Below are 48,403 nucleotides of genomic sequence, written 5' to 3' on the forward strand. Positions count from 1 at the left end.
GCCTTGAGGTAGGCCGTCCAGTACGACACCACGCCGTACGCGGCCGAGTGCGCGCGGTTGAAGGCGTAGTCGGAGAACGGCAGCAGGATGTCCCAGAGCGTCTTGACCGCCGCGGCCGAGTACCCGTGGTCCTTCATGCCCTGGGCGAAGCCGGCGTACTCCTTGTCCAGGATCTCCTTCTTCTTCTTGCCCATGGCGCGGCGCAGCAGATCGGCCTTGCCGAGGCTGTACCCGGCCAGCTTCTGCGCAATCGCCATGACCTGTTCCTGGTAGACGATCAGGCCGTAGGTCTCACCGAGGATGTCCTTGAGCGGCTCGGCCAGCTCCGGGTGGATCGGGGTGACGTCCTGGCGCTTGTTCTTCCGGTCGGCGTAGTCGTTGTGCGCGTTGGCGCCCATCGGTCCGGGCCGGTAGAGCGCGCCGACCGCGGAGATGTCGTCGAACTCGGTGGGGGCCATCCGCCGCAGCAGGTCGCGCATCGGGCCGCCGTCCAGCTGGAACACCCCGAGCGTCTCTCCCCGGGAGAGCAGGTCGTAGGTGGCCGGGTCGTCCAGCTCGACGTCCTCGATGACCAGCGCCGGCTTGCCGTTGAGCTCGATGTTCTCCAGCGCGTCGTCGATGATCGTCAGGTTGCGCAGGCCGAGGAAGTCCATCTTGAGCAGCCCGAGGCTTTCGCAGGCGCCCATGTCGAACTGGGTGATGATCGCGCCGTCGGCCTCCCGGCGCTGGATCGGGATCACGTCCAGCAGCGGCTTCGACGACATGATCACACCGGCCGCGTGCACCCCCCACTGCCGCTTGAGCCCCTCCAGCCCCCGGGCGGTGTCGATGATCTCCTTCACCTGCGGGTCGGCCTCGTAGAGCGCGCGGACCTCGGTGGCCTCGGTGTAACGCTTGTGCGCGGGGTCGAACACCCCCGACAGCGGGATGTCCTTGCCCATCACCGCGGGTGGCATGGCCTTGGTGATCCGGTCGGCGACCGAGTAGCCGGGCTGGCCGAACAGCACCCGGGCGGAGTCCTTGATCGCGGCCTTGGCCTTGATCGTGGAGTAGGTGATGATCTGGGCGATCCGGTCCTCGCCGTACTTCTCCGTGGTGTAGCGGATCATCTCGCCGCGCCGGCGCTCGTCGAAGTCCATGTCGATGTCGGGCATCGAGATGCGCTCGGGATTGAGGAACCGCTCGAAGATCAGCTTGTGCTTGATCGGGTCGAGGTCGGTGATGCCCAGGGCATAGGCGACCAGCGAGCCGGCGGCCGATCCACGCCCCGGGCCGCAGCGGATGCCGACCGACTTGGCGTACTGGATGAGGTCGGCCGTGACCAGGAAGTACCCGGGGAACCCCATCTGGGTGATCACGCCGAGCTCGTACTCGGCCTGCTTGCGGTACTGCTCGGTGACGCCGTTCGGGAACCGCCGGTGCAGCCCCCGCTCGACCTCCTTGATCAGCCAGGACTCCTCGTTCTCCCCCTCGGGGACCGGAGCGCGGGGCATCAGGTCCTGGCTCTCGGTGAAGTTCACCTCCACCCGCTCGGCGATCAGCAGGGTGTTGTCGCAGGCCTCCGGGAACTCCGAGTCCCACATGTCGCGCATCTCGACCGGCGACTTGAGGTAGAAGTCCTGGGCGTCGAACTTGAACCGGTTGGGATCGGCCAGCGTCTTGCCGGTCTGCACGCAGAGCAGCACCTCGTGCGGCTTGGCGTCCTCGGCGAAGGTGTAGTGCAGGTCGTTGGTGGCCAGGCCGGGCAGGTCGAGCAGCTTCTTCAGCCGGACCAGGTCGTCGCGGACCCGGCGCTCGATCTCGATGCCGTGGTCCATCAGCTCGCAGAAGAAGTTGTCCTTGCCGAAGATGTCGCGGTAGTCGCTCGCAGCCTGGCAGGCGGCGTCGTACTTGTCCTGTTGCAGCAGCCGCTGGACCTCCCCCGACGGGCAGCCGGTGGTGGCGATGATCCCCTTGCCGTAGGTCTCCAGCAGCTCGCGGTCCATGCGGGGCTTGTAGTAGTAGCCCTCCAGCGAGGCGAGCGAGGAGAGGCGGAAGAGGTTGTGCATCCCCTCGGTGTTCTCGGCCAGCAGCGTCATGTGGGTGTACATCTCACCCGGGTTGTCCGTGTCGTCGGCCCCCGACGCGCCCCGGGCCAGCACCGCGCGCTTGCGCTCGTGGCGGCTGCCCGGCGCCAGGTAGCCCTCCATGCCGATGATCGGCTTGACCCCGGCCGCCTTGGCCTTGCGCCAGAACTCGTAGGCGCCGAACACGTTGCCGTGGTCGGTCATCGCGAGCGCGGGCATCTCCATCCGCGCGGCCTCGCGGAACAGGTCGTCGAGCCGCGCGGCCCCGTCGAGCATCGAGAACTCGGTGTGGGTGTGCAGGTGGACGAAGCTGTCACCCGAGGAGCGGGCACGGGAAGAACTGGTCATCGGGGTGGGGAGCTCCCTCCTAGCGCGGGCGGACCCGCGCTCGAACGCCCTCGGCCGGGTGCGCCGTGGGGACGAGTCAGATTAACCCCGGGCACCGACAGTCCCGGCACAGCCGGGCGGCCCGGCGCCGAACGTGCTGCTCACTCCGGCCGGGCGGCGTGTCGTGCGCCGACGTCCGCGGAGCATCGCACCGGCAGGTCGCGAGAGCGGGGGCGGGGTGGAGGCAGGAGGTGCGAGCGAGGCCGGGCCGGGCTGGGCCGGGCCGGGCGGGCAGGGCGGAGCGGGGCCGGCGCCGGGCCGAGCGGCGCCGGGCGAGCGGCGCCGGGCGGCGCCGGGCGAGCGGCGCCGGGCGAAGCCAACCAGCCGGGCGAAGCCGGGCCGGCCGGGCGAGGCCGGGCCGAGCGGCCCGGGCGGCGCCGGGCACGACGGGCCGGGGCTGCCCTCCACGCCGTGCTGGTGGGCGGGCGGGACGACAGTCCGCCCGCGGCCTGTCACCGCGACCGCCCGCCGAACGACGCCGAAGATCGGCGCACCGGAACCAGCAGCCGGGCAGGACACACCTCCCAGTCCCGAGACGACGATCGTTGACAGGCTATCCACAACCACCGCCACAAGATCGACGACAGGGAACCCGCAGCAGGCCAGGACACGCCTCAGCGTTCCAGCACGACGATCACCGGCCGCCCGGACCGGCCGGCCCGGCCCCGCACGACCCGGCCCCGCACGGCCCGCCCGGGCAGGCCGGCCCGGCCCCGCACGACCCGGCCGCCGTCCCCACCACCGGCACCGGACTCGCCGACAGCACCGGCCGCCGGTCACGGGCCCGGCCGACCGGAATCCCGCGCGGCCCGAGCCTCAGGCCGCGCGGGCCGCGCGCTGCACCCGGCCCAGCAACCGCTCGTAGATCCCCTCGAACGTGCTCAGCGTGGTGGCGAGCTCGTGCTTCGCCACCAGCTCCAGGCTCGACGCCCCCATCCGCCTGCGCCTCTCCGCGTCCCCGAGCAGGGCCGCGAGGCGGGTGGTGAGCTCCGGCACGTCGCCCGGGGTGAACAACCAGCCGTTGCGCCCCGGCTTGACCAGGTGCGGCAGTGCCATCGCGTTCGCCGCGATCACCGGGGTGCCGGCGGCCATCGCCTCCAGCGTGACGATGCTCTGCAGCTCCGCGATGCCCGGCATGCAGAACACGGCGGCGCGGCGGTAGGCGTCCACCAGCTCGTCCTCCTCGACGAACCCGGGGAACGACGTGCGGGTGCCGATGCCCAGCTCCGCGGCCAGCCCCATCCACTCCTCCCGCATGACGCCCTCGCCGACGATCTCCAGGCGGGCGTCGGTGCCTGCGGGCAGTGCGGCGAACGCCCGGAGCAGCTCGTCGACGCGCTTCTCCTGGTCCATCCGACCGACGAACAGCACGGTGGGCGGTCCCGACGGCTTGTCCTCGACCCGGTACCGCGCGGCGTCGATGCCGCAGGACACCGCGAGCGAGCCCGTCATGCCGGTGGCCTTCTCCAGCAACTCGACCGCGCGCGGCGTGGGCGCGGTGACGATGTCGGCGTGCCGGTAGATGAGGTTCATGTCCCACCAGCCCAGCCGGGTGACCGGCCGCTGCAGCAACCGGGGCACCCGGGCGTGGCCGACCAGGTTCTCGGGCATGAAGTGGTTGGTGGCCACGATCGGCGTTCCGGCGGCGCGTGCGGCGTGCACCAGCCCGCGGCCGACCGGGAAGTGCCCCTGCACGTGCAGCACGTCGGGCGCGATCTCGGCGAACAGCCGCGCGGTGCGCGGCCGGGTGGTCCACGGCCACGCGACGCGGAAAGTGGGGTGGCTGAACCAGCGGTGCGACTTGAGCGTGTGGACGGTGACCCCGTCCTCCACCCGTACGTCGGGACGGCCGTCGTGCGAGGGGCACACCACGTGCACGTCGTGTCCGCGCGCGGCCAGGCCGGCCGCGAGGCGCGAGGAGAAGCGGGACAATCCGTTGACGTCGGGCGCGTACGTGTCGGCGCCGATCAGGATGCGCAGCGGCTTCACGATGGAAATCCTCTCGGAGCGGTCGGCTGGGGTCCGACGCGGGGTCATGTTGTGCGGGATCACGGTCTCGGCGAGGTTCGGTGGGCGGCGGTGGCCTGCGCCGCGCGCGCGGCGCGGGCCCGGCGGGCGTCGGGGTGGTAGCGGGCCAGCGAGACGACCCCGGCCGTCGCCGCGACGGCGCACACCACCAGCACGGCCGCGGCGACCCCCGACGTGGCGGGGCCCTCGCCGAGCAGCAGGATGCCCAGCAGCACCGCGACGATCGGGTCGACCACCGTGAGGCACGCGATGACGACCTCCGGCGGGCCGGACGCGAAGCCCTGCTGCACCAGCCAACCGCCGATGACCAGGGCCGTGCCGATGCCGGCCACGGTACCCAGCAGCCGGGGGTCGGTCCACGACACCAGCCCGGTGGCGATCTGCTGCGACAGCGCCCGGACCAGCGCGGACACCAGCCCGAAGGCGACCGCGCCCCCGGTGACCGAGGCGACGCACCTGACCCATCCGGTGCTCCACGTCGCCACCGCGACCAGCAGCACGGTCAGCACGGTGCAGATGCCGGCCCCGATGAGGATGGCGAAGTCGGGTACGCGCGTGGAGATGGCCGAGCTCGCGGCGATGGACACGAACGCCGCCACGCCGACGACGCACAGCAGCACGCCGAGCAGCACGCCGCGACCGGGGCTCTCGCCGGTACGGCGCACGGTGAGCAGTACCGCGATGGGCACCGCGAGCACGCCGATCGGCTGCACGACCGCCAGCGGGCTCAGGACCAGGGCGAACGCGTGCAGCCCGGACCCGGCGACGGCGGCGGCCAGCCCGATCAGCCAGCCCGGCCTGCTGACCAGCGTCCGGAACGCGGCGACGCCGAGTCGGCTGTCGGTGTCGGCGAGGTTGTCGACGGCGCCGTGCTGCAGCGTGGCGGCCACGGCGAAACACGCCGCGGCGACCACCGCCAGCGCGATCGCGGGCGTGGAGGCCAGCAGCGTCGGCGCGAGGACGGGGTCCGCGGCCGCGGTGAGGGTCACGCCCGGACCCCCCACTCGACCCCGCCGGCGGCGATTGCGCCTCGGTCGGCCGCGACGCGCGCCGCCCGGGCCAGCAGCAACAGCAGCACCATGGCCGTGGCGAACAGGACCCGCTGCGTCAGGCCGAGCGCCGGCAGGATCGGTGCGACACCGAACCCGGCGGGCAGCTGGCCCACCATGAACACGACCGCGCCCCCTCCGCTGAGCAACGCCCCCCACCGCAGCCCGGACGCCGCGGGGGCCCAGTGCTCCGCGGTGCGGGCCCGGGCGGCGACGACGGCGAGCGTGATCGGGAGCAGGGCGAAGACGAGAGCCCCGCCGACGCGGTGCACCCAGGCGGCGACATCGAGCGGGGTGCCCGGGTGGTTGGTGGGGAACACCGCCACCACCAGCAGCGCGACGCTCCACGCGGTGAGCAGGCCGCCCACGGTGCGCGCCCCCGGCAGGCGGGCTGCGGAGATCGCGGCGGCGAGCACCAGTCCCGCCACGGCCAGGGCCAGGGTGCTGAGTCCCACGAGCGTGTATCCCCCCGGTACGGCCACGTAGTCACTGATCGGGCTGTTCAGCGGGTCCACCACGGTCGACCCGACGACGTGCAGCACCCCCATCGGCACCAGGGCGACGATCACCGCGCCCAGCACGGCCGACTCCCCGGCCCGTGCGGGGGTGACCGCGGACCCACCGATCGTCGTCATGATCCCACCGTGGCATCTCGGAGCTGAGACGTACATCAGGATCACTACCGAGTGACCTCGGGGATCACCCCGAACTGCGCCGGTCAGGGCAGTGCTCTCCGACTCGTGCCCCCGCCGACGCCCTTTCGTGACCGGACCGTAGTGTTCGTCTCCCACGGTGCGGTGTTCGTGGTCGGGCGCCGGTGGTTCCAGGAGGCCACCTACACTCCGCGCGGTGGCCAGCCTCCCCTACGCGACCCGCTCCGGATGGCCGGAGGAGGCGCAGCGGCGCCGTCACCAGGTGGTTCTCCCGTCCGGCATCGTTGCGTACCGGATCTACGGACCCGACGCCGCCCCCCCGGACCGGACGATCGTCATGCTGCACGGCCTGCGGGGTGACCACCACGGTCTGGAGCCGATCGTGGCCCATCTACCCGGGCACCGGGTGGTCGTCCCCGACCTTCCCGGCTTCGGCGAGAGCCCTCCGCTGGTCGAGGGCCGCCACGACCTCGCCGGCTACGCCGCATGGACCCGCGAGTTCCACTCGACGGTGGCGCCCGGGACGGTCCTGCTCGGGCACTCGTTCGGCTCGATCGTGGCGGCGGCCGCCGTCGCCGGCGGGCTGGAGGTGCCCGCGCTCGTGCTGGTCACCCCGATCGCGGGATCGGCGCTGGCCGGGCCGCGCCAGGTGCTGACGCGCGCCACGGTGGCGCTGCACCGCTTCGCCGGCGCGCTGCCCGAGGGCGTCGGCACCGGCCTGCTGCGCAGCAGGCTGTTCACCCGGGCGGCGAGTGCGGCGATGGTGAAGACCCGCGACCGGGAGCTGCGCGCCTGGATCCACGCCGAGCACGACCGGTACTTCGGCGGGTTCGCCGACCGGCGGGTGCTCCTGGAGGCCTTCGGGGCGTCGGTGTCGCACGGGGTGGACGAGTTCGCGGCCCGGATCGACGTGCCGACGCTGGTGGTCGCCACGGAGCTGGACGACATCACCACCCCCTCCGAGCAGCGCAGGCTGGCCGGGGTGTTCCCGGACGCGCGGCTGGAGCTGGTCACCGGCACCGGGCACCTGACGCACTACGAGCGGCCCGACGCGGTGGCCGCCCACGTCCGGCGGTTCCTGGTGTGAAGGTCGCCGTCGACTGCCGCTACGTGCGGATCGGCCGCCACGACGGCATCAGCCGCTACACCGCGGGCCTGGTCACCGAGCTGGCGCGCCTGCACCCGGTCACCATGCTGATCAGCGACCACCGCCAGCTCGACATGCTGCCGCGGCTGCCCTGGTACCGGGTGAGCGACCCGACCGGTCCGCGCGAGCCGCTGGTGGCGCGGCAGGTGAACCGGCTCGGGCCCGACGTCGTGTTCAGCCCGATGCAGACGATGGGCACAGCCGGCCGGCGCTACGCACTGGTGCTGACGGTGCACGACCTCATCTACTACCGGCACGGCACGCCGCCGCGCGACCTCCCCGGGCCGGTACGGGCCCTCTGGCGGCTCTACCACCTGGCGTGGTGGCCGCAGCGGCTGCTGCTCGACCGCGCGGACGCGGTGGTGACGGTGTCGGAGACGACGGCCGCCCTGATCGCGGCGCACCGCCTGACCCGGCGGCCGGTGACCGTGGTCCCGAACGCGGCGGACCCGCTGCCGCCCGCGGCGGGCACCGCGGGCAGGCGGCTGGTCTACATGGGCTCGTTCATGCCGTACAAGAACGTCGACGCGCTCGTGCTCGCGGCCGCGCGGCTGCCCGACCACGAGCTGCACCTGATGAGCCGGGTCGATGCGGCCGAGCGGGCCCGGCTCACGGAGCTGGCCCCAGGCGCCCGACTGGTGTTCCACGACGGGGCCTCCGACGCCCGGTACGCCGCGGTACTGCGGGGGGCCACCGCGCTGGTGTCCGCGTCGCGGGACGAGGGGTTCGGGATCCCGCTGGTGGAGGCGATGAGCGTCGGCACGCCGGTGGTGGTGAGCGACATCCCGGTGTTCCGCGAGGTCGGCGGGCCCGCGGCGGCCTACGTCGATCCCGACGACGTCGACGGCTTCGTGGCCGCGATCCGCGCCCTGGACGACCCCGCGGTCCGCGACGAGCGCAGGGCCGCCGCCCGGGACCGGGCGGCCCGCTACAGCTGGGCCGGCTCGGCCAGGGTCCTGCTCGACCTGCTGGAACGCACGGCGGCAGCCCACCGGGCATGAAGAGGGCGGCACAGCCGACCGGCAGGCCGTCGCAGACCGATCAGGCCGTCGCAGATGCCGGAGCATCTGCGAGCGACCGGCTCGTGTGCGACGGAGGTGTCAGGCCGGGGGCAGCGGGCCGTCGTCGGGGACCGGGGTCGCCGCCTCCCGCTGCGCGGGGAGCAGGGGCGAGAGGGCCAGCTCCACCGGCCGGGCGTCCGCGGGGGCCGCGTGCACGGCCCGGACCTGCGGGCCCGCGGCCAGCGAGTCCAGCGCGGCGCGGTCCCCCCGCACGACCATCGCCACGACGCACGGGCAGGCCGGATCGGCGAGCGCGGCGGCCTCGGCGGCCGCGACGTCGCCCGCGCGGCCGGTCAGCCGCCCGGCGTCGGCCACGGCTGCGAGGCGGGCCCGTTCCCGGGCCAGCTCGACCGAGCGCGGGTCCGCGGATCCGATCGGCTCGAACCGCAGCGCGGTCTGCACCCGGTCGCGGGGCACCCGGAACACCACGGTCTCGGGCGCGGCACCGGTCGCCACCGCGAGCGCATCGGCGCCGGTCAGCTCGGCCCGGAACTGCACCAACGCGTACGCCGCCGTCCCCGGGGGCGGGAGGGTGGTGGGCAACCGGGCGAGGTAGGCGGCCACCTGCTCCCCGGACTCGGGTCCCAGCCGCACCGTGCCCGGCGTGGGCCCCGGCTCCGGCGGAGCGAACCGCGACCCCGCGTACCAGGCCGTGAGCAGCCCGATCACGACGCACGCGACGAGCACCGCGAGCCGGGTCCTCACTCCCGCAGCAGGTCCAGGGCGGCGGCCAGGTCGGCCGGGTACGGGCTGGTGTACTCGACCCACCTGCCGTCCCCCGGGTGGTCGAAGCCGAGGGAGCGGGCGTGCAGCCATTGCCGCTCCAGTCTCAGCCGCTTGGCCAGCGTGGGATCGGCGCCGTAGGCCAGGTCGCCGACGCACGGGTGACGCAGTGCCGAGAGGTGCACCCGGATCTGGTGGGTGCGCCCGGTCTCCAGGCGCACGTCGAGCAGCGACGCGGCCCGGAACGCCTCGATCGTGTCGTAGTGGGTGATGCTGGGCCTGCCCCCGGCGACGACGGCGAACCGGTAGTCGTGCTTGGGGTGGCGGTCGATCGGGGCGTCGATGGTGCCGCTGCTGGGGTCGGGGTGGCCCTGCGCGACGGCGTGGTAGCGCTTGGACACCGTGCGTTCCTTGAACGCCCGCTTCAGCACCGTGTACGCGTGCTCCGAGGTGGCGACGACCATCACCCCGGTGGTGCCGACGTCGAGGCGGTGCACGATCCCCTGCCGCTCCTCGGACCCCGAGGTGGAGACGCGGTAGCCGAGGGCGGCGAGCCCGCCGACGACGGTGGGCCCGGTCCAGCCGGGGCTCGGGTGCGCGGCGACGCCGACCGGCTTGTCGACCACCACGATGTCGTCGTCGGCGTGCAGGATCTCCAGCCCCCCGACGACCTCGGGCGGCGCGGAGATCGGCGACGCGGCCGGCTCGGGCAGCGCGACCTCCAGCCAGGAGCCGGCGACCAGCCGGTCGGACTTGCCGGCCGCCTGCCCGTCCACCTCGACGCGCCCGTCCTCGGCCAGCCCGGCGACCACGGTGCGGGACAGCCCCAGCAGCCGCGCCAGACCGGCATCGACGCGCATGCCGTCGAGCCCGTCGGGGACGGGGAGGCTGCGCAGGTCACTCATCGGCGGTCCGCTGTTCCTTGCTCGGGGTCCGCGTGCCATCGAGCTCACGACCGGTCAGCGCCAGCAGCACGAGCAGGATCCCACCGCACACGATCGCGGAGTCGGCGAGGTTGAACACCGGGAAGACGCGACCGTCGGGCGCGAACGGGGACACGAGGTCGACGACGTGGCCCTGCAGGGGGCCGGGCGCGCGGAAGAGCCGGTCGGCGAGGTTGCCCAGCGCGCCGCCGAGGATCAGGCCGAGCGCGATCGCCCAGCCTGTGGACCGCAGCTTGCGCGCCACCCGGATGATCACGACGACGACGGCGACCGCGATCAGCGTCAGCACCCAGGTGTAGCCGGTGGCCAGCGAGAACGCCGCGCCGGGGTTGCGCACGAGCTGCAGGTAGACCAGTCCGCCCAGCAGCTCCACCGGTTCCCGCCCCTGCAGCGCGGCCACGCCGACCACCTTGGTGACGACGTCGGCGGCCAGGATCAGGGCGGCGAGCAGCGCGAGCAGCCGCACGCGGGGGGCGGCCGACGACTCGGGTGCGGGGGTGTCGGGAACGGGGGTGTCGGGCACGGGCCCATCATCCCCCACGGCGCCAGCGGGCCAGCCGCCCGGCGGCGTCGACGGCCCGGATGCGGTCCTCGGTGGCGCGCCGGGCGCCCGCCGTGGCGACGACGAGCAGCTGGTCGCGCTCGCGGAGGCGGGTCTCGCCGTCGGGGGTGAACGCCTCCTCGTCGCGCACCACGAGGCTGACGGTCGCGCCGCGCGGCAGCCGCAGCTCACGCAGGTAGACCCCCCGCAGCCTGGACCCCACCGGCACGCGCACCTGGATCAGGTCGGCGCCCAGCTCGTCGAGCGGGGCGGCGTCGACCTCCACGTCCCGGCGGCCCAGCTGGGTCACCCGCAACAGCCGCGCCGCGAGCGGCAGCGTGGTCCCCTGCAGCAGCGTCAGCACCACGACCAGCACGAACACCACGTCCACCAGCGCCGGCGCCGACGGCGCTCCCTCGATCAGCGCGATCAGGGCGAGCACGATCGGCACCGCGCCGCGCAGGCCCGACCACGACAGGAACGCCTGCTCCCGCCACGACATCCGGAACGGGGTCGCCGCCGCGATCACCGACAGCGGGCGCGCGACGAGCAGCAGCACCGCCCCGGCGATCAGGGCCGGGACGATCGCGTCCACCAGCCGACCCGGGGAGGCGTAGAGCCCGAGCAGCACGAACAGGCCGATCTGCGCCAGCCAGCCGGTGCCCTCGGCGAAGGAGCGGACGCCGCCCCGGTGGGGCAGGTCGGAGTTGCCGAGCACGAGCGCGCACACGTACGTGGCGAGCAGCCCGGAGGCGTGCGCGAGCTGCCCCCCGGAGTACGCGAGGACGCACACCGCGATGGCGGCCAGCGGGTAGAGACCGGTGGACGGCAGGGCCGCGCGGCGCAGCGCCCACGCCCCGCCCAGACCCAGCAGCGCCCCGATGGCGGCCCCGGCGCCCAGCTCGTAGACGACCCGCAGCGGTGTCAGCCAGGTGATCGGGTCGCCGGAGGCGAGCAGCACGACGGCGAGCACGACCGGCGCGTCGTTCATGCCCGACTCCAGCTCGAGCGCGCCGGAGAGCCGCCGCGACACCCCGACCCCCCGCAGCACGCTGAACACGGCGGCCGCGTCGGTCGAGGACAGGACCGCACCCCACAGGAACGCGGTGCGCCACTCCATGTCGAGCAGCAGGTGCAGCGCCACCCCCACCACGGAGATGCTGACGAGCACCGCCACCGTCGACAGCGCGAGCCCGATGCCCAGTGACGGCCGTACGGAGTCCCACCGGGTCGTCAGCCCGCCCTCGACGAGGATCAGCACCAGGGCGGCCAGCCCGATCGACTCGGTCAGCGGTGCGTCGGAGAACTCGATCCCCAGCACCGACTCGCCGAGCAGCACCCCGATGCCGAGGTAGAGCAGCAGCGAGGGGAGCCCCACCCGGACCGACACGCGCACGGCCAGCACACCGAGCAGCACGACCGTGGCCACGACGCCGAGCAGAACCTCGAGTTCCCCCAGCTCCATGCCACCTCCGCAGGTCATGCAGCCTAACCGGACACGGCGGGGGGCACGCCCACCCCTACCCCCCGGTGTCGGACCGATCGCGCCGCGGGCCGACCACCCCCGGCGGGATCACCGTGCGGTCCAGCTCAGCGTCGCCGCGTGGCGGGGGCGGGGCGGGAGCTCCGCAAGCGCCGCCGCCACCTCGCCGACCCGCTCGGCCGGCAGGCACAGCCGCCGCGCCACCCACGCCGCGTCCTGCCTGGGTGCGGTCTCGCGCTCCCACCGGGTGACCTCCGGGGTGATCCCCAGCTCGACGAGCACGGCCACCGCGTCGTCGACGGTCGCCGGCGGCGGGCGGTCCAGGCCGTGGAAACGCATCCACAGCCCGTCCAGCCAGGCCATCGGGTGCTCGGCGAGCATCTCCACCACGACGCCGCGGTGCGCGGCCTCGGTGAGCGCGCGCAGGAACGGCGGCAGGTCGACGACGTTGTGCAGCACCAGGTGGCAGACCACGACGTCGGCCGTGCCCGCCGTGGCGGCCACGTCGGGCCAGCGGCCGCCGACGGTGCGGTGGGCCACGCCGCGCGCCGTGGCGTCGGCGGCGAACACCCCGAGCATGTCGGGCTGCAGATCGGTGGCCGTGATGGACGTGGCCGCCCCGGCCAGCGCGAGCGACGCGTCACCGCCACCACAGCCGACGTCGAGCACCGTGCCGCCGTCGCCGAGCAGTGCCAGCGCGGCCCGGCGCGACGGGGTGTCGGCCGGGACCGGCGGGGCGGCGAAGTCCCGGGGGTCGTGCTGCCACGGGGAGCGGGGCGCCCGGGCGAGGATCTCGGCCGGGATGCCGCGCCCGGACTGGAGCTGCGCCCACCGGGCCGCCGCCGGCCCGCTCACCACCGGAGCCCGGAAGTCACACGCACACCCCGACTCGCGCGCACGCACACCCCGACTCGCGGGTGTCAGCGGGTGCGGACGACATGGACGCGCAGCTGGGCCGGCGTGTCGTCGGGGGCGGTCACCGCGCCGGTCAGGGTGGGGGCCCCGACCGGCGCGTAGCCGACCTCCTCCGCCAGCACCTCACCGGCCACGAAGCCCTGGTGGGTGCGGGCGGCCGCCAGCACCGCCTCCGGGCCGTCGAGCGTGAGCGCGATGCGGTCCGAGACCTCCAGCCCGGCGTCGCGACGGGCCTGCTGCACCACGCGGACGACATCGCGCGCGGTGCCCTCGGCCGCCAGCTCCGGCGTGACCGCGGTGTCCAGCACCACGAGCCCGGTGGAGCCCGGCAGCGCGGCCGTCGCGGTCTCCTCTCCCGCCCGCCCCGACGCGGCCACCAGGCGTTCGGTGTACTCCCCGTCGAGCAGCGCGATGCCGCCCGCGGTCACCGTCCCATCGGGGGCCTGCTCCCACTCCCCCGCCTTGACCGCGCGGATGACCTTCTGGGTGTCCCCGCCCAGGCGCGGCCCGCACGCCCGCGCGTTGACCGCGAGCTCGAAGCGGCCGTGCGCGGCGACGTCGGCGGTCAGCACGACGTCCTTGACGTTCACCTCGTCGCGCAGGATGTCGACGAACGGCTCGACCGAGGCCGCGTCGGCCGCGGCCACCGTCAGGCGGGCCAGTGGCAGCCGCACCCGCAGGCCGCGGGCCTTGCGCAACGACAGCGCCGCGGACGCCACCTGCCGCACCCGGTCCATGGCCGTGACCAGTGCGTCGTCGTGGGGCAGTCCGCCCGCGTCCGGCCAGTCGGTGAGGTGCACCGACCGGCCGCCGGTCAGCCCCTGCCACATCCGCTCCATGGTCAGCGGCAGCAGCGGCGCCGCCACCCGCGCCGTCACCTCCAGCACCGTGTGCAGCGTGTCGATCGCGTCGGCCTCCCCGGCCCAGAACCGCTCCCGGGACCGGCGCACGTACCAGTTGGTGAGCACCTCGGCGTGGTCGCGCAGCAGCCCGCAGGCACCGGCGATGTCGTGGACGTCCAGCGCCGCCGTCACCTCGTCCACCAGCGACGCGGTGCGGGCGAGCACGTACCGGTCCAGGACGTGGGTGGAGTCGGTGCGCGCGACGCCGATGCGTCCGGCCGCCCCGGCGTAGAGCGACAGGAAGTACCAGGTGTTCCACAGCGGCAGGATCGCCTGGCGCACCCCCTCGCGGATGCCCTGCTCGGTGACCACCAGGTTGCCCCCGCGCAGGATGGGCGAGGCCATGAGGAACCAGCGCATGGCGTCCGAGCCGTCGCGGGAGAAGACCTCGTTGACATCGGGGTAGTTCTTGCGCGACTTGCTCATCTTCGCGCCGTCGTCGCCCAGCACGATCCCGTGCGCCACGCACGACCGGAACGCGGGCCGGTCGAACAGGGCCGTGGCCAGCACGTGCAGCGTGTAGAACCAGCCGCGGGTCTGGCCGTTGTACTCGACGATGAAGTCGCCCGGGTAGTGGTTCTCGAACCAGTCGGCGTTCTCCATCGGGTAGTGCACCTGCGCGAAGGGCATCGAGCCCGACTCGAACCAGCAGTCGAGGACCTCCGGGACCCGCCGCATGACCGAGCGACCGGTGGGGTCGTCCGGGTTGGGGCGGGTCAGGTCGTCGACGAACGGGCGGTGCAGGTCGGTGGGTCGCACACCGAAGTCGCGCTCGATCTCGTCGAGGGAGCCGTAGACGTCGGTGCGGGGGTGGCGCGGGTCGTCGGAGACCCACACGGGGATGGGCGAACCCCAGTACCGGTTGCGGGAGATCGACCAGTCCCGGGCGCCCTCCAGCCACTTGCCGAACTGCCCGTCCTTGACGTGCTCGGGCACCCAGGTGATCTCCTGGTTCAGCTCCACCATCCGCTCGCGGAACGCCGTGACCTGCACGAACCACGAGTCCACGGCCCGCTGGATGAGCGGGCTGCCACAGCGCCAGCAGTGCGGGTACGGGTGGTCGTAGGTCTCGTGACGCAGCAGGACACCGTGCACGAACGGTGCGGTGCCCTCCTTGAGGTCGCGGATGATCTGGCCGTTCGCGTCGAACACCTGCATCCCGGCGTACGGCGCCACGCGGGCGTCGAACTCGCCCTTGGCGTCGACGGGCACGACCGCCTCGATCCCGGCGGCGTCGGTGACGACCTTGTCCTCCTCGCCGAACGCGGGCGCGATGTGCACGATGCCCGTGCCGTCCTCGACGGTGACGTAGTCGGCGGCGAGGATGCGGTGCGCGTTCGTCCAGCCGGCGAAGAAGTCGAAGGGCGGGACGTAGGACAGGCCGAGCAGCTCGGACCCGGGAAGGGTGCGCAGCACGGTGGGTTCGTCGCCCAGCTCCCGCGCGTAGGCCCCCAGCCGGGCGGCGGCCAGCACGTACCGCCCGCCACGAACGGCACTCCCGTCCGCTCCTGGTGCACGAACGTGCCGCTCGTTGCCGGGGGTGGGCTCGACCAGCACGTAGTCGACCCCGGGGTTGACCGCCATCGCCAGGTTGGACGGCAGGGTCCAGGGGGTGGTGGTCCAGATCAGGGCCCGCGCGCCGTCCAGGTCCGACCCGGGGGCGTTCAGCTCCAGGCCGACGGTGACCGCCGGGTCCTGGCGGTCGGTGTAGACGTCGTCCATCTTGGTCTCGGTGGCCGACAGCGGCGTCTCGCAGCGCCAGCAGTACCAGAGCACGCGGAAGCCGGAGTAGACCAGGCCCTTGTCCCACAGGGTCTTGAAGGCCCACATGACCGACTCCATGTAGTCCAGGTCGAGGGTCTTGTAGTCGTGGTCGAAGTCGACCCAGCGGGCCTGGCGGGTGACGTAGGAGCGCCACTCGTCGGTGTAGCGCAGCACGGAGGTACGGCAGGCGTCGTTGAACGCCGCGACGCCCATCTCCTCGATCTCGGACTTGTGCTTGATGCCGAGCTGGTGCTCGGCCTCGACCTCGGCGGGCAGGCCGTGGGTGTCCCAGCCGAAGCGGCGCTCGACCCGGCGGCCACGCATCGTCTGGTAGCGCGGGACGACGTCCTTGACGTAGCCGGTGAGCAGGTGCCCGTAGTGCGGGAGACCGTTGGCGAAGGGCGGGCCGTCGTAGAAGACGTACTCGTTGGCGCCGTCGGCGCCGGCGTCGCGGGCGTCCACCGAGGCGGCGAAGGTGCCGTCGGCGGCCCAGAAGTCGAGGACGCCGCGTTCCAGCTCGGGGAACGACGGGTGCGCGGGGACGGCGGGATAGCCGGTCATCGGTGGTGCTCCCTGAGGTGTGGTTGCCGTGCGGCTCGGGTGCTCGTGCCTGCACGGGGACGACGCCTGCGCGCCGCGGTACCACCCCGCTTGCCGCGCGCACCGGGCGCGCGACCTCTCGACGTGTGGCTGTGACGGGCCGCACCCGTCCGGTTCTACTCCGCGGGCCGGGGCCCGCGTTTCTTCCGGAGGCTCCCCGGTGATGGCCGGATCGGTGCCTGTGGAACCAGGGTAGCGCCGGGGCGCCACCCGGTATTCCCCGGCCCGCCCGGGTGCGGCTACCGGGCGGTGGCCCGGTGCCGGCTCGCGAGTGCGCGGTCGGGGCCGCACCACCCGCACGGGGTGAAGCCGAGCTCGACGGCCTCGCGGACCGGCAGCGGGATCAGGGCCGACGCGGCGAGCGCGCGGCAGCCGGTGACGTGGTAGCGGGGCTGCTCGTCGATGACGAGCACCTCGTCCTCCAGGCCGGCGACGAGGGCCGCGGCCTCGGGATCGGACCGCTCCTGCGGGGCCTCGCCGTCGAACTCGGCCGCCGAGACCTGCGCGGGCGGCTCGGCCTCGGCTTCGGCTGGGGGCGCCGCGGGCGGTGTCTCCCCGGCGGGCCGCTCCGCACCGCCCGCCTGCGACGCGCCGTTGGTGGCCGGCCCGGAGACGAACAGGGATCCGGGCGGCTCCGCGGGCGGGGTCGCCGGTGCCCCGGGTACCTCCCGCGGAGGAGGCGACACCGCCGTGGTGGCGTCGACGTCACCCCCGCCCGTGGGCGCCGCGGACCGGGCGGGGTCGGCGGGGTGCTCGGCGGATCCTGCGGCGGCACTCGCCCCGGCCGTGCCCGCGAGGGCGGTCGTGGCGGCGGACGCACCGTCCGGCCCGGCCGCGGGGTCGCCGGTGGTCTCGCTCGCCGACGGGGCCGCCGGGTCGGAGGCCGCCGGACCGGAGGCGGCCGGGGCGGCCGGTTCCTCGGTGTCCGGGGAGCCGGCGGACGCGTCGCGTGCGGGATCGGTCCCGGACGGCTCCGGCTCGGGCTCCGAACCCGCCGCGGGGACGAGGACCGTGGGTTGCTCACCGGCGGTCGGGCCGCCCGGAGCATCGGCGTCGGCGGTCGACGTGGTGACGCTCGGTGACGAAGATTCCCTCGATGGGGGCTGACCCGGGGTAGCGCCGGACGGTCCGGCCGGAGAGCCGGGCGGTTGTACGGCGGGCATCATGACCGTCTGCTGGGCGTCGGCGTCGGGGTCGAACCGGGGCTCGACGCCCGCGTTGCGGGGCGCGGGCGGGCGGACCACCGGGATCACCTCGGTGACCGGATCGACCTCGGAGCGACCGTCCGCGGCACCCCCGGTCCGCTGGCCCGGGCCGGAGACCGCCACCGGCCGCTCCCCCGCGGAGTCGGCCGGCTGGTCACCGCCCGCCTCGTCCCCGGCGCGGACCACCGAGCGGCGCTGCAGCGTGTCGAACAGCAACACCCCCGCCGCTGCGACGCTCACGGCGACCGACACCCACGCCCACAGGACGCTGGACGACAGGAAGCCGACGAGCAGCAGGCCGAACGCGATCAGGACGAGGATCAGAACCAGCAGCAGCACTCTTCACTCCGGGTGCGGCGGCGCGGCACTCCTGCGCCGCGCCGCCGGGGTAGGAACGGGTGTCTTCTTCTCAGCTACCCGCGTCGGCGCGCTGACCGTATCCGGTGGCGGCGTAGCCGCCGTCCCGTGCCGCACGACCGTCGGTCGGGGCGGCGGAACCGCGCCCTTCCAGGTCTCTGAGCTGGGACTCCAGGTAGGTCTTGAGCCGGGTGCGGTACTCACGCTCGAAGGTCCGGAGCTCGTCGATCTTCTTCTCGAGGACCGTCTTCTCGCGCGTGATGCTGCCGATGATCTCGTTCTGCTTGCGCTCGGCGTCGCCGACCAGGGTCGCGGCCTTGTCGCGCGACTGCCGCTCCAGGGTCTCCGCCCTGGTCCGGGCGTCGTTGAGCATCGTCTCGGCCCGCGCGCGGGCGTCGTTGACGAGGCCGTCGGACTTGGTGCGGGCCTCGGAGAGCAGCTGCTCGGACTTGGTCCGGGCCTCGCCGAGCATCGTGTCGGCCTCGGTCTTGGCCTCGGCGGTGAGCCGTTCGGCCATCTCCTGGGCCATGCTCAGCACCTTGGCGACCTGGACGTGGTGGTCACCGCCCTGCTCGCCCTGCTCGGCCAGCTGCGGAGGCGGCGCCTGCATCCCCATCGACCTCTGGGGTTCCATCGGCGGTCGCATCTGCTGCGGCTCGACCTGACGCTGGATCTGCTGCGTCGGCGGCGACACGGGGGACGCCATCGCCGCAGGTGGACGCGAACGCGCGTCCTCCAGGTCAGCCTGGGCATTGCCGAGGCGTTGGTCGAGCTCCGAGACCTGCTCGCGCAGGTCCTCGTTCTCCTCGATCAGTCGAGCCAGTTCGGCCTCGACGAGATCGAGGAACGCGTCGACCTCGTCCTCGTTGTACCCCCGTTTCCCGATCGGGGGTTTGCTGAACGCGACGTTGTGAACGTCGGCGGGAGTCAGCGGCATCGGATCACCTCATGCAGTCCTCGGCGGCGAAACCGGGTGACTGGGGCTCACTCCGGCTACGGCTGGGCAACGCTCATCAGTATGAACACGACCAGCAGCAGAACCATAATCGACAGGTCCAGCCCCACGCCGCCGATCCGGACGACCGGGATCACTCTCCGCAACAACTTCACGGGCGGATCGGTGGCGGTGAAGATGAGCTCCAGTGCGACGGCACTGGGCCCGGCGGGCACCCACTGGCGCGCGAAGCTGCGCACCAGCTCGGCCACGATCCGGGCGATGAGCAGCAACCAGAAGAAGAACAGCACGTAGTACACGACGAACTGGATGACGAGGGGCACGGTGCCGAATGCTAGCCGGGTGCCGGGGCCGGTGAGGTCAGCCGTCGGAGCGGTGGATGCCGCGCTCCGCGAGCATCCGCGCGTCGTCGGCGGAGACCTCGACATCGGCGGGCGTGAGGAGGAACACCCGGTTGGTGACCTTGTCGATGGAGCCCCGCAGCGCGAACGCCAGCCCGGCCGCGAAGTCGACGAGCCGCTTGGCGTCGGCGGCGTCCAGCTCGGTCAGATTCATGATCACCGGCTGGCCGTCCCGGTAGTGCTCGCCGATGCTCCGGGCCTCCTTGTAGCTGCGCGGCTGCAGCGTGGTGATGCGCGAGAGCGCCGACGCCCCGCGGTCCCGCTGCTCGGGAAGCGCAGGTAGCGGCGCCGGCGGGACGGGCAGAGCGGTCGGCAGCCGGGTCGGCTCGCGCAGCACGGACTCGTGGTCGACGGCCAGCGCCCCCCGCGTCGACGGGCCGAACCCGCCCGGTCCCGGGCCGCCGCCGGGACCGGTGGAGCCGCCCCCGAGACCCCGCGGCGGGTCGGCCGGTCCGGGCCGTCCCCCCCGGCGCTCCCGCACCGCGTAGGCGGGCTCGGGGCGCTCGTCGTCGGCGTGGTCGAGGTGGTCGCGGCGGTCGTCCCAGTGCCCGTCGTCCCAGCGGTCCTCGGCGCGGTCGCGGCCGCGGCGCGGGACGGCGTAGCGCTCGACGGGCTCGTCGGCGTACTCGGCCATCTCCTCGGCCGGCACCATGCCGAAGTACGCCTTGAGCCGGTACATCGCGCTCATCTGCGCTCTCCCGCCGTGCCCGCTCGGCTCTGCCCGCACGCGCTGTGTCGACCGCTCGCTCGCTGACGCTCGCTCACCGGCACGCTCCCATCGATAGCCGTTCACCCCGTGCCGTCGACCGCTTGCGGCCGTTCGACGATCACGGCGAGGCTATCCGCCGTTCCCCCACAAGGGCTGTTCCGACACGCACCACGTTCGAACCGTGACGGATGGCCACCTCAAGGTCACCGCTCATCCCCGCGGACAGGGTCCTGGCCTGCGGGAACGCGGAGCGGAGTCGGTCGGCTGCCGCGGCGACGGCGGCGAACGCGGCGTCGGGGTCCGCGTCGAGCGGCGCCACGGCCATGAGGCCGTCGAGGTGCAGCCCGGCGCAGTCGACCACGTGTTCGGCGAGCGGCCCCAACCCCTCGGAGGGCACCCCACCGCGTCGCGGGTCGCCGTCGACGCTGAACTGGAGCAGCACGGACAGCGGACCCGCGCGGTCACCGGCATCCTGAGCACGCCGGACGGCGTCGTCGAGGGCGTCGGCGAGCCGGATCGAGTCGACGGATTCCACCCGTTCGGCCCAACGCACGACCGCGCGGGCCTTGTTCCGCTGGAGCCCGCCGACGAGGTGCCAGCGCCCGCCGGAGCGCAGCGCGGCCACCTCCTCGACCTTGGCGGCCGCCTCCTGCGCCCGGTTCTCACCGAAATCGGTGATCCCGAGGTCGAGCAGCCGGGCGACGTCGGCGGCGGGCACGGTCTTCGTGACCGCCAGCAGCGCCACCTCGGCGGGATCACGCCCTGCCGCCGAGCAGGCGTCCCCGATCCGGGTACGGACCGCGGCGAGGCGCCGGGCCAGCTCCCGGGACCGCTCGTCGGGCTCGCCGCTCACGACTCCTCGACCCACGTGATCGCGGCCTGGCGGCCGGTGGGGGCGTCGCGGCGGTGGCTGTAGAGGTCGCGGTCCTCCATCGTGCAGCGCGGGTCACCGCCGACGCGGGCCACACCCAGCGCGGTGAGCTGGTGGTAGAGGCCCGCGCGGAGGTCGAGACCCGGGGTGCCCCTCCGGGTCCGGACGGCGCTGCCGGGCCGCGCGGCGTCGACCTCGGCCGCCATGGCCGCGGGCACCTCGTAGCACCCCCCGCACACGGCCGGTCCGAGCAGCACCTCGACGGCGCCGGCCCGGGCGCCCAGCGCCACCATCGCGTCGAGGACGGCCGGCAGCACTCCCGCCGCGGCACCGACCCGCCCCGCATGGGCCGCGCCGACGACCCCGGCGTGCGGGTCGGCGAGCAGCACCGGCACGCAGTCGGCCGCCAGCACGGCGAGCCCGACACCGGGCAGCGCGGTCACGGCGGCGTCGGTGTGCGGGCGGTCCGGCTCGCCCGGGACCGGTACCGCGTCGACCGTGGCGACCCGGATGCCGTGCACCTGCTGCAGGTAGACGACGGGCACGCCGAGTTCGCGGGACACCCGCGCGCGGTTGGCCGACACGGCCGCCGGGGCGTCGTCGACCCCGGCGGACAGGTTGAACCGCGCGAACCGTCCCGTGGAGCGGCCACCGGCGCGGGTGGTGACGACGCGACGCACCCGACCGGTCATCGCCCACACCGGCCGGGCCCGGCACCCGGGCACGGGTCCCCGCAGGTGTGCGCGACGGGCGGCGGTGGCGTACCCGGCACCGTCAGCGCTTCATGAAGGGCGGCACGTCCACGTCGTCGTCGAAGTCCGTCGCCGCCTGCACCGGCTCGGTGTACGACGGCGCCGGGCGCTCCGGAACCACCGGCTGGGGCGCGGTGGACGAGGCGTCGGGGCGCTCGGGGCGCCGCGGCTCGGGGAAGCCGGACGGTGCCGGCGGCAGGGTGCCCGACTGGTTGCTGCCCGCCGACCGTCCCAGGCCGTTCCCGAGACCGTTCCCGCCGCTGTGGTCGCCGTCGGCCGCGGGGGCCGCCGGGGGCTGGACCGGGGGCGGTGTCGCGGGGGTGGCCGGGGCCGTGCTGCCGCTGACCCCCGGCGCGATCACGCCGGACCCCCGGGCCCCGGTCCCGAACGCGGCGGGCTCCAGCTTCTTGTGGGTGGGACCGCCGCCCTCGAACCCGGCGGCGATGACGGTGACGCGCACCTCGTCGCCGAGCGAGTCGTCGATCACCGTGCCGAAGATGATGTTCGCCTCGGGGTGCGCCGCCTCCTGGACCAGCGACGCGGCCTCGTTGATCTCGAACAGGCCGAGGTCCGACCCGCCCGCGATCGACAGCAGCACGCCCTGCGCGCCGTCCATCGACGCCTCCAGCAGCGGCGAGTTGATCGCCTTCTGCGCCGCCTGCACCGCCCGGCCCTCGCCGCGGGAGGAGCCGATCCCCATCAGGGCGCTGCCCGCGCCGGACATCACGGACTTCACGTCGGCGAAGTCCAGGTTGATCAGGCCGGGTGTCGTGATCAGGTTCGTGATGCCCTGGACACCGGAGAGGAGCACCTCGTCGGCGGAACGGAACGCGTCCATCAGGCTCACGCCGGCGTCGCCCAGCTGGAGCAACCGGTCGTTCGGGATGACGATGAGCGTGTCGCACTCGTTGCGCATCCCGTTGATGCCCTCTTCGGCCTGCCCGGCGCGGCGGCGGCCCTCGAAGGTGAACGGGCGGGTGACGACGCCGATGGTCAGGGCCCCGAGCTTGCGCGCGATCGAGGCCACGACGGGCGCGCCACCGGTGCCCGTCCCGCCGCCCTCCCCCGCGGTGACGAAGACCATGTCGGCCCCCTTGAGGACCTCCTCGATCTCCTCGCGGTGGTCCTCGGCGGCCTTGCGACCCACCTCCGGGTTGGCGCCGGCGCCGAGGCCGCGGGTGAGCTCGCGGCCGATGTCGAGCTTCACGTCGGCGTCGGACATGAGCAGGGCCTGCGCGTCGGTGTTCACCGCGATGAACTCGACGCCCTTGAGGCCGACCTCGATCATGCGGTTGACGGCGTTGACCCCGCCGCCACCGATGCCGACGACCTTGATCACGGCCAGGTAGTTGTGCGGGGGCGTCATGCGCGGTCCCTTTCCTCAATGCGGGGCCGGGGGTGTTCCTAACCGACCCCTCGAACGCTAGGTCGCGTTCCCGGCGCGGTCCAGCAGGCGCGCCGGACGTCGGCAACCCCCCGACCGGGTCGATCTCGACAGATCATGACCTTACGGTGGGCAGTTCGGGGCTCGTCACGTCGTACACGCGACCCGGCTGCGTGAGCAGCGCGACCAGGACGGACGCCTTCTCGGGACCGCGCTCGGCGGTCCCCCAGCGCACCTGACGGTCCTCGGTGAGCCCGAGGGCGACCTGCGGGGTGCCGCCGCCGGTCGACACGTCGACGGTCCGCACCTGGGCGCGCAGCCCGTCGGGCAACGCGCCCAGCACGTCCAGGGCGGCGCGGGTGGAGGGGTCGTCGGGTCCGACGGCGCCGAAGGTCAGACGGGGCAGGTCCGCGGCGACGGGCGCGGCGTAGACGACCCCGGTGGCGTCGACGGGCGCCGGGCCGCGGGCGGTGTCGACGATCGCCACGGCCACCCGCTCGGTGATCGCGACGGTGACGGTGTGCGGCCATCCGCGGCCCACCTCGACCATGGCGACGCCGGGCAGCTGCGCCACCCGTGCCGCGATCCCCGCCGTGTCGACCGAGGCCAGCGGCCCGCCCGGGACCACGGCCGCCGCGGCCAGCACCTCCTCCACGGGCACGGCGGAGGCCCCGCTGACCTCGACCCCCTCCACGTCGGCGAGGCCCAGGTCGAACAGCAGCAGCCGGCCACCGACCGCGAGGCCCGCGAGCAGTACCAGGCCGGCCACCAGCGCGGCGACCCGGCGCCTGCGGCGGTGGACCGGCGACAACGGAGCGGGCCGGGACGGCTCGGCGCCCCGTTCCTCCGCCGTCCCGACGCCCGGGCCCGTTCCGCGAGCGGGCCGGGTACTCGCGCGCTCCCCGGTCGCCCGGGCGCGAGGGCCGGCGCGCCGGGACCCGGCCGACCGGGCGGCCCGGGACCGCGCGTCACCTGCCGGGTCGTCGCCGGGCGACTCGGCGGTCCGGGACCTGCGGGAGCCGGGATCGGGCCGCGCGGCCCCGGATCGGGGGGCCCGGCCACGGGACACGCCGGCCCGGGACGCCGCACCACGGGAGGCCGCACCACGGGACCCGGGCGCGCCGGACTCGCCGGCCGGCCCGGCCGTGCGCGACACCGCCGGTCCCCGCTCCCCCGTCACCGGGTCGCCCTCCCGGGCCCGCCGCGCGACCGCCTCCCCCACCGTCTCGCGCCGGCCGCGGGCCGGGTCGGCGGGCGGGCGCGGGCTCATCGCCGGACCTCACCGCGGGCGCCCGGCACCGTGCCCGTCGCCCGGTTCACGGGCGCCGCTCGAGCTCGAGCAGGACCTCCGGGCCCAGTACGGTGACGTCGCCCGCACCCATCGTGATCACGAGATCCCCGGGCCGCACGATCCCGGCGACGACGGCCGGCACGTCCGACCAGTGCGGCACGAACCGCACCCGGCCCTCGGGCAGCGGCACCGCGTCGGCGACCAGCGCACCGGTGACCCCCGGCACCGGGTCCTCCCGGGCACCGAACACGTCGAGCACCACGACCTCGTCGGCCAGGGCGAGCGCGCGGCCGAAGTCGGCGGCGAACTCGCGGGTGCGGGAGTAGAGGTGCGGCTGGAAGGCCACGACGACGCGCCCGGCACCGGCCACCACGTCGCGGGCCGCGCGCAGCTGCGCGGCGACCTTGCTGGGGTGGTGGGCGTAGTCGTCGTACACGGCGACGCCGCCCGCGCGTCCCTTGAACTCGAAGCGCCGCCGCACGCCGTCGAAGGCGGCCAGGCCGGCGAGCAGCGCCTCCGGAGTGCCACCGAGCTCGACGCCGGCGAGCAGCGCGGCCAGCGCGTTGAGGGCCATGTGCTCGCCGGGCACGGCCAGGCGCAGCAGGTGCTCCACGCCGCCGTGGCGCAGCACCACGCGGGCACCGGGGCCGTCGGGGCGGAAGTCGACCAGCTGGGCGTCGCCGGACCGGCCGTAGCGCTGCACGCGGATGCCGCGCGACTCGGCCAGCCGGGCGAGGTCCGCGGAACCGGGGTCGTCGGCGCAGGCCACGAGCAGCCCGCCCGGGGTGATCCGGTCGAGGAAGGCGCCGAAGGCGGCGATGTAGGCCCCGGGCGTGCCGTAGTGGTCGAGGTGGTCGGCCTCGACGTTGGTGACGACCGCGACCACCGGGGAGAACGCGAGGAAGGAGGCGTCGCTCTCGTCGGCCTCGGCCACGAACACCGCGCCGGTGCCCTCGTGCGCGCCGGACCCGGACGAGGCGAGGTCGCCGCCGATCGCGAACGACGGGTCCAGGCCCGCGTGCTGCAACGCGACGGTCAGCATCGAGGTCGTGGACGTCTTGCCCGCGGTGCCGGTGACGCACGCGAGGCGCCTGCCCACGGTGAGCGCGGCGAGGGCCTGCGCGCGGTGCACGACGTCGAGGCCGCGCTCGCGGGCGGCGGCCAGCTCCGGGTTGGTGGCCCGGATCGCCGAGGAGACGACGACGGTGGCGGGCGCCTCGGGCAGGTGCGCCGGGTCGTGGCCGACCTCCACCCGCGCGCCCAGCGCCCGCAGCGCCAGCACCACCCGCGAGTCCTTCGCGTCGGAGCCGGACACGGTGGCGCCGCGGGCCAGCAGGATCCGCGCGATGCCGCTCATCCCCGCCCCGCCGATGCCGATGAGATGGACGCGGTCGTGCAGCTCGACGGGCTCGGTGGGTGTCACGGCTGCTCCATGATCGCCACGTGCGGGACATGAGCTGCACATGCGCAGCCCGTGTCCCGATCCTGCTGATCACGGGCCCCGGCGGTCACGCCCGCACCCCGATCACGTCGAGGACGACGCGGGCGAGCCGCTCGTCGGCGTCGGCGTGCCCGGACGCCCGGGCCGCGGCGCCCATCGCCGCCAGCCGCTGCGGGTCGGCGAGCAGCGGCAGCAGCTCGGTGAGCACGCGGTCGCCGGTGAGCTCGGCGTCGGGCACCAGGTACCCGCCCCCGGCCGCGACGACCGGGCCGGCGTTGAGCGCCTGCTCGCCGTTGCCGTGCGGCAGCGGGACGTAGACCGCGGGCAGGCCGACGGCCGACACCTCGGCGACCGTCATCGCCCCGGCCCGCCCGAGCACGGCGTCGGCGGCGGCGTAGGCCAGGTGCATGTCGTCGATATAGGGCAGCGGCACGTAGCCGGGGGTGGCCGTCGCGGCGACCCCGTCCTTCCCGTGCGCGTGCAGCACGCCGATCCCGTTGTGGATCAGGCCCGGGAGCGCCGCGGCGAGCGCGGAGTTGAGGGTGCGCGCGCCCTGGGAGCCGCCGAACACGAGCAGCACGGGGCCGTCGGCGGGCAGCCCGAACTTCGCGCGGGCCTCGGCGCGCAGCGCGGCCCGGTCGAGCGTGGTGACGGCGCGGCGCAGCGGGATGCCCAGCACCTGCGCGCCTGCCAGCCCGCTGCCGGGCACCGCGGCGACGACCCGCGCGGCGAACCGCGCCCCCACCTTGTTGGCGAGCCCGGCGCGCGCGTTGGCCTCGTGCACGACGATCGGCACCCGGCCGCGCGCTCCCAGGTAGGCAGGCAGGGCGACGTAGCCCCCGAACCCGACGACGACGTCGGCGTCGACGGCGGCGAGCACCTCGCGCACCCGGCGCACCGCTCCGCGCACCCGCCCGGGCAGCCGGAGCAGGTCGGTGCTGGGCCGGCGCGGCAGGGGCACGGGCGGGACGAGCTCCAGCGGGTAGCCGCGCGCGGGGATCAGCGTGGCGTCCAGGCCGCGGTCGGTGCCCAGCGCGGTGACCCGCGCCGTGGGCACGAGCCGGCACACGGCGTCGGCGAGCGCGAGCGCTGGCTCGATGTGCCCCGCGCTGCCACCCCCGGCCACGACGATCGACGGGCCGCTCATCGCACCTTCCCCGCCGTGCGCGCCGTGGGAGCGCGGTACGGCTCGGGCGCCGGGAGCAGCAGCATCCGCGCGACCCGGCCCTGGCCGTGGCGGCGCAGCACCGCCACCGCCTCGGGTTCGTGGCGCGCGGCGTTGGCGAGCACGCCGAAGACGAACATGGTGACCACGAGCGAGGTGCCTCCCGAGGAGATCAGCGGCAGCTGCAGGCCGGTCACCGGCAGCAGCCCCACGACGTAGGAGATGTTGATGGCGGCCTGCCCGACCAGCCACGTGGTGGAGGTCGCGACGACGATGCGCAGCCACGGGTCGTTGTTGCGTGCGGCGATCCGGAAGCCGGTGTAGGCCAGCGTCGCGAACAGGGCCAGCACGGCGAACGCGCCGACGAAGCCGAGCTCCTCGCCGATGATCGCGAAGATGAAGTCGTTGTGGGCGTTGGGCAGGTAGTTCCACTTGGCGCGGCCCTGGCCGAGCCCGACGCCGAACAGGCCGCCGTCGGCGAGCGAGTACAGCGCCTGCCGGGCCTGGAACCCGGCCCGCTGCGCGTCGGCCCCGCTGCTGTCGAGGAACGAGGTGATGCGCGCGAGCCGGTACGGCTCGGCCAGCCCGAGCACCAGCGCACCGAGCGCGGCGCCACCGAGCAGCGCGACCATCAGCCGCATCGGCGCCCCGGCGAAGAACAGCAGCGCGAGCAGCACCACGCCCAGCGTGATCGTCATGCCGAGGTCGGGTTGGAGCACCAGCAGCACGCACAGCAGCACCGCCACCGGCACGACCGGGGACAGCGCGTACTTCCAACGGTGCATCACCGCGCGCCGCGCCACCAGCACGTGCGCACCCCACAGCGTCAGCGCCACCTTGACCGCCTCCGACGGCTGGATCGTGAACGACCCGCCGATCGCGATCCACGCCTTCGACCCGCTGCGCTCGGTGCCCACGAGCAGCACCGCGACCAGCGACGCGATGCCGACCACCAGCGCCGCCGGGGCCAGTGCGCGCAGCCGGCGCGGGGTGAGCCGCAGCCCGAGCCAGAACATGAAGGCACCGGGCACGCAGAACAGCAGCTGCCGGTAGAACACGTCGTAGGACGATCCGTCGCTGACGAACGACTCCACCGACGACGCCGAGAGCACCATCACCAGCCCGAACAGGGTGAGCAGCCCGAACACGCCGAGCACCAGGTGCAGCGAGGTCAGCGGGCGCGCCAGCCACTGCGCCAGCGCGGTGCCGGCCCGCCCGACCGCCTGCCGCACCGGGCCCGGACGTGCCGTCCTCGTGCTCACACCCGCTCCAGGCGGCCGACCGCGGCCGCGAACGCGTCACCCCGCGCGGCGTAGTCGCGGAACTGGTCCATCGACGCCGCGGCCGGCGCCAGCAGCACGACGTCCCCGGGGCGGGCGAGGGCGGCGGCTCGGGTCACGGCGGCGGTCATGGGCTCATCGTCGCCCGCGATCACCTCGGTCACGGGGACCTCGGGCGCGTGTCGCGCCAGTGCGCCGACGATCTCCGAGCGGTCGGTGCCGATCACCACGGCCGCGCGCAGGCGGCCCGCGTGCCGGGCGACGACGGCGTCGACGGTGGCCCCCTTGAGCAGCCCGCCCGCGATCCACACGATCCGGGATCCGGCCGGGACCGCGGCCAGCGAGGCGTCGGCGGCGTGCGGGTTGGTGGCCTTGGAGTCGTCGACCCAGGTGACACCGCGCACCGTCGCGACCGGATCGGCGCGGTGGCGGCCGGGGCGGAACGCCTCCAGCGCGGACCGGACGGCGCCCGGTGCGACCCCGTCGGCCCGGGCCAGCGCGGCCGCGGCCAGCGCGTCGGTGACCCCGGGCGGGCCCGCCGGGCGCACCGCCTTCGCCTCGACCAGCTCGGCGTCGCCGAAGGCCCGGTCGACCAGCACCCCGTCGACGACGCCCAGCTGACCCGGCCGCGGCTCGCCCAGCGTGACCCCGACGCGGCGCAGGGCCGGGGCCGTGTCGAGCAGCGCGGCCGCGCGGGCGTCGTCGATGCCGGCGACCGCCACCGGGCCGAGCAGGGCGCGCGCCTTCGCCGACGCGTAGGCGTCCATCGAGCCGTGCCAGTCCAGGTGGTCCTCGGCGACGTTGAGCACGCACCCGGCCGCGGGCACGATCGACGGCGACCAGTGCAGCTGGAAGCTCGACAGCTCCACCGCCAGCACCTCGTGCCCGGCCCGGACCGCGTCGACGGCCGGGTACCCGATGTTCCCGCAGGCCACGGCGTCGCGGCCGGCGGCGAGCAGGATCGCGGCGAGCATCTCGGTGGTGGTGGTCTTGCCGTTGGTGCCGGTGACGACGAGCCAGCGGGGCGGCCGACCCCGCGCCGCGCCCAGCCACCACGCGAGCTCGGCCTCCCCCACCACGGGCACCCCGGCGCGGGTCAGCGGATGGTCGGGCCGGCGACCGGGCCCGGTGACGACGAGCGCGGTGCCCGGCGGCAGCGGATCATCCTCGGCCCCGGCGGTGACGCCGTCGGGCAGCCCGGTGAGCCGCTCCGGCACGGCGTCGGTGACGGTGACGAGCGCCCCCAGCTCGACCAGCGCCCGGGCGGCGGCGAGCCCGGACACCCCCGCCCCGGCCACGACGACGGACGCGCCCGCCACCTCACCCACCCTCACCGCTCGCCTCCGGGTGCACCTCGGAGCCACAGTGCTGTGCTGCGGTCCCGGGAACAGCAGTACGGCTCCGACGTGCAGGGTGACGGCACGTCAGAGCCCCGCGCTCGCCGTGAGCCACTCGCTGTAGAACAGGCCCAGGCCCAGGGCCGCGCACATCGCCGCGAGCAGCCAGAACCGGATGATGACCGTGGTCTCCGCCCACCCGGCCAGCTCGAAGTGGTGGTGGAACGGCGCCATCCGGAACAGCCGCCGCCGGGTCGTGCGGAACACCACGATCTGCAGCGCGACCGACAGGATCTCCACCACGAACACCCCGCCGATGACGATGAGCAGCAGCTCGGTCCGCGTGACGATCGACAGCCCGGCGATCAGCCCGCCCAGCGCCAGCGAGCCGGTGTCGCCCATGAAGATCCGTGCCGGTGCGGCGTTCCACCACAGGAACCCGATGCAGCCGCCCATCGCCGCGGCGGCGACGAGCCCGACGTCGAGCGGGTCGCGCACCTGGTAGCAGCCGGCCACGGCGTTGAGCGCGCACGCGTTGCGGAACTGCCAGAACGCGATGATCACGTAGGTGGCCAGCACCATCGCCGCGGTGCCCGCGGCCAGGCCGTCGAGGCCGTCGGTGAGGTTCACCGCGTTCGACCAGGCCGCGATCACCAGGTAGGCGAACACCACGAACCCGATCGCGCCGAAGCTGAGCACCGTGATGTCGCGGACGAACGACAGGTTCGTCGAGGCCGGTGTGAGGCCCTCGGCGTTGGCGAACCGCACCGCGATCACCCCGAAGATCACGGCGGTCACCAGCTGGCCGACCAGCTTGGAGGTCTTGTTCAGGCCGAGGTTGCGCTTGCGGCGCAGCTTGAGGAAGTCGTCGAGGAAGCCGACCGCGCCCAGCGCCGTGGTCAGGAACAGCACCAGCATCGCCGAGAGCGTGATCGGCTCACCGGTGAAGGCGTGCGAGAGCAGGTAGCCCAGCCAGATGGCCAGCAGGATCGCGACACCGCCCATCGTGGGCGTGCCGCGCTTGGCCTGGTGGCTCGACGGGCCCTCGGCACGGATCTCCTGGCCGAAACCCTGCCGCGCGAAGAAGCGGATCAGGTACGGCGTGAGCAGGATCGACACCGCGAGCGCGACGCCGGCGGCGATGAAGACACCCCTCACCGGGCTCCCTCCACGAGCGCGGCGGCGAGGCGTTCCAGCCCTGCCGCCCGCGAGGCCTTGACCAGCACCGCGTCCCCGGGCCGCAGCTCGGCGCGCAGCAGGCCCAGCGCGCCGTCGACGTCGGCGACGTCACGGCCCGCGCCGTACTCGGGGGCGCCGACCGCCACGATCTCGTCGACGCCGAGGTCCACGGCGTCCCGGGCCACCCGCGCGTGCGCGGCGGCGGACCCGTCACCCAGCTCGCCGATCCGGCCCAGCACCGCCCAGGTCCGGCGGCCCTCGCCCAGCGAGGCGAGCGCCGACAGCGCGGCCCGCATCGACTCCGGGTTGGCGTTATAGGCGTCGTTGACGACGGTGACGCCGTCGGGGCGTTCGGTCAGCTCCATCCGCCACCGCGACGCGGGCTCCGCGGCCGACAGCGCGGCGGCCACCCCGGCCGGGGTGCCGCCCAGCTCGAGCGCGACGGCGGCCGCGGCGAGCGCGTTGCCGACGTGGTGCCCGCCGACCAGCCGCAGCGCCACCTCCGCCGTTCCGGCGGGGGCGACCAGGGTGAACCGGGCGCGCCCGCCGTCGAGCCGGACGTGCTCGGCGCGCACGTGCGCGTTGGGGTGCGCGCCGGTGAGCACGACGCGCGCGTCGGTGCGGATGCCCATCGCGGCGACGGCCGGGTCGTCGGCGTTGAGGACGGCGATCCCGTCGTGGTCCAGCGCCTCCACCAGCTCGCCCTTGGCGGCCGCGATGGCCGCGGTCGACCCGAACTCGCCCAGGTGTGCCGAGCCCACGTTGAGCACCACCCCGATCCGGGGCGGCACGGCCGCGGCGAGCGCGGCGATGTGCCCGGGGCCGCGGGCGGAGAACTCCAGCACGAGATGACGGGTGGCCTCGCCCGCGCGCAGCGCGGTCCAGGGCAGGCCCAGCTCGTTGTTGAACGACCCCGGCGGGGCGACGGTCTCACCGAGGGGGGTGAGCACGGCGGCGAGCAGGTCCTTCGTCGAGGTCTTGCCCGAGCTGCCGGTGACGCCGACCACGGCACAGTCCGGCAGCGCCGCCACCGCGTGCCCGGCCAGGCGGCCCAGCGCGGCGAGCACCGCGGCGCCGTGGCCGTCGGGGTCCGTGGAGCTCAGGTAGGTGCCGGTGGCCCGCTCGGACACCGGTGGTGCGATCACCGACGGCGCGTCGACCGCGCGCCCGGCCAGCACCCCGCCCGCTCCCGCGGCGACCGCCGCGGCCGCGAAGTCGTGCCCGTCCACCCGCTCCCCCGGCAGCGCCAGGAACAGCCCGCCCGGACCGATCGCCCGGGTGTCGAACTCCACGGCGGTGACGCGCTCGTCACCCCGGGCGCGGTGCAGCCTCCCCCCGGTCACGGCGGCGACCTCCGCGAGCGTCATCGGCTTCACCGCGGCCCCCCGCCGGGAGCCGGTCGCGGACGCCGGTGGTCGCGGGCCGCCGCGCACGCAGGCGGGCCGGTGGTGAGCGCAGCGGGCGGCTGGGCCGCCGCGGCGCGTGGCGGCCGGGACGCGGGGGGCACTAGCGCACGCCCGCGGCGGACAGCGCGGCCGCGAGCTCGGCGGCGTCGTCGAAGGGGTGCTTGACCCCGTGGACCTCCTGGCCGACCTCGTGGCCCTTGCCCGCCACGACCACGGCGTCACCGGGCCCCGCCGCGGCGACCGCGGCGGCGATCGCGGCGCGCCGGTCACCGATCTCCTGGATCTCGCCGCGCCCGGGTTCGGCCACCGCACCGGCCAGCATCGCGGCACGGATGTCGGCGGGGTCCTCGGTGCGCGGGTTGTCGTCGGTGACCACGAGCAGCGCCGACCGCGCGGCCGCCGCGGCCCCCATGAGGGGCCGCTTGCCGCGGTCGCGGTCGCCGCCGCAGCCCAGCACCGTGATGATGCGGCCCTGGACCTCGCCGTGCAGCGCGTCGAGCAGCGCGGCCACGGCGGCGGGCTTGTGCGCGTAGTCGACGACGGCCAGGAACGGCTGACCCACGTCCACGCGCTGCATCCGCCCCGGCACCGCCACCGCGGCCAGGCCCGCGACGGCCACCTCGAGCGGCACGCCCGCGGCGTCCAGGCAGGCCAGGGCCACCAGGGCGTTGGCGACGTTGAACGCGCCCGGCAGCAGCAGTCGCGCCGGGACCACGCGCCCGTCGGGGGTCAGCACGGTGAAGGTCTGCGAGCCGTCCTGGCCGGTCTCGGTGTCGACGGCCCGCCAGTCGGCCGGGGCGCCCGTGCCGGCGACGGTGACCACGTCCGGGGTGCGTGCCGCGAGCCGCTGCCCCCACGCGTCGTCGACGCAGACCACGCTGCGCCGCGCCCAGTGGTCGAACAGCATCGCCTTGGTCTCGAAGTAGTCGTCCATGTCGCGGTGGAAGTCGAGGTGGTCCTGCGACAGGTTGGTGAACGCGCCCACCGCGAACCGGGTGCCCGCGGCGCGCCCCAGCGCCAGCGCGTGGCTGGACACCTCCATCGCCACGTCGGTGACGCCGGCCTCGACCATCATCGCGAACAGGGCCTGCAGGTCCGGCGCCTCCGGGGTGGTGAACGCGCTGGGCAGCCGCTGCCCGCCGATCCGGGTGCCGACCGTGCCGATCAGCCCGGTGGCCCGCCCGGCCGCCGCGAGCCCCGCATCGACGAGGTGCGCCACGGTGGTCTTGCCGCTGGTGCCGGTGATGCCGAGCACCGAGAGGCGGGCCGTCGGGTCGCCGTACACCAGGGCGGACGCGGAGCCGAGCACGTCGCGCGGGGTGGGGTGCACGAGCACCGGCACACCGTGGGGCAGCGCGCGGGAGGCACCCGCCGGGTCGGTGAGCACCGCGACGGCGCCTGCGCCCGCCGCGGCGGTGGCGAAGTCGGCCCCGTGCACGCGGGATCCGGGCAGGGCGGCGAACAGGTCTCCGGGCCGTACGTCGGAGGCGCGCAGCGTGACGCCGGTGACGGACGTGCCCGGCGGGGGCGCGAGGACCCCGATGCGGGCGGCCACGGCGCCCAGGTCCACCGGATGCGGCCGACGGGGACGCAGCGGCTCCGGGGACACCTCCGGCGCGGCGGACGAGCGGGCATGCGGCACGCCCGGGAGGCTACCGGCGGTCCGGATCGCCCCCTCCCGCGCACCACCGCTCGTCACCGATCCCACGGCCCACCCGCCGCACCGGGCCGACCGGTCGCCGGACCCCGCCCGGCCGTGGCGGGCGGGGTACCTGTCGCCGCACCCCGGGCACCGATGATCGACGCCTCGGAACGGTCGGGCGGGCCCGGACCCGCCGCCGGTTCCGCAACGGCGATCACACCCGCCGGCGCCCGGTCGCAGCGCCGGGACGACCGGCCGTCGACGTCCCGGCAGGCACCCCACGGGTGGTGGCGCGGGGTGCACGACGGCGCCGGACCGCCGCCGCACGTCCGACCCCCGCGCGCGTCCCGCCGCCCGCCGCGAGGGCACTCGCGCGCACGGGTCGTGCCGACGCGCGCGAGGGAGCCTGCTACCCCAGTGCGCTCCGAGTCGACGCCAGCACGTCGTGCCGACGCGCGCGAGGGCCCCGCGCGCCGGGGACGACCCCCGCACGCCCGCACGAGCGTCCGCGGCGCGTCCGCCGTCCGCTCAGGGGGCGACGAGGGTCTGCACCGGGGCCGGCTCGGCGCTCACCGGCAACCGCTCGCGCTGGGCGAGGTAGCTGGCGATGTCGTGGAACAGCGGCGCCGCCCCCGCCCCACCGGACGGCGCGTCGAGCATGATCGCGATGACGTAGCGGGGGTCGTCGGCCGGGATCATGCCCGCGAAGGTGATCCAGTACGTCGACGACGCGTAGCAGCCGCACTCCGGGTCGACCTGCTGCGCGGTGCCGGTCTTGCCCGCCACCCGGTAGCCGGGCACGGCGGCCGCCGCACCGGTGCCGCGCTGGCCGCGCTCGTCCTGCGTGACGGCGGTGAGCATCGTCCGCAGCTGCTGCGCGGTCTCCGGGGACACCACCCGGACCGGCTCGGGTGTCGGGGTGGGCGTGCGCACGCCGTCCGGGCCGACCGTCCCGGACACGATCCGCGGCGGGATCCGCACGCCGTCGTTGGCGACGGCCTGGTACATCCCGGCCATCTGCAGCACCGTCATCGACAGGCCCTGCCCGATCGGCAGGTTGCCGAACGTCGAGCCCGACCACGCCTCGCGCGCCGGAACCGATCCGGCGCTCTCCCCGGGCAGCCCGACGTCGGTCCTGGTCCCGATCCCGAACAGGGCCAGCATCTCGGCGAACCGCTCCTCGCCGACCTCCTGCGCCGTCATGATCGTGCCCACGTTCGACGACTTCGCCAGCACCCCGGTCAGCGTGTAGTTCTCGACGCCGTGGGACCAGGCGTCCTTGATGGTGCGGTCCGCCACGTCGATGGTGCCGGGCACCGACAGCACGTCCTGGGGCGTGGCGAGCCCGTACTCCAGCGCCGCGGCCATCGTCACGATCTTGTTGACCGAGCCCGGCTCGAACGGGCTGGTGACGGCCGGGTTGCCGCCGCCGGTGCCGGTCGACCGGTCGGAGTTGCCGCCGTTGGCCAGGGCCAGCACCTCACCGGTACGCGAGTCGAGCACCACCGCCGAGGACGTCTCCCCCGCACCGGTGCGCGCCACCTCGTCGGCCAGCGCACGCTGCACGGTGTACTGCAGGTCGGAGTCCAGCGTCAGCTGCAGGTCCGAGCCGGGCACGACCGGGCGCTCGAACTGGGTGCTGCCCGGGATCTCCGCGGAGCTCTCCTCGGCCTGGTCCACCACGCGCAGCCCCTCGGAGCCGGCGAGCAGGTTGTCCTGCGAGCTCTCCAGCCCCTCGCGGCCGATGATCCGTTCCTCGCCCGGGTCCCACCGCGAGAACCCGACGATGCTCGACGCGAGCGGCCCGCCCGGGTACTCCCGCTCCTCGCGGTACTCCTCGTCGATGTGGCGGAACCGCTCCCGCAGCGCGCGGGCCACGTTCGGGTCGACGTTCTCGGCCAGCACCACGTAGGCCCGGTCGCTGCTGAGTCGCTCGACCAGCTCGGCGCGGTCCTCACCGGTGGCCGCCGCGACCGCGGTGGCCATCTGCTGGACCAGCGCCGGGGCGTCGTCGCCCTCCTCCCGGACGATCGTGCGCGGGTTCGCCACCAGCGCGCGGGCCTCGACGCTGAACGCGAGCGGCGTACCGGCCCGGTCCAGGATCGCGCCGCGCTCGGCCGGGATGTGCAGCTCGACGGTGCGCTGGCGCTCCGCGAGGGCGTTCAGCTCGCCCGCCTGCACGGTCTGCACCGTCGCCAGGCGGACCGTGGCCAGCGCGAGCGCGACGACGAGCAGGATCCGGCCCAGCCGCAGGCGCGCGAGATGGTCCCGGGACCGGGCGGTTGCGGCCGGCGGCCGGCGACCGGCGGCACGGGCCACGGGCGGCTTCCGCGCCGCCCCGCTGGGCCGGGACCGGGGCGGGGCCGTCGGCATCAGTTCCCGGCCGGGGTCGCACCGTCGGCGGCCGGTTCCGCGGCCGCCGCGGCGGCGGCCGGGTCGGCCGCGGCCTGCTCGGCCGGGTCGACGGGTTCCTCGGCCGCCGGGTCGACCGGCGCCGCATCCCCGGCGGGCGGCTCGGCCGGGGCCGCCGGGTCCTCCCCCGCGGGCGGCTCGACGGGGGCCGCCGGGTCCTCCCCTGCGGCCCCGGCCGGGGCCGCCGCGTCGGCGGGCGACTCGCCTGCGGGTGCCTGCCCGGCGGCCGGGGGTGGGACGGGCACGGGCGGGGGTGGGGGCGGGGCGGGGGCGCGCGCGACCGACGGGTCGCCGACCACCGTCACCGTGCCGTCCGGCGCGACCACGATCCGCGCCGTGTCCTGCACCGGCACCATGCCCATCTGCTCGGCCCGACGCACCAGCTCCGGCGCGGAGCCGGCCACCGCGACCTCGCGACGCAGCGCCTCGACCTGCTCGCTGAGCTCCGCGGCCGCGAGCCGGGCGTCCTGGAGCCGGTAGGAGTCGGCCGCCGCCGCCGTGGACAGCCACAGCGTGAGGACCAGGCCCGAGCCCAGCAGCACCATCACGAGCATGACGAACTGCGCGCGGCGCGCCGGGGCGCCCGACCGCGCCGGGCGCACGCCGCCGACCAGCCTGCGCAGCCGCTCGTCGCGGCGGGCGTAGGCCTTCTGCGCGGCTCCCGCGTCCCGGGTCCGCGGGGCACCGCGCTGGGCGGGGACGACCGGAGGCGGGGCCGTACGACCCGGCCGCGACGCGGTCCGCACCGAACCGCGCGGCCGTTCGGTCACCGGCGCGCTCATCGCTCGTCCACCGTCCTCGCAGCGCGCACCCACCGCACCCGTGAACCCCTCGTCAGCTCGCTCATGCCCACCCTCCACTCGTGCCCGCGCGGCCGGCTCACGCCGCCCCCCTGATGCGTTCCGCCGCCCGCAGGCGCACCGACGCCGCCCGCGGGTTCTCGGCGACCTCGTCGTCCCCCGCGACCTCCGCACCGCGGGTCAGCAGCCGGAACCCGGGCTCGTGGCCGGGCAGCTCGACGGGCAGGTCGAGCGGGGTGCGGGAGCTCGCCCGTCCGGCCAGCTCCCGCTTGACCATCCGGTCCTCCAGCGAGTGGTAGGCGAGCACGACCAGCCTGCCGCCGACCGCGAGCGAGTCCAGCGCGGCGGGCAGCGCGGCCGCCAGCGCGGCCAGCTCGCCGTTGACCTCGATGCGCAGCGCCTGGAAGGTCCGCTTCGCCGGGTGCCCCCCGGTGCGCCGCGATCCCGCGGGCACCGCCGCGTAGAGCAGCTCGACCAGCTCCGCGCTGCGCCGCAGCGGGGCCTCGTCCCGCCGTCGCGCCACGGCCTGGGCGATCCGCATCGCGAACCGCTCCTCGCCGTACTCGCGCAGCACCCGCGCGAGCTGCCGCACCGGGTAGGTGTTGAGGACGTCGGCCGCGGTGGGCCCGGTGGTCGGGTCCATCCGCATGTCGAGCTCGGCGTCACGCGAGTAGGAGAAGCCGCGCTCGTCCGCGTCGAGCTGCAGCGACGACACGCCGAGGTCGAACAGCACCCCGTCCACGGGCCCCAGCCCGAGGTCGTCGACGACGTCGGCGATGCGGTCGTACACCGCGTGCACCAGGTGCGTGCGGTCGGCGTGGGCGACCAGCCGGCGCCCGGCGAGCGCCAGCGCGTCGGGATCGCGGTCCAGCCCGACGAGGGTGAGGCGCGGGTGCCGGGCCAGCAGCGCCGCCGCGTGGCCGCCGAGGCCCAGCGTGGCGTCGACCAGCACCGGACCCCGGCCCGCCCGCTCCGGCCCCGCGAGCGCGGGAGCCAGGAGGTCGGCGACGCGGGACAGGAGCACCGGGACGTGCCTGGCCCCAGCCGGCCCGCCGTGGTCGCCCCCGTCCGGATCGATCCTGCCGCGCATCGCTCACCTCCCGCACTGCCGTCGCCGCCGGCCGCGCCGGTGTGTCAGCGGGCCCGTCCCGTGCTCCCCAGCCGCGGGTTCGGACCCGAGCCCGAGCGACGGGCCACCGGGCCGCCGATCGGGAACCTCTCGCGGTGTCCCCACCCGGGCGCCGCGCCCGCCTTCTCCTCGTCCACGGACCTGGCACCGGGGAAGGTGCGCCAGGGCCGTCGGTGAGGGGAAGGGGACGCGGCGCCCGGGAGGGGGCACCGACACTGCTCGACTAGAGCCCGACCTCCTGCTTGGCCGTGGCGTAGTCGTCCTCGTGTTGTTGCTGGTAGCTGGCCCAGGCCTGCGCGTCCCAGATCTCGGCGCGCGTGAACGCGCCGATCACCACGCAGTCCTTGGTCAGCCCCGCGTAGCGCCGCAGCTCCGCGTTGATGGCGATGCGGCCCTGGCCGTCGGGGTTCTGGTCGTCGGTGCCGGAGAACAGGTTGCGCTGGAAGGCACGGGCCGCCTCGCTCGTGAGCGGCGCCGAGGAGACCTTGTGAGCCATCTCGGCGAAGGCCTCCCTGGTGAACACGTAGAGGCAGTGATCCTGCCCTTTCGTGATCATCAGACCGCCCCGCAGCTCGTCCCGGAACTTCGCGGGCAGCGTGAGCCGCCCTTTGTCGTCCAACTTCGGGGTGTAGGTGCCGAGGAACACGGCTCCCACCTCCCCGGGCCGGGCCGGGGCGACCCAGCGCGCCCCAGCGATCACCACACTACCCCACTTCGCACCACCGTCAACCGGTGACGAGGCCTTGCTCGGCCCTGGTCGACGGCGAATCGCCAGCTCAGCTACATGCTGGTCAGGTGGGGGATTCTGGGGCGCCACCCGGCGGCGGGACGGCCCGCACCGCACGATCAGGTCGATCCGGTGAGCACCGGTCGACGGACAGTGAGCAGCACACCTCCTGGGTGCGGCTGCGGACCCGACGTGTGGGCGGGTGGGGAGCGCCGGGCCGCCCCGGTGGGGCAGGGTGGGGCGAGGACGCGCCTCACCCGTCCGGGTCCATCGCCCGGGCACGTTTGACAGGATGGGTCATCGAGCACCGTGGTTTCGACGCGCGAGGAGGTCGGGTGACGACGACGAGCAGCCGGTCCGGCACGGTCGGGCAGCCGGGGGCCGACGGCCTGCCCGGCGTCGGGCTGGCCGAGGTCGCCGAGGTCGCCGGGCGGATCGCCGGCAACGTCTCGCGGGTGCTGGTCGGCAAGCCCGAGGTCGTGCGCGTCGCGCTGATCACGCTGCTGGCCGAGGGCCACCTGCTCATCGAGGACGTGCCGGGCGTCGGGAAGACCTCGCTGGCCAAGGCGCTGGCGCGCTCGATCGACTGCTCGGTCAGCCGCGTGCAGTTCACCCCCGACCTGCTGCCCGGCGACATCACCGGCATGTCGATCTTCAACCGGCAGACCAGCGAGTTCGAGTTCCGGCCCGGCCCCCTGTTCGCGAACGTCGTGATCGCCGACGAGATCAACCGCGCCTCCCCGAAGACGCAGTCGGCGTTGCTGGAGTGCATGGCCGAGCACCAGGTCACCGTCGACGGCGCCACCTACGGCCTGGCGAGCCCGTTCATGGTGGTCGCGACCCAGAACCCGATCGAGATGGACGGCACGTACCCGCTGCCCGAGGCCCAGCGCGACCGGTTCACCGCGCGGGTCAGCGTCGGCTACCCGGATGCGGCCGCCGAGCTGGCGATGGTCGACGACCACGCCACCACCGAGCCCCTGGACACGCTGGCCCCGGTCACCGACGCGCGTCACATCCACGCCGTGACCGAGGCCGTGCGCCGGGTGCGGATCGGGCCGGAGGTGCGCCAGTACTGCGTCGAGCTGGTCGGCATCACCAGGAGACTCCCCGAGCTGCGCCTCGGTGCCTCGCCGCGGGCCACCCTGCAGCTCGTCCGCGCGGCCAAGGCGCAGGCGGCGCTGGCCGGGCGCGGGTTCGTCGTCCCGGACGACGTGCAGGCCGTCGCCGTACCGGTGCTCGCCCACCGCCTCCTGCTCACCCCCGACGCGCAGGCGTCGCGCCGCTCCACCACCGACCTCGTCCGCAGCCTGCTGGGCCGCCATCCGGTGCCCTCGCCCGCGCGCCCGGCCGGCTGAGACCGTGGCCTCCCGGCTGGGGCGCTGATGGGCGGGCGCTTCTCGGGCCTGACGACGCGCGGGCGCTGCCTGCTCGCGGCCGGTGCCGCCACGGCGGTGTCGGCACTCGTGCTCGACGAGCGCGACCTGATCCGCGTCGGCGCGTTCGTCGCCCTGCTCCCCCTGCTCGCGCTGCTGCTCGCGGCGCGGATCCGCCGCTCGGTCCGCGCCGAGCGCCGGCTCGGGCCCGAACGGGTGCCGGCCGACGCGGAGGTGACCGTCCGGCTGCGGATCGGCGGTGGCCCGCTGGTCGGCGCCCTGCGCCTGGCCGACAACGCACCCGACGCGGCCGGCCCGCTGCCCGGTGCCCCGCCGCGCTTCACGGTGCTGCGCCTGCCCCGTTCCGGCGCCACGCTGCACTACCCGCTGCGACCCGTCCAGCGCGGCGTGCACCGCATCGGACCGCTCGCCGGGCGCGCCACCGACCCGCTCGGGCTCGCCGAGTTCGAGCGCGAGCTGGCCCCGGCGGCGACGCTGACGGTGCTGCCCCGGGTCGTCGCGCTGCGCGGTGTGCCGCAGGCGCTCGGCGCCGGCGAGGGCACCCCCGGCGCCGCGCTCGCGCACCAGGGCCAGGGATCCTCCGACGTGCTGGTACGCCAGTACCGCCAGGGCGACGAGCTGCGCCGCGTGCACTGGCGCAGCACCGCGCGCCACGACGAGCTGATGGTGCGGCTGGAGGAGCGGCCGTGGCGCACCGGCACGACCGTGCTGCTCGACCGCCGCGCCGACGCCCACCGCGGCCGGGGCCCCGACGCCGGTATCGAGTTCGCGATCAGCCTGGTCGCCAGCATCGGCGCGCACCTGGCGGGCCGCGGGGACCCGATCTCGGTCGTCGCGGAGGACGGTACGCCGATCGCGGAGGTCGTCGGCGACCTCGATCCGCTCATGGACGCGCTCGCCGCGCTGCGCCCGGCCGCCCGCTCCGAGCTCACCGGCCCCCCGCTGACCGGGGACGTGCTCGCGGTGCTCGGCACGTTGGGCCCCGGCCAGGTGGAGGCGTTGACGGCGCGCCTGCCGGGGGGTGCCCACGCGGTGCTCCTCGACGCGGCCACGTGGGCGCCGCGCCAGGCCCGGTCGAGCTCGGACGTCGCGGCCTCCGGGCTGCGCCGCGCCGGCTGGCGGGTCACCGTCGCCCGCGCGGGCACCCCGCCCGACCGGGTGTGGGACGACCTCGTCGCCACGGCCGGAGTCGCATCGTGACGCTCACCGCACCCGCGCCGCGGGCGGCGGCCCCCGACCCGCCGCCGCGCCGCCGCCCGGGACCGTGGCGGGCCTCCGTCGCCTCCGGGGTGGCGGTGCTGCTCGCGTCCGGGCCGGTGTCCGCGGTCGTGCAGGGCACGGGGTGGCTCGGCTTCGCGGGCGCCGCGGTCGCGGCCGTCGTCGGCGTCGGGATCGTCGCGGGCCTGCTGGTCCCCGCGGACCGCGCCCCCGGCCGCACCGTGGCCGCGGTCGCCGCCGCGCAGGTCGCGGCGGTGCTCGGGCTGCTGACGGCCCTGTTCACCGACGACGGTGCGTTCGGCGTGCTGCCCGGACCGGCGGCGCTGGCGGACATGGGCGGGTTGCTCGCCGGGGCCGGCGCCCAGATCAACGTCGGCATCGCCCCGATCGAGGCCACCCCGGAGATCCTGTTCCTGGTCACGGCATCGCTCGGGCTGCTCGCGGTGGCGGTGCACCTGGCGGTCGTCGGCGCCGCCGCGCCCGCCGCGGCCGGGATCCCGCTGCTCGCCGCGTTCGCCGTGCCCGCCGCACTCGCCGACGAGCTGCTGCCGTGGTGGGTGCTGGCCGCCGCGGCCGCCGGTTTCGGGCTGCTGCTGCTCGCCACCGACGGCCGGTCGCGGCAGTTCCCGGGCGGGCTCGTCCTCGTCGCGGCCGCGGTGGCGGTGGCCCTGCTGGTCGGCACGCTCACCGCGTTCGTCGGCACGTCGGGCCGCTTCGCGGGAGGTGGCGACGGCGAGGGCGCCGGATCGATCGGTCTGAGCCCGTTCACCTCGCTGCGCGGGCAGCTCAACCGGTCGACGCCCAGCCCGCTGTTCGAGGTGCGGGGGCTGACCGAGCCCGCCTACCTGCGCGCGCTGACGCTGGCGGACTACCAGGCCGGGGTGGGCTGGCAGGCCACCCGCCCCGGCCCCGGCGTCCCGGCGGAGGGGCCGTTCGCGCAACCCCCGGTGCCCGGGACCCCGGCGCAGGTCACCGTCGACAACGTGGGGTTCCGCGACTACTGGCTACCCGTCTACGGTGCACCGCTGGCCCTGGAAGGGCTGACCCCGGGCCTGTTCGTCTACGACGAGGACAGCGGGATCGGCTACACCGCGCGTCCCGCAGCGGAGGACGGGTGGACGCAGTCCGCGTTCCTCCCCGCCCCCAGCACCGACCTGCTGCGCGCCGCGCAGGGCGAGGCACCGGCCGCGATCTACTCCAACATCCTCGGGGTCGACCCCCGGATCGCCGGGATCGCGGCGGAGGTCACCGCCGGCGCCGCCACCGACTTCGACCGGGCGCTGGCGCTGCAGGAGTACTTCACCGGGCCGGGCAGCGAGTTCGGCTACGACCTCGCCACCGCGCCCCCGGAGGGCGACGACGCGCTGGTGGAGTTCCTCACCATCGGCCAGGTGGGCTACTGCGAGCAGTTCGCGTCGGCGATGGCGGTCATGCTGCGCACGGTCGGGGTGCCGGCGCGGGTCGCCGTCGGGTTCACCGCGGGCACGCCCGTCTCCGACTACCGCGCGATCAGCACCGCCGACGCCCACGCGTGGGTGGAGGCCTGGTTCCCGGGGGTGGGCTGGACGACGTTCGACCCCACCCCGCTCACGGACGGGCGGGCGATCGTCCCGCCCTACGTCGAGCAGGCCCGCGCCGAGGCCGCCGCGGGTGCGGCGCCCGCGGTGCCGGCGACGCCGCTGCCCGCCGCCCCCACCCCGGCCCCGGACCCCGCCGGCACACCGGCCGCGCAGGAACCCGGGTCGGCGCCCGACGCGGCCGCGGCGCCCGACCCGGGCCCGCCGCTCTGGCCGGTCGCGGTGGTGCCGGTCGGGGCCCTGCTCGCGCTCCTGCCGGCGGGGCTGCGCCACCTCCGGCGCCGGGAACGGCTCGCGGCGGCCGCCGCGGGCGGCCCCGGGGCCGCGGTGGCGGCATGGGACGAGCTGCGGGCCGAGTCGGCCGACCGGGGCGTGGCGGTCCCGGCGAGCGACACGGTGCGCTCCGCGGCCCGGCGGCTGGTGCGGGAACACCGGCTCGACGCGGCCGCCCAGGACGCGCTGCGCGCCACGGTCACCGCGGTGGAGGCGAGCTGGTTCGGCGACCGCCACCCCGACCGGCACGCGCTGACCGGGCCGCTGGCCGAGGTGCGGGCCGGGATGGCGGGGGGCAGCCCGCTGGATCTGCGGGCCCGGCTGCTGCCCCGGTCGGTCCTGGCCGGCTTCCGGCGTTCCGCACGCGGGGACCGGGTCCCGGACGACGGCGCCGCGGTGTCCCGGAGCTGATCCGGGACACCGCGGCGGTCGAAGCGGGCGGCGGCTACTCCTGTTCGAACCGGCGGCGGAAGCGCTCCTCCATCCGGCCGGTGAACCGGTTCTTGTCCGGTTCGGCCTCCGCCGCTCCCTCGTCGGGCGGAGCGGGGCCGCCGACGGAGGTGACGGCGAGCACCGCGCCCCCGAGCATGACGAGGAACCCGCCACCGCTGATGATCAGGAACAGGTTCGCCTGGTTCAGGCTCGTCAGCACGATTCCGGCGATGAGGAGCACGACACCGAGAACGAACAGGGCGACGCCCTGCATGCGCCGACGGCGCGTGGGTTTGCGCATCCGACCACCGCGTACGGTCGATGCGAACTTCGGGTCCTCGGCGTAGAGAGCGCGCTCGATCTGTTCGAGCAGTCGCTGCTCGTGCTCGGAGAGGGGCATTTCATCGCCTCCGGCACTACGTGTGCTTGTCGGTCATCTTCCATGGTGCCGGAACGACGCGACGAACGCCCGGGCTGGGCCTCCTAGGGCAGAGGATACGAGCCTCGGGGCCCGGCGACTACCCGAACTCGTCGAGCGGGTGGTTGTGATTCGCGGACGGCACGGATCGGTGACCCCAACGGGGACGATCCGGGCACGCACCGCAGCGACCCGACCACTCGACGCAACACTGCGTGACCCCACCCCACGGCGCGCCGGCGAAACCCCCACCGGACGTGTGCACCGTCACGTCCCGGACGGACGCCGGGCCAGCGCGTGCAGCCGCACCGCCACCTCCAGCAGCGCCGGCGTGGCCGCGGCCAGCGACTCCAGCTCCGCGAGCGACCGCACCGCGGCCGGTCCGCCGTCGCACACCGCGCCCGGCACCCAGCCCTCGAGCACGCCGTCGCCCTGCAGCGTCTCGGTCACCAGGCCGACCCGGCGCACCAGCTCGCGCAGGCCCGCGGCGTCGAGGCGCCTGCGCAGCGGGTCGTCGGGTCCGCCGCGGCCCTGCGGGTCGGTCAGCACGGCACGGGCCTCGCCCAGCCTGCCGGCCAGCACCCGGCCGAGCACCGCGGCGTTCCGCCCGGCCACCAGCAGCGACACCGCTCCGCCCGGCGCGGTGGCCGCGGCCAGCGCGGCCAGCGCGCGCTCGGCGTCGTCGACGACCTCCAGCAGCCCGTGTCCCAGCACGACGTCGGCGCCACCGGGGGCGACGACGTCGGCGAGCGCGTCGACGTCGCCCTGCACCGGCGTGACCCGCTCGTGCACCCCGGCCTCGCGCGCCCGACGGTGCAGGGCGGCGAGCGCGTCGGGGCTGGAGTCGACGACGGTGACGGCGCAGTCCAGCCGGGCGAGCGCGACCGCCCAGGCGCCGCTGCCGCCACCGACGTCGAGCACCCGGGGTATGGCGACCCCGCGGGCACGGGCCGCGGCGACCTCGGCGGCGAGAGCGCGGTGCACCGCGGGGGCCGGATCGGCCGCCGGCGCCGTGCTCGGGGACGGGGAACTCACGCCCGCAGCGTAGTGGGAGGTAGGTTGACCGCCGTGCAGGTCGTGGCCTCGTTGAGTCTCAAGGGTGGCGTGGGTAAGACCACGGTGGCGCTCGGGCTCGCCGGCGCCGCGCAGCAGCACGGGGTGCGCACCCTGCTCGTCGATCTCGATCCCCAGGCCAACGCCACGATCTCGCTCGACGTCGGGCCCACCACGGCCACCGTGGCCGAGGTGCTCGACGAGCCGCGCCGCCCGGTCCTGCGCCGGGCGATCACCCGCAGCGGCTGGGGCGAGCATCTCGACGTGCTGGTCGGCGCCGAGCAGACCGAGCGCCACAACCACCCCGACCCCGGGTCCAAGCAGCTGGGCCGGCTCACCCGGGCACTGAGCCGGCTGACCCCCGACACCGGCGACGGCACCGACCTCGATCCCGGCGACCCGGCCGACGACGAGGACGAGCACGGCGACGGCGGGCACGGCGACCTGGGGCCCTACCGGCTGGTCGTGATCGACTGCCCGCCGTCGCTGGGTCAGCTCACGCGCAGCGCGCTCGCCGCGGCGCACCGGGCGGTGCTGGTGACCGACCCGACGATGTTCGCTGTGTCCGGGGTGCAGCGCGCGTTCGACGCCGTGCAGACCGAGCGCCAGCGCGGCAACCCCGACCTGCAACCGCTCGGCGTGCTGATCAACCGGGTCCGCCCGCGCAACGCCGAGCACGAGTTCCGGGTGGCCGAGCTGCGCGAGCTGTTCGGGCCGCTGGTGTTCAGCGGGGTGCTGCCGGACCGCTCGGCGATCCAGCAGGCCCAGGGCGCGTGCGTACCGATCCAGCGCTGGGACACACCCGGCGCCCGCGAGGTGTCGGCCGTGTTCAGCACCCTGCTGGGTCGGGTGCTGCGCAGCGAGCGCCGTGACCGCGCGATGACGCCACCGCCGCGCACGCGCTGAACCGGCGCCCGCCGCAGCGCCGCCGCGCATCACCGCGGTGGCATCACCGCCGTGGCATCACCGCAGCGGGATCGCCGCGGTGACGATGCCGACGAACTGCTCGGCCTGCCGCAGCAGGTCGTCGGCGTCCCGGCGACCCACCAGCCGGGAGATGCCGGCCTCGGCCGCGGCGCGGGTGTCGGAGCAGGATGCGAAGAACGCCGCCCACTCCCCCAGCTCCGGGGCCACGTCGGCGAGCAGCCGCCACACGTTGCGGGTGGAGCGCCGCCGGGGCGGCTGGGGCCGGGCCCGCACCGCGAGCACGGCCGCTCCGGCCCGCAGCGCCGCGAGGTACGCGGCCGGGTAGCGCAGCAGGGGGTCGTCGTCACGGTGGGCCTCGGCGATGCCCTCGGCCGCCTGGCGCAGCAGCGCGAGCGCGGCCCTCGACGTCGGTGGTGCCGCGGACCTGCCCGCGCCCGACCGTGGCGCCGGTAGCGCCGCCACGTCGAAGACCGGGGCCGCGTCGAACGTGATCGTCATCGGAGCTCCACCCTCCTCATTCCGCCACCCGGACCAGATCCCACACCCCGGGACCCGCCCGCATCCGCAGCACGAACTCGCGACCCGGTGCCTCCGGCTCCTCCGCGGACCGCGCCTCCACCCGCCAGCAGCGCATCCGGTCGCCCCCGACCGGCATCGGCGACGGGAACGGCCACGGCGACTCCTCGATCCAGCGGTCCCGCACGTCGACGACCAGGTAGCGCGGCCCGCCCCGCACCGGCCTGCGCTGGAACTCGACGGGTTCCCCGTCCTGCCAGCGCACATGGATCGGCGTCGGCTGCCGCGACCTGAACACGCGACCGAAGGCGCTCACGGTCCGGCCCCGCTGCGTCCGGCACCGCTGCGCCCGGCCGGGGACGTGTCCACCAGCTCGCTCATGGCTCCCCTTTCCCGTCCCACCGTCTGGGGTCGGTGGGAGGATGGCTCCGGTGGAGGGGCGCTTCCCCCGCCCGTCCACCGGATCCACCCAAGATCGAACGTATGTTCGATCTCGTCCAGTGAAGCGCGCCGGGAGCCCCGCGTCAAGTCATGTCGAGACGCGGACGGCCGGACGTGGTGAGATGACCCAGTGACCACCGCGCCCGCCCGGCACCTCGTCGAGCTCGGGCCGCTCGACCTCGCCGACCGGCTCGGTGCCGCACTCGAGGTCTACGTGGCCGCGATGGGGTACCCGCCGGGCACCGCCCGCCATCGCAGGCCCCTGTGGCTCGACCACGTGCAGCGGCCGGGCTGGCGCGCCGTCGGCTGGATCGACGCGGCCGACCGGCTGCTCGGCGTCGCCTACGGATACCGCGGCGCTCCCGGGCAGTGGTGGTTCGAGGAGGTCCGGCGGGGCCTGCGGTCCCAGCCTGCGGACCAGTACTGGCTCGAGGACTACTTCGAGCTCACCGAGCTGCACGTGCGGCCCGACGTGCAGGGCGGCGGGCTCGGCGAGGGGCTGCTGCGGGCACTGCTGGCCGGGGCGACCACGCGGCGCGTCCTGCTGTCCACCCCCGAGTACGGCACCCAGGCGCCGGGGAGGGCGTGGCAGCTCTACCGCCGCACCGGCTTCCACGACGTGCTGCGCCAGCACCGGTTCACCGGCGACACCCGCCCCTTCGCGGTGCTGGGCCGCACGCTGCCCCTGGACCCGCCCGGACGCACCTCGGAGCCATGACGCTGTCGACGGCCGCCCATGGCAGCACTGTGGCTCCGAAGTGCGGATCGTGGGCTGGCACGATGGTCCGGTGACCCTCCGGCGCGCACCCGTGTTGTTGCTGCTGATCGCCCTGATCGCGCTGTTGGCCCTCTCCGGCTGTGCCAGGGTGCGGGCCGCGCTGGCCGTGCAGCCCGACGACACCGTGGACGGCGAGATCATCCTCGCCACCCCGGAGCAGGGCCCCGACGATCCGGGGCCCGTGGTCACGCTGCCCCCGTCGCTCGCCGACGACGTCGAGCTGTCGCCGTACCGTCAGGAGGGCTACGCCGGCTCGGTGGCCCGGTTCACCGGCCTGACGTTTCCGCAGGTCAGCGAGCTGATCGGCGCGGCAGGCGCGCCCGGCGAGAGCGTCGACCTGCAGCTGCGGCGAGCCGGCAACCGCGTGGTGCTGGCGGGCTCGGTGGACCTCACCACCGTCGACACCGACCTCGCCGACTTCCAGCTCAAGGTCAGCTTCCCGGGCCAGGTGCTCGACACCAACGGCGACGCCGACTCGGGCACCGTCAGCTGGTCGTTCGACGCGGGCCGGGTGGGCGACATCGAGGCGGTGGTCGCGATCGACGACCCGAACGCCCCGTCCCCGGTGAACTGGACCCTCGGCCTGGCGGCGGTCGTCGCGGGGGGGGGGGGCGGGGGGGTTGTGTTTGGCCCCCCCCCCACCAACCCCCCCCCCAGACCCCCCACC

At 75.3% G+C, this 48,403-nt stretch carries 41 protein-coding genes; 8 read left to right on the forward strand and 33 right to left on the reverse strand.

All coding sequences use genetic code 11. From position 1 onward, the window contains the following. The 4 genes from dnaE to Q1K26_RS12075 all read right to left on the reverse strand — a co-directional run. Positions 1 to 2,414 (reverse strand): DNA polymerase III subunit alpha (gene dnaE, locus Q1K26_RS12060; RefSeq protein WP_300010692.1); only part of this gene is annotated, 2,414 nt, incomplete at its 3' end. Positions 2,415 to 3,269: 855 nt separating this feature from the next. After that, on the reverse strand, positions 3,270 to 4,442 hold the full coding sequence (locus Q1K26_RS12065; RefSeq protein WP_300010695.1) for a glycosyltransferase: 1,173 nt from the start codon (positions 4,440 to 4,442) through the stop codon (positions 3,270 to 3,272). A 59-nt stretch (positions 4,443 to 4,501) separates the two neighbouring features. Continuing rightward, the gene (locus tag Q1K26_RS12070) at positions 4,502 to 5,470 is read right to left on the reverse strand and encodes a hypothetical protein (protein WP_300010699.1); all 969 of its coding nucleotides are present in this window, start codon (positions 5,468 to 5,470) and stop codon (positions 4,502 to 4,504) included. After that, entirely contained in the window at positions 5,467 to 6,165 is a 699-nt protein-coding gene (locus Q1K26_RS12075) for a DUF998 domain-containing protein (protein ID WP_300010702.1), read from the reverse strand. The genes Q1K26_RS12070 and Q1K26_RS12075 overlap by 4 nt, the downstream gene beginning before the upstream one ends. A 214-nt stretch (positions 6,166 to 6,379) precedes the next feature. Here Q1K26_RS12075 and Q1K26_RS12080 point away from each other — a divergent pair, with 214 nt between their 5' ends. Beyond that, a complete protein-coding gene (locus Q1K26_RS12080; RefSeq protein ID WP_300010705.1) occupies positions 6,380 to 7,270 on the forward strand; it encodes an alpha/beta hydrolase in 891 nt (296 codons plus the stop codon). Beyond that, positions 7,267 to 8,331, forward strand: coding sequence for a glycosyltransferase family 1 protein (locus Q1K26_RS12085; protein WP_300010707.1), 1,065 nt, complete (start codon positions 7,267 to 7,269; stop codon positions 8,329 to 8,331). Before Q1K26_RS12080 ends, Q1K26_RS12085 begins: the two co-directional genes overlap by 4 nt. 99 nt (positions 8,332 to 8,430) lie before the next feature. Here Q1K26_RS12085 and Q1K26_RS12090 read toward each other — a convergent pair whose 3' ends face one another. From Q1K26_RS12090 to mraZ, 25 genes are all read right to left on the reverse strand, one after another. After that, entirely contained in the window at positions 8,431 to 9,096 is a 666-nt protein-coding gene (locus Q1K26_RS12090; RefSeq protein WP_300010710.1) for a hypothetical protein, read from the reverse strand. Then, on the reverse strand, positions 9,093 to 10,019 hold the full coding sequence (locus Q1K26_RS12095; RefSeq protein WP_300010713.1) for an RluA family pseudouridine synthase: 927 nt from the start codon (positions 10,017 to 10,019) through the stop codon (positions 9,093 to 9,095). Before Q1K26_RS12095 ends, Q1K26_RS12090 begins: the two co-directional genes overlap by 4 nt. Further along, positions 10,012 to 10,581 carry a signal peptidase II gene (gene lspA / locus Q1K26_RS12100; RefSeq protein ID WP_300010716.1) on the reverse strand — a complete coding sequence of 190 codons (570 nt, stop codon included), beginning with the start codon at positions 10,579 to 10,581 and terminating at the stop codon, positions 10,012 to 10,014. Before lspA ends, Q1K26_RS12095 begins: the two co-directional genes overlap by 8 nt. 7 nt (positions 10,582 to 10,588) lie before the next feature. Then, positions 10,589 to 12,058 (reverse strand): potassium/proton antiporter, encoded by a 1,470-nt coding sequence (locus tag Q1K26_RS12105; RefSeq protein WP_300010793.1) that lies wholly within the window; start codon positions 12,056 to 12,058, stop codon positions 10,589 to 10,591. Positions 12,059 to 12,172: 114 nt separating this feature from the next. Beyond that, on the reverse strand, positions 12,173 to 12,937 hold the full coding sequence (locus Q1K26_RS12110; RefSeq protein ID WP_300010719.1) for a class I SAM-dependent methyltransferase: 765 nt from the start codon (positions 12,935 to 12,937) through the stop codon (positions 12,173 to 12,175). Positions 12,938 to 13,002: 65 nt separating this feature from the next. Continuing rightward, positions 13,003 to 16,224 carry an isoleucine--tRNA ligase gene (gene ileS / locus Q1K26_RS12115; protein WP_300010722.1) on the reverse strand — a complete coding sequence of 1,074 codons (3,222 nt, stop codon included), beginning with the start codon at positions 16,222 to 16,224 and terminating at the stop codon, positions 13,003 to 13,005. Between the two features lie 278 nt (positions 16,225 to 16,502). Beyond that, entirely contained in the window at positions 16,503 to 17,807 is a 1,305-nt protein-coding gene (locus tag Q1K26_RS12120; protein ID WP_300010725.1) for a hypothetical protein, read from the reverse strand. A gap of 70 nt (positions 17,808 to 17,877) precedes the next feature. Next, a complete protein-coding gene (locus Q1K26_RS12125; RefSeq protein ID WP_300010728.1) occupies positions 17,878 to 18,762 on the reverse strand; it encodes a DivIVA domain-containing protein in 885 nt (294 codons plus the stop codon). Between the two features lie 56 nt (positions 18,763 to 18,818). Then, a complete protein-coding gene (locus tag Q1K26_RS12130; RefSeq protein ID WP_300010731.1) occupies positions 18,819 to 19,103 on the reverse strand; it encodes a YggT family protein in 285 nt (94 codons plus the stop codon). Positions 19,104 to 19,140: 37 nt separating this feature from the next. After that, positions 19,141 to 19,869 carry a cell division protein SepF gene (gene sepF / locus Q1K26_RS12135; protein ID WP_300010734.1) on the reverse strand — a complete coding sequence of 243 codons (729 nt, stop codon included), beginning with the start codon at positions 19,867 to 19,869 and terminating at the stop codon, positions 19,141 to 19,143. Positions 19,870 to 20,008: 139 nt separating this feature from the next. Beyond that, positions 20,009 to 20,743: a YggS family pyridoxal phosphate-dependent enzyme gene (locus tag Q1K26_RS12140; RefSeq protein ID WP_300010737.1), complete on the reverse strand. Its 735-nt coding sequence runs from the start codon at positions 20,741 to 20,743 to the stop codon at positions 20,009 to 20,011. Further along, the gene (pgeF, locus tag Q1K26_RS12145; RefSeq protein ID WP_300010740.1) at positions 20,740 to 21,453 is read right to left on the reverse strand and encodes a peptidoglycan editing factor PgeF; all 714 of its coding nucleotides are present in this window, start codon (positions 21,451 to 21,453) and stop codon (positions 20,740 to 20,742) included. Before pgeF ends, Q1K26_RS12140 begins: the two co-directional genes overlap by 4 nt. A gap of 82 nt (positions 21,454 to 21,535) precedes the next feature. Then, on the reverse strand, positions 21,536 to 22,879 hold the full coding sequence (gene ftsZ, locus Q1K26_RS12150) for a cell division protein FtsZ (RefSeq protein ID WP_300010743.1): 1,344 nt from the start codon (positions 22,877 to 22,879) through the stop codon (positions 21,536 to 21,538). A 133-nt stretch (positions 22,880 to 23,012) separates the two neighbouring features. After that, complete coding sequence (locus tag Q1K26_RS12155; protein ID WP_300010746.1) at positions 23,013 to 24,167, reverse strand: FtsQ-type POTRA domain-containing protein; 1,155 nt, start codon at positions 24,165 to 24,167, stop codon at positions 23,013 to 23,015. Positions 24,168 to 24,213: 46 nt separating this feature from the next. Then, positions 24,214 to 25,653, reverse strand: a complete 1,440-nt coding sequence (murC, locus tag Q1K26_RS12160) for a UDP-N-acetylmuramate--L-alanine ligase (RefSeq protein ID WP_300010749.1) — start codon at positions 25,651 to 25,653, stop codon at positions 24,214 to 24,216. 43 nt (positions 25,654 to 25,696) lie between these two features. Further along, positions 25,697 to 26,776 (reverse strand): UDP-N-acetylglucosamine--N-acetylmuramyl-(pentapeptide) pyrophosphoryl-undecaprenol N-acetylglucosamine transferase, encoded by a 1,080-nt coding sequence (locus Q1K26_RS12165; RefSeq protein ID WP_300010752.1) that lies wholly within the window; start codon positions 26,774 to 26,776, stop codon positions 25,697 to 25,699. Next, a complete protein-coding gene (gene ftsW, locus Q1K26_RS12170) occupies positions 26,773 to 28,056 on the reverse strand; it encodes a putative lipid II flippase FtsW (protein ID WP_300010755.1) in 1,284 nt (427 codons plus the stop codon). The genes Q1K26_RS12165 and ftsW overlap by 4 nt, the downstream gene beginning before the upstream one ends. Next, the gene (gene murD / locus Q1K26_RS12175; RefSeq protein ID WP_300010796.1) at positions 28,053 to 29,402 is read right to left on the reverse strand and encodes a UDP-N-acetylmuramoyl-L-alanine--D-glutamate ligase; all 1,350 of its coding nucleotides are present in this window, start codon (positions 29,400 to 29,402) and stop codon (positions 28,053 to 28,055) included. Before murD ends, ftsW begins: the two co-directional genes overlap by 4 nt. 96 nt (positions 29,403 to 29,498) lie before the next feature. After that, positions 29,499 to 30,569, reverse strand: a complete 1,071-nt coding sequence (gene mraY / locus Q1K26_RS12180; RefSeq protein WP_300010757.1) for a phospho-N-acetylmuramoyl-pentapeptide-transferase — start codon at positions 30,567 to 30,569, stop codon at positions 29,499 to 29,501. Then, positions 30,566 to 31,966: a UDP-N-acetylmuramoyl-tripeptide--D-alanyl-D-alanine ligase gene (gene murF / locus Q1K26_RS12185; RefSeq protein WP_300010759.1), complete on the reverse strand. Its 1,401-nt coding sequence runs from the start codon at positions 31,964 to 31,966 to the stop codon at positions 30,566 to 30,568. Before murF ends, mraY begins: the two co-directional genes overlap by 4 nt. A 130-nt stretch (positions 31,967 to 32,096) precedes the next feature. Further along, entirely contained in the window at positions 32,097 to 33,566 is a 1,470-nt protein-coding gene (locus tag Q1K26_RS12190; protein WP_300010799.1) for a UDP-N-acetylmuramoyl-L-alanyl-D-glutamate--2,6-diaminopimelate ligase, read from the reverse strand. Positions 33,567 to 34,166: 600 nt separating this feature from the next. Then, positions 34,167 to 35,957: a penicillin-binding protein 2 gene (locus Q1K26_RS12195; RefSeq protein ID WP_363320472.1), complete on the reverse strand. Its 1,791-nt coding sequence runs from the start codon at positions 35,955 to 35,957 to the stop codon at positions 34,167 to 34,169. A gap of 53 nt (positions 35,958 to 36,010) precedes the next feature. After that, a complete protein-coding gene (locus tag Q1K26_RS12200; RefSeq protein ID WP_300010765.1) occupies positions 36,011 to 36,832 on the reverse strand; it encodes a hypothetical protein in 822 nt (273 codons plus the stop codon). Positions 36,833 to 36,929: 97 nt separating this feature from the next. Further along, complete coding sequence (gene rsmH / locus Q1K26_RS12205; RefSeq protein WP_300010768.1) at positions 36,930 to 37,940, reverse strand: 16S rRNA (cytosine(1402)-N(4))-methyltransferase RsmH; 1,011 nt, start codon at positions 37,938 to 37,940, stop codon at positions 36,930 to 36,932. A 262-nt stretch (positions 37,941 to 38,202) separates the two neighbouring features. Next, the gene (gene mraZ, locus Q1K26_RS12210; RefSeq protein WP_300010802.1) at positions 38,203 to 38,625 is read right to left on the reverse strand and encodes a division/cell wall cluster transcriptional repressor MraZ; all 423 of its coding nucleotides are present in this window, start codon (positions 38,623 to 38,625) and stop codon (positions 38,203 to 38,205) included. 470 nt (positions 38,626 to 39,095) lie between these two features. Between mraZ and Q1K26_RS12215 the strand changes: the two genes are divergently transcribed. The 3 genes from Q1K26_RS12215 to Q1K26_RS12225 are packed head-to-tail and all read left to right on the forward strand — an operon-like array spanning position 39,096 to position 43,582. Then, positions 39,096 to 40,064 (forward strand): MoxR family ATPase, encoded by a 969-nt coding sequence (locus Q1K26_RS12215; protein WP_300010805.1) that lies wholly within the window; start codon positions 39,096 to 39,098, stop codon positions 40,062 to 40,064. Positions 40,065 to 40,091: 27 nt separating this feature from the next. Continuing rightward, positions 40,092 to 41,303 (forward strand): DUF58 domain-containing protein, encoded by a 1,212-nt coding sequence (locus Q1K26_RS12220; protein ID WP_300010771.1) that lies wholly within the window; start codon positions 40,092 to 40,094, stop codon positions 41,301 to 41,303. Next, entirely contained in the window at positions 41,300 to 43,582 is a 2,283-nt protein-coding gene (locus Q1K26_RS12225; protein ID WP_300010774.1) for a transglutaminase domain-containing protein, read from the forward strand. The genes Q1K26_RS12220 and Q1K26_RS12225 overlap by 4 nt, the downstream gene beginning before the upstream one ends. Positions 43,583 to 43,616: 34 nt before the next feature. Here the strand turns inward: Q1K26_RS12225 and Q1K26_RS12230 are convergent, their stop codons facing one another. Together Q1K26_RS12230 and Q1K26_RS12235 are read right to left on the reverse strand one after the other, a co-directional pair. Next, positions 43,617 to 44,003 carry a DUF3040 domain-containing protein gene (locus tag Q1K26_RS12230; protein ID WP_300010777.1) on the reverse strand — a complete coding sequence of 129 codons (387 nt, stop codon included), beginning with the start codon at positions 44,001 to 44,003 and terminating at the stop codon, positions 43,617 to 43,619. A 285-nt stretch (positions 44,004 to 44,288) separates the two neighbouring features. Then, entirely contained in the window at positions 44,289 to 45,056 is a 768-nt protein-coding gene (locus Q1K26_RS12235; RefSeq protein WP_300010780.1) for a class I SAM-dependent methyltransferase, read from the reverse strand. Positions 45,057 to 45,089: 33 nt separating this feature from the next. Here Q1K26_RS12235 and Q1K26_RS12240 point away from each other — a divergent pair, with 33 nt between their 5' ends. After that, positions 45,090 to 45,980: a ParA family protein gene (locus Q1K26_RS12240; RefSeq protein WP_300010808.1), complete on the forward strand. Its 891-nt coding sequence runs from the start codon at positions 45,090 to 45,092 to the stop codon at positions 45,978 to 45,980. Positions 45,981 to 46,037: 57 nt separating this feature from the next. Here the strand turns inward: Q1K26_RS12240 and Q1K26_RS12245 are convergent, their stop codons facing one another. Together Q1K26_RS12245 and Q1K26_RS12250 are read right to left on the reverse strand one after the other, a co-directional pair. Next, positions 46,038 to 46,499, reverse strand: coding sequence for an SAV_6107 family HEPN domain-containing protein (locus tag Q1K26_RS12245; RefSeq protein ID WP_300010782.1), 462 nt, complete (start codon positions 46,497 to 46,499; stop codon positions 46,038 to 46,040). Between the two features lie 16 nt (positions 46,500 to 46,515). Then, complete coding sequence (locus Q1K26_RS12250; protein WP_300010785.1) at positions 46,516 to 46,815, reverse strand: hypothetical protein; 300 nt, start codon at positions 46,813 to 46,815, stop codon at positions 46,516 to 46,518. Positions 46,816 to 47,088: 273 nt separating this feature from the next. On the opposite strand from Q1K26_RS12250, the gene Q1K26_RS12255 reads away from it, so the two are divergent. Beyond that, the gene (locus Q1K26_RS12255; RefSeq protein ID WP_300010787.1) at positions 47,089 to 47,676 is read left to right on the forward strand and encodes a GNAT family N-acetyltransferase; all 588 of its coding nucleotides are present in this window, start codon (positions 47,089 to 47,091) and stop codon (positions 47,674 to 47,676) included. A 70-nt stretch (positions 47,677 to 47,746) separates the two neighbouring features. Further along, positions 47,747 to 48,403: DUF3153 domain-containing protein (locus Q1K26_RS12260; RefSeq protein ID WP_300010790.1), on the forward strand; the 657-nt coding region annotated here is incomplete at its 3' end.

This window comes from Pseudonocardia sp., from assembly GCF_029263155.1.
GTDB lineage: Bacteria > Actinomycetota > Actinomycetes > Mycobacteriales > Pseudonocardiaceae > Pseudonocardia.

What these genes read in the sequence shown, in the direction of transcription:
- Q1K26_RS12230 (WP_300010777.1), bottom strand. Translation starts at nt 44,003, where the DNA reads ATGCCCCTCTCCGAGCACGAGCAGCGACTGCTCGAACAGATCGAGCGC.
- Q1K26_RS12165 (WP_300010752.1), bottom strand. Translation starts at nt 26,776, where the DNA reads ATGAGCGGCCCGTCGATCGTCGTGGCCGGGGGTGGCAGCGCGGGGCAC.
- Q1K26_RS12095 (WP_300010713.1), bottom strand. Translation starts at nt 10,019, where the DNA reads ATGAGTGACCTGCGCAGCCTCCCCGTCCCCGACGGGCTCGACGGCATG.
- Q1K26_RS12125 (WP_300010728.1), bottom strand. Translation starts at nt 18,762, where the DNA reads ATGCCGCTGACTCCCGCCGACGTTCACAACGTCGCGTTCAGCAAACCC.
- Q1K26_RS12220 (WP_300010771.1), top strand. Translation starts at nt 40,092, where the DNA reads ATGGGCGGGCGCTTCTCGGGCCTGACGACGCGCGGGCGCTGCCTGCTC.
- murC (WP_300010749.1), bottom strand. Translation starts at nt 25,653, where the DNA reads ATGTGCAGCTCATGTCCCGCACGTGGCGATCATGGAGCAGCCGTGACA.
- Q1K26_RS12200 (WP_300010765.1), bottom strand. Translation starts at nt 36,832, where the DNA reads ATGAGCGCGCCGGTGACCGAACGGCCGCGCGGTTCGGTGCGGACCGCG.
- Q1K26_RS12075 (WP_300010702.1), bottom strand. Translation starts at nt 6,165, where the DNA reads ATGACGACGATCGGTGGGTCCGCGGTCACCCCCGCACGGGCCGGGGAG.
- ftsZ (WP_300010743.1), bottom strand. Translation starts at nt 22,879, where the DNA reads ATGACGCCCCCGCACAACTACCTGGCCGTGATCAAGGTCGTCGGCATC.
- sepF (WP_300010734.1), bottom strand. Translation starts at nt 19,869, where the DNA reads ATGAGCGCGATGTACCGGCTCAAGGCGTACTTCGGCATGGTGCCGGCC.
- Q1K26_RS12155 (WP_300010746.1), bottom strand. Translation starts at nt 24,167, where the DNA reads ATGAGCCCGCGCCCGCCCGCCGACCCGGCCCGCGGCCGGCGCGAGACG.
- Q1K26_RS12245 (WP_300010782.1), bottom strand. Translation starts at nt 46,499, where the DNA reads ATGACGATCACGTTCGACGCGGCCCCGGTCTTCGACGTGGCGGCGCTA.
- pgeF (WP_300010740.1), bottom strand. Translation starts at nt 21,453, where the DNA reads ATGACCGGTCGGGTGCGTCGCGTCGTCACCACCCGCGCCGGTGGCCGC.
- ileS (WP_300010722.1), bottom strand. Translation starts at nt 16,224, where the DNA reads ATGACCGGCTATCCCGCCGTCCCCGCGCACCCGTCGTTCCCCGAGCTG.
- rsmH (WP_300010768.1), bottom strand. Translation starts at nt 37,940, where the DNA reads ATGCGCGGCAGGATCGATCCGGACGGGGGCGACCACGGCGGGCCGGCT.